Source organism: Neochlamydia sp. AcF84, assembly GCF_011087585.1.
Lineage (GTDB): Bacteria > Chlamydiota > Chlamydiia > Chlamydiales > Parachlamydiaceae > Neochlamydia.
In genome coordinates this window covers 1-57,671 of the sequence record NZ_VJOT01000028.1, presented here as the reverse complement: position 1 = coordinate 57,671, position 57,671 = coordinate 1, and the positions used below count along the sequence as shown (strand labels likewise).

Here is a 57,671-nt window from a genome sequence, read left to right as displayed (position 1 = left end):
GTCTTCATAGCTTTTGTCATTGTCTTAATTTCTCTTATTCTGCTAGGAATTAGCTGGTGGATTACAGGCAGAATAAAAATTAAGCCTGGGGCTTGCGGCCGCACTCCTAGGCAATTACAAAAAGAAAAATGCACAGATGAGAGCGTCTCCTGCGGGCTATGTAGGAAAGGAGGAAAGAAAGATGAGTCTTTACAATAAAGATAATCCACAGTCTCTTCAGCAAATGTTTGGGAGCATCGCTCAGCAATATGATAAAACTAATGCTATACTTTCTTTTCAAATGCATAAATTGTGGAACAAAAAGCTTATTCGTACAGCCATGGAAAAGCAACACCCTTCCACTTACTTAGACCTGTGCTGTGGCACGGGAGAAATTGCTTTTAAGTATTTAAAAAGGTGCCATTTACCTTGTAAGGCATACCTATTAGACTTTTGTCCAGAAATGCTTTGCTGTGCTAAAGAAAGAGCGAATCATTTAAATCTTCAGCCTCATACCCTTACTTATTTGCAAGCCGATGCTCAAAAAATCCCTTTGGCTGAGGAATCTATTGAAAGCGCTACGCTAGCCTATGGGATCCGTAACATTCCCCATCCTCAGCAATGTTTTAATGAAATTTATCGGGTGTTAAATACTGGGGGCACAGTAGGGATTTTAGAACTTACCCAACCTACACAGCCATTTATAAAGGCTGGACATAAATTATATTTAAAAACTATTTTGCCTATCATGGGCCAATTAGTAACTTCTAATCGCGAAGCTTATGAATATTTGTGCAATAGCATTCATTCATTCATATCCCCTCAAGAATTAGAGAGTATGCTTAAATTAGCAGGCTTTAAGCAAACTTCTATGATTTCCCTTATGGGCGGCATCGCTACCATTCTGGTAGCTAAAAAAGGTAATTAAAAACCTTTAGCTAATTCTAAACGTCTAAAAAAGCTTAAAGAGAGACTTTCTTTTTGAGAAGCATACATCCCCTGTGATTAAATTTAATGTTAATCTAAGCTTTTAACTTAACTTCTTTACACTCTCCTATGCTTTTAAGTAAGTAAGTAAGGCAATTGATAAAGGCTTTATTTTCCTTTTGAATGAGGGGGCGACATTCTGTAAAAGATAAAATTTTAATTGTGGGCTATTTCATAGCTAAAAGAGGTTTCTTTGTATGTTTCAATAGCTCTCTTCTAAAGAGAAGGGATGGCTTGTAGATTTAAGTAGAAAATATATCTTTGAGGAAGAGAATATTAAATATCACTTGAGTAAACCCTGGGATTTTAAGTTATTTATATTAATTAGACCGAGATGCAAGGCGAATCAACTCCCCTCTTAATAATTTTTTTAAAGGTGAACGGGGAATAGCCTGCACAATATGAACTTTTCTAATACGTTCAAATGGCAGTACACATTTATCATATAAAGTTTGCACAGATTGTACTAAAGGCGTAGTGCTAAATAGATGAATGACATACCCTAACCGCTTATCTGGGATAGCTCCTAGCGCCATATCTTTATGGATGCCTTGTTCTAGTTTTATTCCTTCCAAAATTTCTTCCAAGCGTCCCACTTCTACATTCTCTCCTCCAATTTTTATGAAATCCCCTCTTCTACCCTTTAACTTTAAAAGATTTTGAGATAGGGTTCCTACATCTTCAGTAACAAACCATCCCTCTGAGACAGGATAGATGAGCTGCCACTCCCCTGCTTTAAGAGAGGCATAAGCAGTTAACAAAGCAGGACTAGAAAGGCAAAAACACCCTTTCTCATTTATTTTGACTTGCACATGAGAAAGTATTTCTAAGGGGGGAAGCTGAGGGGTAGAAAGGCTATGCAAACTAGCGGTGGCCACCTGAGAAGAGCATTCAGTTAATCCGTAGCTAGGCAACAAGGGCCAACCTAATTCACGTGCTTGGGTATACAAGGATCTTTGTAGCGCCCCTCCTCCTACGATAGCAGCGCGCAAGCTCTTAGGGGCTGGTAATTTACTAACCACTAGATCATAAACTTGTGCAGGCACAAGAGCAGTTAATGTTCCTTTTTTAACTATAAGCATTTCATAAAAATGCCGCACTGACCATTTTTCAGCGAAAGTGTAAACTGTTGCTCCGCTTAAATACCCACGTGCTTGGATAGATAGGCCTCCCACATGAAACAAAGGTAAAGGATTAATCCAAATGTCCGTTGAGGTAGCCTGAAGATGATAGTTAACTGCTTGAGCAGAAGCTAATAAAGCATCTTTAGAAAGGGCCACCAGCTTTTGTTGGGAAGATCCTGAGGTGGTTAACCATAGATGCCTCTCAAATTTATTGATAAGCATTTCCCCTGTTTCCCAGAGCGAAGGTTTTCTTACAGGAAGACGAGGGTTTAACAATAGATGCGATTCAGCAGACTGCCAGTTGATCTTAATCATAGGTTAGCTATCAAACGATTATAAAATTTAAATTTCTTTAAGCTTTTTGCCCTATCGCTATAAAATACATTAGGAAAGCTTTAACACCATGAAAAATTAGTATTATCTCATTGTTATCCATCTTCTCAAGTAAAAAATAGGAAAATAGTCTCTTTCTTGGTAGAAGCATTTTAGTTCTCCCTTGAAAAATTAAGAAAGCCTTTTTACTATTTCATAGTAAGCCCAAAACTTAAAATATTCTTTGTCTTATCGACTACTCAAATAAATGCTATCCATTTAAAACCATAAAATATATTAAAATAAATATTCTATCCTATAATTTAGCCGAATATTATACCCAAGGCTTTGTATGTTAGATAAGTATATTAAGATTAACTCCTATCAAAAATTTCAAATTGCCTTAAAAGAAAAAGAAATATTTCTCGACGAGACTAAATGTATTGTTAACCATGGAACCTTAGGAGAACGTGTGGTTAGCCGTACCCTATCTAAAGTAAGAGTAGGCTTATGGAATACTATTATGGATTTTGTTTTAGAAATATTTTCAAAAGCTTACAGAAAAGCTAAGCTAATTATTAAAGATAATCTAGAAAGGTTTGCCTACATGACTCGCCATCCCCAAAAGCCTTGTATAGTTCTTTTCAACAAATACTTGGAAGCCAACAACCTAAGCGTAGAAGAAGAAAGACAAGCGTATAAATTACACAGGAGCTATTCAAAAGAGCAGTCCAACGCTGAGCTTGAGAAATTAAGTGAACCTATCGGCTTTTTAGATCATTTAAACCGGAAGGCCTCCAGTGAAAGCAGCTCAGATGTCGGTAAAGATAACTTAGCTAACAATGAAGTTGATAACAAGAGAGATGACCTCTTTTTTAATGAAGCGAGGCGAGATAAACAGGTAGCAAACCTAGAGCCTTCGATAGATTCTCAAAGTATCACTATTTTAACTACCCCTCAAGAAAGCATCCCTTCACTAGCCATTTTTAATGCTAACCTGGCAGATATTGAACACGAAAAAGCTGAGGTCAATTATGAAGCTGCAGAAGAGGCTGGAGACAATGCACTCCCCCTCGCCCCTCAAGAGATTGATAGCCATGATTTCCCTGAAATTCACGAGGAGAAGGTGAATGTTTGCGAGGAAACTTTTATTTTTGAGTCAAGTAAAGCAAGCATATTAGTTAAACAATCTTTTGCTTCTCAGCATAGCTTGTTTGAGGATGATGCTATAAAGGCAAAAAAGATGGAATTAAACCATCAAATTGATGATCTATTAAAAGATATTCGCCATCTCGCCTCTCAGCTTGCAGACTTAGATGAAGAATGCACGAACCAATTATTTGAAAACCAGCTTTGTATAGAAGAAAATGCCAAGCTGTGGTGGTGGGCAAAGAAGCCCATAAAAGAGCCGCTGAAAATTAAAGAAAAATACGAGGAAAAAATGGCTAAAATAATAATTTTAAAAGAGATAAAAGAGGCTGAGCATGCCGATTTAATAGAACAGCAAAAAAAATTAGCTTCCAGGTAACTTCTGCTGTTTAAATAAACTGTTATACATTAGATAACCACTTTTTGAATTATAGAGGCCTTTAGATGATTGCATCACGCTCATGAGCGTCATTGAATTCGCTTATCAAACTTCATGAAAGAAAATTTTATTGCTATCCTACTTTTTTTCTCATCTGCTCATGATCTGCCTTAATTTTTTGTAGCTAAGCCTATCTACTTTATTATTCTATTCTAAACTATAAGGTTTTTTTCACCTATTTGAGCTGCTATTACCTCTTTGTTGGAAGCTAAAATAGCTTTTTCCTAAGGGGAAAAAATCAAGCATTTGGTTATTAACAAAAACATGCCCTGCCTTAGGGGAGATATAGATGCACAATAAAAAATATCGAGGGATAAAGTATATAAATATCTTCCTGTGACAATTTCCCAAAAGTGAACATTCTTGTCGTATACACCGATTAAGATGGCTATCGAGTTGCTGTCCGGAGAAAATGCTACATAGGTATTACCAATAAGTCCTGCCCAAATGTGCATACATTTTCCAGTTTCGGCTTCCCACAGGCAAATATTATGATCAACATATTAGCTTAGGACAAGCCTCTTACCATCCGGATTTTCGCTCCTCCTTTAAGATTTATTCAAAATGTTGGCTTGCAAGAAGCTCATCAAAGCCCAGGCCATAACCTTTTACAGGTTGTAAAAAGGGACCCTGATTGATTATCATTCCTAAAAAAGGATTATCCTGATAAATATGATGCGATAGAAGCCCGCAGGGCTCTGGGGTGGTAAGAGAAGCCATATATGCTGCACTCATTTGCCCTAAAGGATGATCTAAATAAGAAGTTACTACTAGGCGCTGCCTAATATCTACCTGCTTCAACCTTTGTATAGCCGGCTTCATGATTAATACCTGAGCCGCTTCAGGCTGCCCATAGGCGCTTTTAAAAAATTCATCGGCTGCTAGAGGCACCTGAAAGGTTTCAAATGCCTTTTTCCAAGCTTTATAGGTAAAAGGAAAGGGATCTTCTATGTAATCAATAGAGGTCTTGGGAATAGGTAAGCGCTCCATGAAGGCCCAAAATTGCTCTACAGTTAATTTGGCATTAAAATCTAATCGCCATTTTGCATGAGGAAACAAATGAGCCATCTCTGCAAAGATTTCTTCTTCTAATGAAAGATTATGGCCTAATTTTACTTTAAAAAAAGTAAAGCCATTTTCCCATGCCTTTTGAAGATTATTGAGGCTAGACTCATCCAGATGAGCCATCAGATAATGGCTCATAGGAATTTTACAAGTTTCAAATAAGCTACGTTTATTGGCGCGCGCTTTTGCATCAGCGCGAGCAAAATAAATTGATTGGGTTGTAAGGCGTGTACATTTTCCTCTTTGCAATAAATCCAGTTGAGTTTGCAAGGGTAAATCGCCTAGCTCTTCCCAAGGGTGGCAGTCTGCATAGCCTATAATTCCCCCTTTAAAGGTAACTTTTAACAAGGCTCCGCGCCTTAAAGAGTGAAGGATTTTTGATTGAATAGGCTGCTTGCTAGTTAATTCATAAAAGGAACATTGAATTTTCATTACAACCAAAATCCTACCGATAGGCACAACCCAAATAATAGGTTTAATAAAGCAGCCATTCCTAAGAAGGTGTTATAGATTTTAGAGGGTTCATAAAACCAAATGCAGCGTATAAGAGTAAAACCTAAAGGCAAGGTCACGAAACACAATAGCCCCGCCTTGTAAAAACCTAGATCACTCCAAAGTAAACTTAGAAAATAAGGCAAAAGAATTAAAAGGGTGATCTCTAAACGGGCAAAAGTTTTCCCAAATTTTACTGCCATCGTTATTTTTTTTGCTTTTTCATCACTCTCTATATCCCGTAGATTATTAATAGCATTAACAGCGGCTGCCAATAAACCAATCTGCAAACCAGCTAAGAGAGCTTCTTTTGCAATCCTACCAGCTTGCAAATAAAACCCTACTTGGGTTCCTATAATTCCAAAAAAAATTATCACAAACAATTCTCCTAGCCCATAATAAGCTAAGGGAAAGGGCCCTCCCGTATAGCCGTAAGCTAGTAACGAGGCAACGATAAGCAAAATTAAAAAAGGGATACCGCCTTGCACGATCATAGGTATGCCTATGATAAAGGCGAGCGTTAGACAAAAATATCCACCATATAATACTTCATGAAAGCTCAGCCAACCTTTTTGTGTGGCACGCTCCGGTCCTAATCTTGCTGTGTTATCAGCCCCTTTTTTAAAATCAAGAGCATCATTAATTAGATTTACGGCCACTTGAATGAAAAGGCCTGCTAGCAAAGCTGAAGCGAACGCTATTCCTTTAAAATGCGAAGTATACTTAATGGCAAGTATAGTACCGACAAAGATCGGAACCATGCTTAATATCAAGGTTTTAGGGCGAGAAGCCCAAGTAAAAGCTTGCCATTTAGCTGGCTTTTTAAGAAAGTTACCATTCATTGCTTAAATCACTTTTTATTCTTTTAAGGCAGCCTAGAAAAAGTAGAAAAATCAGGTGGGCGTTTTTCTAAAAAAGCTTTCTTTCCTTCTTGGGCCTCTTCAGTCATGTAATATAACATTGTAGCATTTCCCGCCAGTTCTAAAAGCCCCACTTGACCATCACAATCGGCATTTAGAGCCGCTTTTAAACAGCGCAAGGCTAGAGGAGAATGCTGTAGCATTTCGCGGCACCAGCGAATAGTTTCTTGTTCGAGCTCTTCATAAGGAACCACACAATTTACTAACCCCATTTCTAAGGCTTGCTGTGCACTATATTGGCGGCAAAGATACCAAATCTCACGTGCTTTTTTTTGGCCGACAATACGAGCTAAATAGCTGCACCCCAGGCCTCCATCAAAAGAGCCTACACGTGGACCCACTTGCCCAAAACGAGCGTTGTCACTAGCGATAGTCAAATCACAGACTATATGTAGGACATGCCCTCCTCCTATAGCATAACCTGCTACCATAGCAACAACAGGCTTAGGTAAAGAACGAATCTGTTTTTGTAAATCCAATACATTGAGCCGTGCGACTCCATCGGCGCCAATATATCCTTCATCTCCTCTAACACGTTGGTCGCCACCCGCACAGAAAGCCTCTTTTCCCTCCCCTGTTAATATAACTACACCAATAGAAGATTCATTACGACAGACTTCAAAAGCATCTTGCATTTCTATAATAGTCTCGGGCCGAAAGGCATTGCGCACCTCAGGACGATTGATAGTTATTTTAGCAATACCCTCTTCTGTTTTTTCTAATTTGATATCCACGTATTGTTTAATAGACGTCCAAAGAAATGACGTTACGGACATGATAAAACCTCTTGAATAAATGATTGAATAATTTTAAGAAAAAGAAGGGATTGCTCCCACGGAGCTCGATGCCCGGCATGAGCGATGCTCTCCACACGTGATAAAGGATGAGAAAAAGTAAGTTCATAAGCCTTAGCTAAAAATTTGGTGTCTAATTGTCCAGTGATCCAAAGGATAGGGATGGGTAAGTCTCTTAAAGCTTCTGATAGGTCATCTTGATGGCCTTTGGAAAAAAATCTTAGTTGATCTTGTAAATTTTTACGTGAAAACTGATGTTCTGAGCGTTTGATCGGAAAGCTTTTACCCCTAAAAACAGCTTGGCAATTCCAAGCTCTTATAACAGCCTCCCAGGGGTCATTTTCAAAACGATCTGCCCAGGCATTATCAGCTTCTACTCTCCTTATTTTCTCTTCTTTGGAAGTGATCCCCGGATGGGCCGAAATGACAATTCCTGCACGCCACTGCTTAGGATTATCTAGCAAAGCATGCAGTGCTAACCTTCCTCCTAACGAATAACCTATTAGGATATCATCATGTCTTGGCTGCACCAAACGGTTAAAACGCTGAGCCCACCCCCATAGTTTATCAGCAGCGGGAGCAAGAGAAGCGTGTCTAAGACTATATGCATGTAAATTAGGAAGGCTAAACCTTTGCCAATCGGTGGGAAGACCTAAAAAACCATGAAGGGCATGAATTTTATTCATAAACTCTCTATACAATTCCAAAAACGCATAGTTGCTGTTTCGTCTGGCATAATTTCAACCAACTGATGCCCTCCATAGGATATAGCTTTGGGTAAATGTGTATAATGCACATAGCGCATATTCCACATATCAGCAAAAGACCTAAAACGAAGTTGATGTTGATTTTGTATCCGTTTATTTGCATACATGGAAGCAAAAATTTTTCCTCCACTATTATTAATGACGATGAGATTAAGATCTATTTCTTTTAGCTGTTCTAATATCCAAGGCGCTGCAAGGTCATAAAGGGTAGTTAAATCCCCTATAATTCCCCAATTTTGCTGAGAGTAGGAACTCATTCCTAGAAAAGTAGATAGCTGACCATCAATACCATTTAATCCGCGATTTGCAAATATATTTTCATGTTTTTCCTCACGGGTGGCATAAGCGTCCCACTCTCGTATGGGTAGGCTATTGCCCAAGTAAATTAAAGAAGAAGAGGGAATCTGCTTAGATAAATGATAGATAAGAGAAGCCTCAGCTTGAGGCTCTTCTTGCAATAATGTCAAGAGTTTACTTTGATAACGTTGGTCTTCTTTTAGCCATGCGCTACAAGATTTATTTATAGTATAACTATATCTATAAATAGAAAAAAAATCGTGTAAAGGTACTAAGCAATTTGAGCCCCAGCTTAAACCTGTGAAAGGTAATTCACTGATAGAACAAACGTTTATTCTACCTTTAAGCTCTTCTAAATCACGCCAGAGACGAAAGGTGGGAATGCCCCCTATGCGTAAGATCCCATCTATTGGATAGCCTGCGTTTTCAGCAGCTCTCCATATGTTTTCGCTTCTAGTTATACTCTGCGCAAGTAAGGAAGGATTTTCTCGTAGACCAGAAGTTGCTTCTAAATAAACAGGAGCTTGATAATTCGATAAAAATTTTACAATGGCTTGTCTTGCCTGAGAAGATAAAGCGCCTACCACTATGAAAGGATATCGATTTGTTTGGATAAATTGATCGAGAGCTGCTTTTGCAGCCTCCATGTCTCCCTTTTGAGGGGTCACTGGTATACATCTATTATCTAGCTCTTTCCATGCATTAAAATTTTGATTGAGAGGTTCTTCTAAGCAAACATTAATATGGGCTGGCCCATTTTGCTTCCATTTTTGAAGTGTACACAACTCTCCAGCGGCAATATCTTGTTCAAAGACAGCATAATGCCCAAATAAGCCTACTTGTTCAGCTGCCTGGGGCGATCCGGTGCCGCGCAAACGGCGAGGACGATCGGCTGTCAATAAGATCAAAGGGAGGCCGGTATAATAAGCTTCCATAGCAGCTGGCAAAAGCTCGCCGGCTGCTGTTCCGGAGGTAGTTAAAACTACTGTGGGGCGATGCATACGCTTACTACGCCCTAAAGCAAAAAATGCAGCTGAACGTTCTTCGGGCCAATAATAAAGTTTAAACCGCCCAGTTTTCTCCAAAGCCGTGATAAAAGGGACATTGCGGCCGCCGGGGCAAACACATATTTCTTTAACTCCCCTGTAAAGCAGCTCTTGCAAGATTTGTATCACTAACTCTTCATTATCTTTTGTGAAAAGGATATTCATATTCATAAAGATATCATCTCTTTGATCGAAAGAAGCTTTAAATTAATTTCTTGCCATTCATGGTGCCATTGACTAGCGGGCACGATTCCGCATCCTGCTCCAATTTTTGCCCCTTGACTATTCCATTGAACATTGCGGATACCTACAATGCATTTAGCTTGTTTTTTACTATCGAAAAGGCAGCCTACTGGTGCACCATAACGCCAACGATCGATTTTTTTATTGTATAACTGTAACCATTCCTTCCCTTCTTCTTTAGGAAAAACACCTAACGCAGGTGTAGGATGTAAAGCTTTTACAAGAGATAAAAAATCTGCAGTCCCGTTTATTTTTAAATAGATAGGAGTCATAAGATGAGAAATTTTAGGAAGCTGTAATATTTGTAATTCTCCAATAGTTACCGCTCCTAAAGAAGATAAAGATTCTTGTATGCCTTCAATAACCATCTGATGCTCATATAATTCCTTTGAATCCTGCATGAAAGTAGAGTCAGATTCCCTATATCTTTTAGTACCTGCGCAAGCTACTGTTTCGATCAGGCCTTCAAAAGCATTATGATAATTGAATAATATTTCAGGAGAAGCACCTAATATCCCTTCTGTTTCCTCCCAATATCCATAGACATAGAGCTGTTGATCTTTTACATAATTAATTAAATGCTTAAGAGAACTGCCTAACCTATCCGGTGTCATAGTACTTGAACTCTCTTCAAAAACATAGGGCACAGCTTTTTTTAATTTTTTATTGTAAAAATGATTATGTAATTCTTTCCAAGTATTTTCAAAATGACTTAAGTAAGGATTTTTCCAGCTTAGCGGCAGAGGCTTATCGGAATATTTATGCATAGCAGCTAGAAGTTCATGGGGGCTGACGATAGCTGTATATTCCTGTTGAAACCAAGGGCAAGGAGAAGAAAGAAAAAAATCAGGAAAATAAAAAAAAGGGCTTGCTGAGTCATCAATGTCTTCTAACCAAGTACGTGTTCCCCACCCAATCAAATAGCTATCTTTACTTAGACGGATTAGGCTCCCAGATTTTATAAAGCAGCGCCAATCTTGCAGGGCCAACCTCATGTTGCCTCCATTAAATTTTCTTTTTTTCTCTTAAAGAATAATTTCTTTTCTAAAATTAGGAAATCAAGGATAAGTATAAGGCCTTTCTCTATCCACTACATTTTGTAAAGCAGCTAAATCTGATGCTTGGATTAGATCCTTGCTGAGAACTTGTAGGAGTATGGCGCGTACGTTTGGACTTTTAAGAGAGGGTGAATCGATAAATTTAGCGGCTAGCGTTTTTTTTACCTCTAAATTAGTGATAGCATTTTCTAGCTGAACTTTATCAATGCTCATAGGCATTCTTGTTTTATCTTGTACGATTCTCAATTGGTTTTGCATAAGCTGTTCGGCCTCTTTGACTCGTACATTTATCTCCTGGTTTATCTGCTTAGTCTGTTCGAGGGTGAGAGAAGGGTACTTGAAAGCTACAGGCTGATTTTTGCTCTCATTAGAAGAGGAAGGCTCACGCGTTACAGGCATGCTTGGAATGGTGGGGGGCTCCTGCTTTAAGTGGCGCAATTCTTGCTGTAAATCTGCATCCGTAAATGACTGTACACTAGCTGCATGTAATTGGCATAAGTTAGTCAAAGGAAAGACAAAGCTAAACGTTTGCATGCTCATAGAGAGAGAAAAAGATAGTAAAGTCATTGCTCCGCTGCGGAGTAAAAGCTGATATTTTCTCATTGCGTACCTCTTTGTTAGTTGGCTTACCTGATGCCATTTCAATTTTTTTTTGGCAAGTACCAATTTTATTAAAAGTCTATTAAATGCAATTTGTTTTTTTATTTAGTTTAATTTCGTTTATATATATAGTATTTCGAATTATATGGCTTTCATTGATGTAAGGATTTTTCAACTATGGCTAGTATTTTAAATATTCCTAAAGAACCCTATCATTTAAATTTCGCACGCAAACAGCTCCAATCGCCCCTACAAAAAAATTATAATCCCTGCCAAGCGTTAAAAACAGCCCTCATTAAAGAAATTGTAAAAAAAAGTTTGCTGGAGTTATCCATAGCTTTATCTTTCACAGGGTTAGCTTGCTTGTTTGTAGCTACTCCATTAGGTATGGCCACGCTGCTGCTTTCTACGATTGCCAGTTTGGCTATTACTACATTGCTGAGGTTAGTACGGGCATACTGTATCTTCCGTTTATTTCAGTTAAAGCATTCTACTTCTGGGAAGGCACTTGAAAAGAAAGCACAACTTACCTCTTGGTTAGGTTTTATCAACACTCTTATCCCCACGGCTTTTCGTCAGTTAGTGGATGCTAATACACGCGAAGTAATCGTACATGAGGGAGGACATGCCTTAGCAGCAAAAATTTTAATAAAAAATCCTCTTGTAAGCATTTCTATTACTCCTTTTGATGGCGGTCATACCACTTACTACGTTAGATCTTTAACAACGATAGGGCAATATATCGGACGCGCTAATGCTGAAGTGCTAATCATAGCTGCAGGCCCGGCTTTAGCAATTTTAGCAGCCACTGCTGGTTACAGTGCTTCCCTTGCATTAAACAAATCTCATCCTGAGCTTAGCAGATATCTTAAAACAGCTACTCTCAGCACCATTAGTCAGCATTTCTTATATGCTTTGTCTGCTTTGTGGACGACTACCCCAATACAAGCACATGATTTTGTCAATTTAATGGCTGCTGGGCTATCTCCGATTGTTGCGGCTATCTCCATCGTCGCTCTACCTATATTAATAAGAGTAGGTTTTTATCTTTATCATCGAAATGAAGGTAGCCAAAAGGAAAAGACTAACGAAAAAGAAAAGATTGCTTTAAATAATAATGTGGGATATCAAGGCTCTTCATATAACACTTTACTATTAGATGCTCAGCCTATCTAAAAGTTTTAATTTTTCCTGAGCAAATCTATTAGAAATTAGGTGATTGACTGAAATTGAAGAGATTTGCTAATTTAATTTCTATGAAAAAATTTACCTATCTTTTGTCTGAAACTTTTATTCCTCTTATTGGCAGTTAGCTGCCAAAATATATACTTTTCTTCATACTTATATTTATCGTTTAAAGAGCAGATAGCAAGGTAAGCTTTCTGCCTATACCCTCGATTATCAATAGGAATAAAATGAATACAAAATTTTTGTTTGTGAGTACTGGCTTTGCGCTATTTGCTATGTTTTTTGGTTCAGGAAATCTAGTTTTTCCCTTACTCGTAGGTATTGAAAGTCAGGGCCATTATTTAATTTCCTCATTAGGCATTATTTTTACAGGCGTGCTTGTTCCTTTCTTAGGCGTTTTTGCTATGCTTTTATACAAAGGGGAAACCAATGAATTTTTAGGCACGATGGGAAGCTTTGCAAAATTCTGGTTTCCCCTTATTGCTTTATCTTTGATGGGACCTTTTGGTGTACTTGCACGTTGCATTACAGTCGCGCATGGAAGCTTTACGCTGCTTTTCCCTGACTGCTCTCTTATCTTTTTCAGCCTAGCTTTTTGCGTCATCCTCTTTTTGCTCACCACCAATAAAAGTCAGATTATTCCTTTCTTAGGTTCTGCTTTAACTCCTTTTTTACTGCTTTTTTTATTAGCAATTATTTTAGCAGGTATGTGGTATGGCCAGCTACTCGAGCCTTTCAATCCAAACTACTGGCCTGCATTCCACGAAGGAGCTTTGCAAGGTTATCAAACGATGGATCTTTTAGCTGCCTTCTTTTTTTCGACTTTTGTTATAAAGCATCTCTCCGCTCAATTTTCGGCAGCTTCTGATAATAATCAGCTTGTCAAAGTCTTTATAAAATCAGCCTTGCTTGGCGGTGGCTTACTTGCTGCAGTTTACTGTGGACTTGTTTACTTGGGAGCGGCTTTTGCTTCCGATTTGAAGGGAATAGCTCCTCAAATGCTCCTTGGAATTATCTCTCAAAAAACGCTTGGAGCTTTCTCTGCCCCTATTGTTTGCTCTGCTGTTATCTTGGCATGTTTTACTACTGCCGTAGTATTGACCTCTCTTTTTGCTGATTTTTTCAAGCAACAAGTCTGCCGAGAAAGCATTCATTCCTCTCTTTCCCTTCTGTTCACTTTACTTATTGCTTTCGGGGTATCTACCCGAGAATTTTCCGGTATTGCTACCTTTTTAGCTCCTATTTTAGAGACATTATACCCCGCTCTCATCGTATTAACGTTGATCAATATTGCCCACAAATTAGGAGGCATAAAGTTACGTCGATGGCCTGTAATGCTCACCTTTGCAGTAAAGTTATATTTTTTGATAGAATAATAATCATCGCCTTCATATTTGAAATTTTACTTATCAAATAGGCGCTTTGCTTATATTAAATTTTAAGATGGGTAAATATTATCAACAAGAAAGTAGATGAAAAACGTGTGTTTTTTGCTCTCGAAGTTAAGGCTCCTTGGCCTGAAAAATTGCCTAAGGGGCGTGTTTTAGATCCTCACACGCGTCATGCTACCTTAGCTTTTGTAGGAGAAATTTCTCTTTCTGATTTGTTTCAACATGCCTTTCCTCGCCCTTCCTTCAAAGTAGGCCTAGTAGGGGTTTTTAATGAATGCCTATTTTTGCCTTTTCACCATCCTAATGTCGTAGCTTGGAAATTTGATTGGTATGATGAAACTAAGGAATTAAGGGAGTATCGCCAAAAACTTTTAAATTGGCTGAATATGCATCACTATCCCCTGCGAGATAACCCTAAAGATTGGCTGTATCATGTAACTTTGTCCAGAAAACCTTTTGAGAAAAAAGAGTGGCAAGCAGCTTTTAAACCTCTACCCATGCTTACGCAATCTCTTCATCTTTATGCTAGTTTTGGTCACTTAGACTATCAGCCTTTATGGTCCCATTCATTCATTCCCCCTTTTCAGGAAATTAAGCATCCTAGTAAGACTGTTTATCTAATTAATGCAGAAAATTTCAATCAGCTCTACCAGCATGCGTTTGCTGCCCTAGCTTTTTATCATCCGCCCCTTACCTCTTACTATCATACAAAGAACTATAGTCACTTAAAAGAAATTATTGCCGATTTAAATTTTTTGATTGCTCAGGTAAAAGCTGATCAAGACTGTCCCCTTAACACCCTTCATGTATATAAAGACATCCAGATAAAAGAGTCTATTTTTCAATTTGAAATGATAATAGATAAATAAGTTAGAACGACTAAAGGGTTTTATCTTATTTAATTTTATTTAAAGAACAGGTGTTAGCCAAGGAAGAATGGAAAGATTAAAGGGCAGTAAGATCTTATCAAATAAGAGAGGTATAGGAATCAAGCAAAGGCACATAAGCTTCAATCTTTTCACATGCTCATTGCATGATGAGGTTAAAGTTAGCTCTCTAAGCAGCTCTTTATTAAATAGTGATCTTTCAGCGCTTTTTCTGGCCATCTACTTGATATTTTAGCTATAACCAAGAGTATAAATTTTATTAAGCCACATACTTTAAAGAAACTTGAGCTTGCCTACCTAATTCTTTAAAAGATACTCTCTACTTTGCGAAGATGATTGTATAATAGTTGCCTTCGTATAAAAAGCAGCTCAAAAGCGTATAATAGTTTAAAAAGCAAAGAAAGCTATTTAACAATTTGTTGCTTTATAACCCCCTCAATTTTTTTATAGCCTATAAAAAAGTTTTATGAGTGCAAAAGGGAGGCTAGCTAATATGTCGCTAAAACTTCCCCACGTACATTTATGTACACCACCGCATCACTAATTTCTATAATAATCATGCGCTGATGCTGTTTTGTCTCTTTTTCTCCCCCCCATGCATCACCAGCTTTTTGTGTGGTCCATTGAATCTCATACTGGCCTGGTAAAAGCTTAAAAACTTTTGATATCCTACGATTCATAAAGCTTTTTGGTGCTAAATCCACCTCTTCGTCATTAAATTTAACAGAAGTAACGGTAACGTGTGGCATTGCGCTATCTTCAATAGATAAATGCACTTCAACTTTATTGGCTACAACAATAGCTTCTAGGGGAGGAGAATAAAATAGTAGAAAAGGGATAAGAAAAAAGCAGGCTTTTAAAATTGTTTTTAGCATATATATCTCTTTAACTTAAAAATTTATTTGATATCCCCGCAAAATAAATTAGCACGGAAATTCCATCCTTGTTATATCATAACTTTTTAACCTTTTCATTTAAATTTTCAAAGCTATGCAAAAATTAATGAATTCCCGGGTAAATTTGTTAGAAATTGCTCGCCAGGCCATGCTAGCTAAAGGATTATCTCCTGATTTCCCCTCAAAGGTACAAGCTCAGTTAAATAAGCTACAAGCGCCGATGCTTGATAGCTCTAATGAACGTAGTGACATGACTAATAAACTGTGGTTTTCAATTGATAATGATGATTCGTTAGATTTAGACCAGTTAACCTATGCCGAGCGTATAAACGATCATTTAATAAGAGTGTATGTAGCCATTGCGGATGTAGATGCATTAGTTAAAAAAGATACCTCTCTTGATCGGCATGCTTTGGCAAATACCACCTCTGTTTATATGCCCATGATCGTATTTCCTATGCTGCCAGAGAAGTTATCAACTAATTTAACCTCGCTTAATCCGAATGAAAAAAGAGCCTCTATTGTGGTCCAAATGGATGTAGATGAATCAGGTAGAGTAGTGGATTACCATCTGTTTCAAAGCTACGTCTTTAATTATGCTAAACTTGCTTATAATAGTGTGGATGTGTGGTTGGAAACGGGAGCTTTACCGCCTGAGCCTATTCAAAGAATAAAAGAGTTGGCTTCTCAAATACGCTTGCAAGATGAAGTAGCTCAACGCCTAAAAAAACATCGCCAATCTTTAGGCTTTTTAACATGGGAAACTTACGACCCACAACCCATTATAAAAGAAGGCCAGGTAGTAGATCTTCAAGAGGTAAAAATTAATCGTGCGCGTGAGTTAATAGAAAATTTAATGATTGCCGCAAATACCTGTATTACTGCATTTCTACAAAAAAATAAGTGCCCGATAATTAAACGGGTTATTTGCCACCCCAAACACTGGGAGCGCATTGTACAAATTGCTGAGAAACATAAATTTCCTCTTCCTCTTAACCCTGATTCAAGAGCTCTTGAAAATTTTTTAATTAAAATGAGAGCGGCGGATTCTTTAAATATGCGCGATCTTTTTTTAGTGATTAAGAAGCTTTTAGGACGGGGGAAATATATTGTACAAGCCCCTACGGATAAAACCAGCCAGCATTTTGGCTTGACCTTAGCGCCCTACACGCATGCCACTGCCCCTAATAGGCGTTACTCTGATCTAATTGTCCAACGTCTGATTAAAGCTCGCCTTGTAAATCAAGCTTGCCCTTATTCTCTTTCTATTTTGCAAACCATGCTGCAAACATGCACAGAAAAAGAGATATGTGCAGACAAGGCTAAACGCAGTGTAATGAAATCTGTCTTAGCATTATATTTAGAAGATGCAATCGGTAAGACTTTTGATGCTTTCCTAACAGGCAAAGGAGAAAAAGGTAACTGGATCCGATTGATTAGCACCGCTATTGAAGGCAAGCTTATCAATGGCTATCAAAATATTGAGGTAGGAGATCGGTTGAAAGTTAAGCTAGTTTCTGTCAATGCTGAGAAAGGCTTTTTAGATTTTGTACAAGAAAAGCATTAATCTTTTATCTCTTGAGGAAAAGCTTATGAGTAGGTAAAGAGTTATTCAAAAGCCTATAATTCTATATGGCTTAAATTAGCCTCGGATAGGTTATCCTTTGTCAATGAGCAATCTCTCAGCTTGGCATAGCTTAAATTAGCCTTTGATAAATCGGCTCCCTCAAAAATCGCATGCGAAAGCTTTATATGCGGAATCTGAACTCTTTCAAGTTTCTGATCTACAAAAGAGAAGTCTGTCTTTTTTAAAATCATCATCGCGTTGACTGCGGCAACGCTTAACTTTAAGCAATCTTTAGAAAACTTAATAATCTTTAAAAGCATATGCTGGATTTCTAATAGTCCGGAAGCTTGCTGTAAATAATCTGCCGCAAAAAGATGGACTATGTGGGAGTTCATTAATTGACCGCTATTAGAGATTTTCTGCGTAAACTCGTCCTCTTTCTCTTGAATAAGCTGCTTCCATTCCCTACAAACCAGCTTAACTTGACCTTGATCTTTTGCGCCCAATTTTGCAAATATTTTTGAGCTAATCTCTGCATAAGGCCCCAATTTAATGCGTGGAGGCTCGCTTTCCGCTATTTCTTTAAATGAAGTGATAGCATTAGAAGAAGGTAGTAAAATCCTTTTCTTAAAAGTGAGGGATTGGGGAGCTATAAGAGAAAGCTACAAGCATGAAGGTAAGTCATCCCCCTTCCACTACTCCGCACACCCGATTAAGGCAGGTATGATTTAAATAATAAGTAGGCAGCTAATTAACAAATCTACCTAAACTCTAATCAAGATTTTTACTTTAAGATAAGGCGAGCTTTTCTCTTAGGATCGGCAACAGATAGCCAAGAGTGGGTTAAGACTAGCTCTAGTGAAAAAATTAATGGAACCAGGCAAGAGATATAGGCATGTCATGTAAAAACCTACTTTCAAGAATTCAGTCACTCATATTCTAGATAAATTCTCCTGCAACATTATAGCTAAATATCAAGAGCCTTAGCTGTTTAAGGCAAAAAAATATTGCATAATTTAAAATAATTATAAAGAATGGAGATGCGAAGGTTGTTTTTTAAACTCAAAAAAACAAAATAGCAGGCCATCAATCAAGATGGATGCAATTTTAGTTTTCAAACCATGAGGAGGAAGCTATGACAAGCACAAGTCCTACAATTTTCCCCCAACAGTCTATAACTTTTACCCCCATAACTACCCATCTACCGCCAACAAAAGGAGAAGCTATTGCTAAAGTAATTTTTCGCCTAATTGGTCAGATTTCGAATAAACCAAAATATATCTACGATGTAAGCATAAATGCTGAAAAAAAAGAGGCAATAGCGAGCGTTAAACATAAAGATTCAATTTTGATAAAGCACCATACTCACTATTGGAATGTTAAGTATATAAATTTCCCTAAAGAATTTACCTTAAAGCAAATTTCCGAATTGATGATTCGACAGCATCCTGCGGTAAAAGTATCTAAAGAAAAGAGCATTGAACAGTTAAATTTAGAAGCTGAAAGCTATGATCGGCAATATCCCGTTAAGGTAGAAATAGGAATAAAAGGCACGACCCACCAGGGAAAAGAATATTATTTAAAGCTATGCCCTGACAAACTTGAAGATAGCAAAGCTTATATTAAAGATGCACAGGGAAATCCAGTACAAATTAGCCTCAACTTAGGACCTCTTAAGGATTATCGATATAAAGATATCCGTAACAATATTTTACCTAATTTTAACTCTAAATATCAAGTTAACTTAGTTCAAGAAGCAAAAGGACCCTGCTTACGGCTGACTACTTTAGCACCGCTTACACAACAAACAGCTCCCGCCTCAGGAGAATTTCAGCAAGCCACTTCGTCTGCATCTATTTCTTCTTCTCACCTGCTTGCAAGAGCTGTGCCTTTGTTCTCTATCCGCAATACTCAGGACTTGGCTAATTATCTGGCTGGTGAAGGCTATATAGATCCCTTAGTTGGCAAGATTGTTAAGAAGATGGTGGATAGCTTTACCCAGCTTCAGCAACCTTCGACAGAGGCGATTAAGGAAGTTATCAAACTATTTGATAAGTTGGAGGAGTATGATCAATTTCGCATTCTCAAAAGTTTGATCACGCATTTTGTGGATAACCCTCTCACCGATAAGAAAATTTTACACGCCTTGACAGACATTTTGGTTCATTTTCAAAAATTTATCTACCAGGACAGTTTAGAAATCCCTCCTCACCCATCTGTTCAGTTTTCTTCTATGTCAGCAGGATTTTTAAATAGGCTTGAGCCTACGCATTTTGCGAATATGCTAAAAATTTTAACAGATAATCTTGCGCCGACAGCTCAACCTAAGAAAAATTCTTTAGTCAAACAACACCTCAGGGTAATCATTGCCCTAATTGAAGCTATGTTAATCAAGGAGGTTGAAGGCGTCGATAAAGAAATATACATACACGCCTATGAGGCGATTAGCCAATTTACTAAAGATAAAGACTTAGAGGTGGCTTATCTTGCCAAGTATGGGGAAAATTCTTTTCTCAAAATATCGGATGACCAAACTACCGGAGACATCGTTAAAGATGTATGCTCTCGTACCTTTTACTTCCTAAGAGCGGTAGCAAAGATAGCAGATGCAGTTGACCTGTTTGAACCTTGGCATATTGCCTCGGCTTTCGAGGCTCCAGCAGATTTTCAAAAAGCTTTTGCCTTTCAGGGACCTGGAATTGTGAAAAAGGCTAAAGAAAAGTGGTTCCCCGAGGATTGGTTTAATGTGCTCTTTAAAGTGCGCTATACGCTTTTTGAATATCCCCATATCTTTGTCAAGGCCATTAACACCTTAAGTACAGATGTTGAAATTCAAAAAAAAGAGACGCTCCATCATCCCTTTTTCCTAATGGGGTTTGTAAATCTACTTTGGGAAGGGCTTCATTTTCCCCCTTCTGCTTCTTTAGAAGATCTTGAATTAAAAAAGGTAGCTGTTCAGGTTTTTAAACAAATTTACCAAGCCAATGACACGCAGAAAAATTATAATCCCCAGGAGGCATTTAGCTTAAAGAAAGAGAGGAATAGAACACAACTTCAAGAAATTACTAAACGCTATTTATTAACTTGCACAACTCATCCGCAGCAAGAGATTAGAGAGCTAGCTAAGGGAATTGTAAATGCTTTGCCAATGGATAAAAGTCCAATTACCTCTTTTGAGCCTGCTCCACTAACCGATCTTTTCACTGAAGCTATTAAAAAAGTTCCTCTTTTTGAAACTATGCAACGCATTGCAGAAAAATTAAGGAAAGATGATCAACTTAAGAAAGAAAGAGCCTATTATATCTCTCCTAAAGCTAGCGATTTCGAACGGCAATTCTCTAATCCGCAACCTCTGGCAGAGGAATTAAAAGAGTTTTTCGGGAATAAAAGTGCTTATGCTCTTCATCTTGAAGGCGAAGGTGGGGCCGGGAAAACACTTGCTATGAAAATGCTAGCGGATCAGCTTTTAAAAAACTATTCCGATAGAAGTTATTTTCCTCTTTATACCTACCTTCCCAAGTTAAAGGATCCTATTCATAGAGCTCTAGAACATACTCTGGATTTTTATGGAGTGGATCGAGGTCAAGCCAATCAATTAAGTGGTCGCAAAATTTTGTTGATTTGCGATGCTTATGATGAAATTAACTTTGACAGATTTTCTCGTCGATTTGAAAACCCTAAAAAAATTAACATCTATGTGACGAATAGATTTAAAGATAAAGAAATTTCCAAGGTTATCTTTGTCAGTAAAACAGGAACAGCAAAGAAAAGATGCTTTAAACCCCAAGGTGAAGACTTGCAAAGGCTACGTCTTACTCCCTTTGACGAAGCCCAAATTGTGGCCTATCTAAAAAAATTTGTGGCAGAGCGCCAAAAAGATAAAACCCTTCTTTGGACCGAACAAGAGTATTTGGATAACTTTCAAGCAATAAAAGACTCTTCTTTAGGGAAAGTTATTTCCAATCCTTTTCACCTAAAAATTACGGTGGAGGTTCTTCCTATTATTGTGAAAAAATACTTAAGCGAATATCCCGACCTAGAATTGGAAAGCATGTTTTTTGGAAGAAAAAAATTCGTTGTTTTGAAGGAATTATTCGATGTTTTTGCTTGTGTAACAGCTTATCGATCAAGTGTCAAATCTGAGGGAGAGAGCTATATAGCCCCCGAAAAATTTTTGACTTATTCTGTTCAATTAGCCTTGAAAATGAAAAATTGTAACAGGACTTTTATTCCTTGGCCACCCGAAAGTTTTATTGGAATTAAAGAGCAGGAAAAAAACGATATTCGAAATAGCTTTAAAGATTTTTTTGAACCAGCTAAGAGCAGAGAAAAATTTTATAAAGAATGCCTAATTCAAAGAAATGAAGGATGGTCTTTTATTCATAAGGATTACCAAGAATATCTAGAGTTTTTAGGAAAGAAGCCGCCGGCAGAATTAGAGGAGTTCGTGAAGAGAATCGTTAAGGAATATAAATTTAAGGAGCTTTTTAGCCATCACAGATGAAGTACAAGGAAACAAGAGAGGAGCTTATCCCCTTTTTAAACTTAACTCCAGCTAATGTACCTAACTTTTAAATAAGATCTTTAAAGAGCTTCATTTCATTAAAAAATTTCTGTTTTTCCTCTACAGAAATTATGAAAGAAGCTCTTTTTTTTTACCTTAAACCTCTTGCGGAATTTTTCAGCCAGCTGGAAAAAGGGAATTCTTTTTGATGGAAGCGGACAAATCTTTTGCATCTATCCAACACGAGCTCTATCTAAAGCAGCTGAAGCTCTAAAAAGAGCCTTTCTAAGCAATAGCTTAAAGAAGTTGATCTTTCCAGGCTTTTTTGAACATTCATAATTTTTTCCTCAACAAACTCTAAGGGTAGAATTTCGCCTCGTTGATAAGCTTGAAGAAGCTGTTTATGAAAATCAGGGTTTTCTAGCAATTCTAAGCGTCCCCCGGCATGTAATAAATGTAAATCGCGATACCAAGATAAAATATTTTTTAATAACGCTATGGCCTGCTGATTTACCTGCATAGCTATTGCACCTTCTGTTTCTTTTTCAACTAAATTCTTCTGATAGGCATTCATCTGATCGGTCGATACTTTTTGAATTTCGGCTATTCTAGCTTTTTCTTCTCCCTTTTGAACCTCTTCAATTTGATGGGCAATTTGAGAAGCATATGAGGAAAGTTTGGTATAGGTAGCCATTTTGCCTTCAGCCAGTAATGACAAAATTTGATTACGGCTTGGATCCTTTATCTTGGAAGCAACATTTTTATTGAGAGATTGAAAACGAATCGTACGGCATCGTGACAAAATGGTAGGTAAAAGAGCATGAGCATGACTAGAAAGTAAGATAATAAGACTATTTAAAGCTGGTTCTTCAAATGTTTTAAGTAAAGCATTTGCACTATAATTTAACATCCTTTCGGCATCATAGAGCATAAAGATTTTCCAAGGGCTTTCATAGGGGGGCAAATAGACCTCTTCACAGAATTGACGCATCGAAGCAATACTGTGCATCCCCATTTTACCCTCAGGGCGGTAAATATGAACATCGGGGTGGACATTTTTATCAATTCTTGAATAAGAGTTTTCTCCCATTAGCAATTTTGCCAAGGAAAAGGCAAATTGATCCTTGCAAGCTCCTTCAGGGCCTGCAAACAAGAGAGAATGCCCAATGGCTTGCTTTTGAACCATATTCACTAGATAATCTTTTACGTGCTCATTACCTAGAATGTGGTCAAAAATTTCTCTCATATTGCTCGTCATACCTAAGGTTACCTTACAACCTTCGTATTAAAAAGGAGGATAATTAAACTATTATTAAGCAAATTAACTTATAGTTTTTTTAAATGGATTAATTTTTCTTCCAACCACTGCTTAGCCTGACGAAAGACAGCATCTTCGGGTTGATTAGCGTCAATGACCTGAATGCGCTCAGGAGATTGCCTAGCTAAACTCAAAAATCCTTGGCGTACACGTTTATGGAAATCTAAACGCTCCGCCTCAATGCGGTCTACTTCTCCTCGCCCTGCATTCTCCTTAGAAGCCTTTCGCGTGCGCATGAGGCCAATCTGCGGATCGACATCTAAAAATAAAGTGAGGTCGGGAATTAAATTTTCACTCACACACTCACAAATTTGCTTAACATAAGCCATTCCTAGGCCCCGGCCTATGCCCTGATAAACAATTGTAGAATCATTAAAACGATCGCAGAGCACCACTTTTCCTTTTTCAAGAGCAGGCTTAATCAATTCCTCCAGGTGTTGGGCACGCGCTGCTAAAAATAGTAGCAATTCAGCTTTATACCCAATCGGTAGATCAGCGTTTCGATTAAGAAGCCATTCTCTAATATGAGTGCTTAATCGAGAACCTCCCGGTTCCCGAGTTTTCACTACCTCGTACCCAAGTGATGTTAAAACGGCAGCTAGCTTCTCTATAAGAGTTGTTTTGCCTGCCCCTTCACCACCTTCTATTGTGATAAATAATGTCATAAGCTGTTATTTTCTTCCAAAGTTTCTGAATCTATAGGAGTAGTAGGGCCTTCTAAATCGATTTCTGTGCCTGTTGTTGTTCTATCAGGATTTTCTTCTTCTATGGCTACAGCTACGCTCGCATCTTCTATACTTTCTTCTGCACTTTTCACTTTCTGAATAGCCACAAGATAATCATTATCACGTAAGTTGGCTAGCCTAACTCCTTGGGTATTACGTCCGAGCACGCGTAATTCGCGCATACTAATACGGATAGCTTGTCCACTTGCGGTCATCATGACCATGCCATCGCCATCAGCTACACAAAGGGCCCCCACCACATTTCCATTACGCTCACTAGTCACAATTGAACGTACTCCTACGCCACCACGATTTGTTTGCCTAAAGTCTTCTACGAGGGAGCGCTTGCCAAAGCCATTTTCGCAAACGACAAGAATGGTTTCATCTCCTTTTACGACTTCACAGCTGACGACATAATCATTCTCTTCTCTTAGGCTAACTCCTTTTACCCCTCGAGCCATGCGACCCATAGGCCTAACCTTATCCTCAGCAAAGCGAACGGCCATACCCCTATGGGTAAATATCATCACTTGATATTCTTCTTTTACTAAGCGTGCTGCTACCACCTCGTCACCTTCATCTACATCTAGCGCCCATATACCTTTACGACGTGGATTGCTAAAGTGGCTGAGCTCAGATTTTTTAACCACGCCTTGACGTGTAGCCATCAATATATAGGCTTGCTCATCAAAAGAAGAAACACGCATGATGGTGGCAATCTTTTCATTAGGTTGAATATCTTCTAGCAAGTTAACGAGCGGTTTACCTTTAGATTTACGACTCGATTCGGGTATCTGCCAGACTTTTATCCAATAGCAACGCCCAAGATTCGTAAAAATCAATAGATAGTCATGCATGGTGGCCACATACAAGCCTTTAATTGTATCGTCCTCACGCTTCATCTGCATGCCTGCAACTCCTTGACCCCCTCGCCTTTGTTCGCGGAAAGTATCCATGGGCATACGTTTGATGTAGTCATCTTCCGAAATGGTGATGATCACTGGCTCATTAGCGATCAAATCTTCCATATTCATCTCGCTTTCGGCCGCAATTATCTGAGTTTTACGGGGAGATTTATGCTTTTCTTGGATTTCATTAAGTTCATCTTTAATAATTTGGCGGACCATAAGCTCGCTTGCAAGCACAGCTTTAAAATAGTTGATTTTCTCTAATAAACTTTGGTACTCTTCATTAATTTTGTCATGCTCTAAAGCCGTCAATTGATATAAACGTAAATCCAAAATTGCCATAGCTTGCTTATCCGAAAAGGCAAACCTGTCAATTAAAGATTGTTTAGCCTCCTCGCGGTTATTGCTGGCACGGATCAATCTCACAACCTCATCTAAATGATCAATAGCTTTTAAATAACCTTCCAAGATATGCGCGCGTGCCTCAGCTTTAGCCAATTCAAAACGGGTACGACGGCGAATAACTTCTATACGATGCTCAATCCAAGCACTAATAATGTTTTTTACATTCATAATACGCGGTAGACCTTTATCCAAGGCCAACATATGGCATCCAAAAGTAGTTTCCATATCGCTGAATTTATAAAGCTGATTGATGGTCACCTCAGGGACTTCGTTTCGTTTCAATTCCAACACAATCCGCATCCCCTCTTTATCGGATTCATCGCGTAAATCAGATACTCCTGCCAGAGTTTTACTATTGATCAGGTCTGCAATCTGTTCAATCAGACGAGATTTATTAAGATTATAAGGAATTTCATCGATGACCAAGCGCTGGCGGTCCGGGTTATCTTCCATTTCTTCTACACGGATGACACCCCGTAGAATGATTTTACCATGGCCTGTATGAAAAGCTTCTTTCACTCCCCGATATCCACAAATAATTCCCCCTGTAGGAAAATCGGGACCGGGCATTATTTGCATGATTTCTTCGATAGAAGTTAAAGGTTGGTCTAGCACAAGTAAAGTTGCCTTAATTAACTCATTAAGATTATGGGGTGGTATATTAGTAGCCATACCTACCGCAATTCCTGAGGAGCCATTACATAGCAGATTAGGAAATTTAGCAGGAAAAACGACCGGTTCTTTCTTGGTTTCATCATAGTTAGGAACATGATCTACCGTATCTTTATCCAAATCTTCCATTAATTGCATAGAAGCATGAGTGAGTCGTGCTTCGGTATAACGCATAGCAGCAGGAGGGTCGCCATCAATCGAACCGAAGTTCCCTTGGCCATCAATTAAAGTGTAGCGCATCACCCAGCCTTGCGCCATACGCACTAAAGTGGGGTAGATGACCATTTCACCATGGGGATGATAATCTCCGGAAGTATCCCCTGATATTTTTGCGCATTTACGATGTTTAGCGCCTGGCGACAAGTTTAGCTGCCGCATCGCATAAAGAATACGACGCTGAGAAGGCTTTAATCCATCGCGAACATCTGGTAAGGCGCGTGAAATAATTACAGACATCGAATAACGCAAATAGCTGTCTTTCATTTCATCTTCGACATTACGAGGGATAATCACCTCATTTTTCGTATACGACATATTCACCTTAAAGTTGACGATTTGTTAGATTATATATCTAAGTTTTTTACAGAAAGTGCATGCTGTTCTATGAAAGCTCGCCGGGGAGGCACTTCCTCACCCATCAGCATGGTAAACATGTGATCAGCAGCTATCACATCAGGAAGGGTCACGCGCAGCAATGATCTTTTAATTGGATCCATTGTCGTCTCCCAAAGCTGATCTGCATTCATTTCACCTAAGCCTTTATAACGTTGAATTTCAATGCCTTTACGGCCATTTATCCTTAAAAAATCAAGGATTTCGTGAAGGGTAGAAAAATTATGGGTATGGTTATCTTCCTTAATTTCCATAATTGTTCCATTAGCAATAAGATAATAAGTCAAGTCATACCCAAAGCTTGCCAGCTTATTATTTAGCTGTTCAAGATGCTCTTCTTCATATAATTCCATAAAATTAAGACGCGTAGCTCTAAAAATTCTCATTTCCGGAGTAATTTCTTCTTCAGGAATAGAGGCTAAGGTTTGTTCATGCTGAGTCTTTTGCAAGCACTCATTACGTTCTTTAAGCTCTTCAAATTCATCTAATGAATAAGCAAAGTGTACACCATCAGGCAGCGTAACCTGAAAACGAGGTAGCATCCCTTGAGGATTTTTTGCATGAAGAAATTCTCGAAAAGTGATTCCTTTACGCTCCATGCGCAAAACAAAGGATTCTAGCTCTACCATCAGCTGAAGTAAATCCTTCATCTGGGGAATAGACATAGGCTCTTGATCTTTAGGAAGTCTCATTTTCACATCGCTAATCCCTAATTCCAACAAGTATTCATCCATCTCTTTTTCGGAATGAATATAGCGGCTAGTCTTTTTCCTAGATACTCTATATAGAGGAGGTTGAGCAATGTAGATAAAGTTATTCTCTACTAAAGCAGGCATGTGACGATAAAAGAAGGTGAGAAGCAGAGTACGGATATGCGAGCCATCCACATCCGCATCCGTCATGATAATAATTTTATGGTAACGCAGTTTTTCCAGGTGAAAACCATCAAGGCCAATGCCACATCCTAAAGCAGAAATGATTGTTCCTACTTCGGTGTTCTGAAGAATTTTTTCCAAACGAGCTTTTTCTACATTAAGAATCTTTCCGCGAATAGGCAAGATAGCCTGGAAACGTCTGTCCCTACCATTTTTAGCAGAGCCTCCTGCTGAATCACCTTCCACAATATAAATCTCGCATAGTTTAGGATCTTTTTCTTGACAGTCTGTAAGCTTTCCAGGTAGACGTCCACTATCTAAAGCAGATTTACGCAAGGTCAATTCTCGTGCTTTACGAGCAGCTTCCCGAGCTTGTGCAGCAAGAATGGCTTTGTCCGAAATAGTTTTGGCGATTGCGGGATGCTCATCAAGGTAGATGGCTAACTCTTCACCAACAATTTGCTGGACGACTGAGCCTACATCGCTATTACCTAAACGCTGCTTGGTCTGGCCTTCAAATTGAGGATTGGCAACTTTAACAGAAATGACAGCTGTTAAGCCTTCTCGCATGTCTTCCCCACTAATCGATATTTTATCTGATTTAAGGAGATTATGGCTTTTAATATAGCTATTTAATACCCTTGTAAGAGCCGTTGAATAGCCAGTAAGATGAGTTCCTCCATGTCGTGTAGCAATATTATTGACATAAGAAAAGATGGACTCAGTATAAGTATCGTTCCATTGCATCGCTACTTCAAATTCAATAGGAGCGTCGTCACCGGGTCTAGATCCAGAAAAGTATAAGGGCTCAGGAAAAAGGACGTTTTTGTTTTCATTTAGGTAAGATACAAAGGAAGAAAGACCGCCACCATAACAAAAATGCACATCATCTTTATCTTCATTTCTTTCATCATGAAAATAAATATTGATTCCTTTATTGAGAAACGCCAATTCTCTTAAACGTTTGGCTAAAATATCATAGTCGAATTCTACGACTGATAGAATAGTATCATCCGGCCAGAATGTTATCTTAGTTCCCCGCTTTGTGGTCTCGCCCATTTGTTCTAGAGGTTTTACCACATGCCCTTGAGAAAATTCAATCTCATAAGTTTGGTTGTTTTTGTAAACCTGGACAATCATCTTTTTAGAAAGGGCACAGACACAAGAAACGCCTACACCATGTAAGCCACCTGAGACTTTGTAAGTGTTTTTATCAAATTTACCACCAGCGTGTAAAATAGTCATCACCACTTCTACAGCTGAAACATCACGGCCCTGTTTGATCGATTCTTTTTCATGCTTTTCCACAGGGATACCCCGGCCATTATCTTCAATAGTCGCAGAGCCATCTTTATGAAGGGTCACGCAAATGGCGGTGCAATAGCCTGCCATTGCTTCATCAATACAGTTATCTACGGCTTCATACACCAGCTGATGCAAGCCATTAGAAGAGGTATCGCCTACGTACATACCAGGGCGCTCTCTAACAGCTTGTAACCCTTCTAAGACTGTGATAGAGCTAGCATCGTACTCTTTAGTTACTTGCTTAGCACCTTCTGAACTTAACGTATCGTTAGTCATGCATATATCCTATAATATTTATCATCCAATCCGAAAAACGATGTTCTTAAGATGAATATGAGGGAACTTGGTTTTTAAACTAGCTATAATTCGATTTTTATCATTTTGGCTTAAAAGACTGTGTAAAGTAGAGTTTTTTACTTTAACATGCAGAACGCCATCCATAAAAGACATGGCTTGTGTCATAGAGGCTAGCTTAGCTCCAATGACTTCAGGCCATGCTGCTAACACAAGATCTGGACGATGATGATAATTCTCGCGAATTTGAAAAACGAGCTGAGAAAGCACATCCGAAATTTTGTGCGTGGTAATTGCAGTGCCATCATAATTCTTAGGAGTTCTCCGAATTGCTCTTTGCACCGTTTAATTCCTTTAAAAAAGTAAGCTTTTTAACATAAAAGGTCTCGTCTTATCAAGCGTTTTTTATGCTTTGTTTTCCTCTACCTAACTTATAGGCAATGCTAAAGTAAACTCTTCATTTACCTTCGCTAAATGATCAGAATTAATAAAAAAGTTTAAGGAAGTAAAAGTTAGAATAAATATGAGCATTTTTGCAAACTAGTTTTTAGCTTTCTCTCTCTAAGCATGCACTTTAAGCTCCAAAACGCGCATTAACGATAGGCTTTGGAAGTTGAAAAACAACATCTTCCGTAGTAAACACTACATCTTCAACCTCTTTAACCCCTAAAGTAATAAGTTTCTTAATACAATCTTGTACAATTCCCTCAGGAGTAGATGCGCCCGCTGTAAGGCCTATAATTTTTACATCTTTCATCCACTGGGGATCAATTTCGCTATCATCATTGATTAAATAGGAAGCAATTCCTTTATTAGCTGCTAATTCACGTAAACGGTTTGAATTAGAACTTTGGGGATCGCCAACTACTAAAACTAAATCAGTAGCATCCGTAATCTCGCGCAAGGCAAGCTGTCTATTTGTAGTGGCATAACAGATAGAAGAACTAGGCAGAGTAACAATATGAGAATATTTTGCTATCAAAGCTTGCGTAATTTCTCCCACATCATCCAGGCTTAAAGTTGTTTGGGTAATGTAAAAAAGCTTATCATTGCTTTGAAAGGTAAGATTTTCTACATCTTCCACAGATTCCACAATAGTGGTTACATCCGGAGCTTCTCCAGCGGTTCCGATAATCTCCACATGATGGCGATGGCCAATTAATATGATCTGATATCCCAAATTAGCAAAGCGTTTAACAGCAGAGTGAACTCTGGTGACTAAGCCACAGGTGGCATCAATTTCAATCAAATTACGTTTTTGAGCCGCGGCACGTACAGCTGGTGATACGCCATGCGCTGAATAAATGAGGCGCGAACCCATAGGAACTTCATTCACCTCTTCTATGAAGATGGCACCTTTAGCTTTCAAACTTTCTACCACATGTTTATTATGAACTATTTCGTGTTTCACATAAATAGGGCGACCCCATAAAGAAAGAGCTTTTTCTACTGTCTCAATAGCCCGCTCCACGCCTGCGCAAAATCCCCGAGGCTTAGATAACAGTAATTTCATAAACTTTCATTCCTATAAGACTAGCATTGGAAAAGAGCTTATTTTACCATAAATTTGATATTGAGTAAAGGCTATTCCCCTAGGCAATCAATTCAATTTAATGGTTACACTTGCTTAAAAAAAATGAAAAAAAAGAGCTCGATTAAGCACTATTTAAGGGACTTCCGTATGCTTATTTGAAGCTTTTAAATGCTCGATAAATCCTTTGCAAGCCTCTTCGATCATATCCAATACCTGCTCAAAAGCTGTATCTCCCTTATAAAAAGGATCAGGGATGTTTTGATGATGATAGATTTGGCTAAAGGCAGTTAATAGATGAATTTTCTCTTTTTGCTTAACACTTTTAGCTTGCAAGTATAAATGATGCAAAATTTCCTGATCGGCAGCAAAAATGTAATCAAAATTTTCTAAAAATTTTTGATGAAAGGCTTGCGCCTGAGAAGTTAGATAAATGCCACGCCTGGAAGCTGCCTGCCTCATACGTGCATCAGGAAGTTGCCCTACGTGCCATGAGCCTAACCCACAGCTTTGCACTTTCACATTTTTTAAAGCAACCTCTTGATTAATGAGGTGACGTAAAATTCCTTCAGCAGCTGGTGAGCGACAAATATTACCTAGGCACACAAATAATACAGCAATCATAGGTATCCTTTATTATTGGACATCCGCAGCACAACGAAAGCCATAAGTTCCATTTACGGTACCTGGATTATTCCGATGCCGTCTTGAACAACGCAAGTCTTCTTTTAAGCTCTTCCAACAGCCTCCCCTTAAAACACGGTAAACACCTTGTAAAGGCCCTTTAGGATTTTCCGGCTCTTGAATGGATATCTCATAATAGTTATAGCCATACCAATCTTGGCACCACTCATAAACATTTCCTACCATGTCATAGAGGCCATAGCCATTAGGAATGTAACTCATCACCGCGGTAGTATCCGAGCTAAAAAAGTTAGCTTGGGATTTTTCAATCTCTTCACCTGTAGGATAAAGAGAATTTTCTTGTCCTCCTCGGGCTGCAATTTCCCACTCTGCTTCTGTTGGAAGACGTTTTCCTATCCACTTAGCATAAGCTACAGCCCCATACCAGGTTACCCCCACCACTGGATGTTTAGCATATCCCGATTCAATACTTAATTTACCACCGCTACGTTTGATTCTTGAATCACGCATACGGATAATGTCTTGATGATTGCTATCTTTTTCTCCACCCATGACTTCTAAAAAGCGAACAAACTGCTCGTTAGTGACAGGATGGATGTCAATAGCAAAACCAGCTAAAATCACTTGATGGCGAGGTACTTCATCGCGGTTTCCATCATTGCTACCACGATAAAAACTTCCTCCTGCTATAATTACCATATCTGTTAGAAGAGGCTGAATATTTTTCACTTCTTTATACTCGGGTCGATAAGATTTTACGCTGGTATCGATTTGAAAGACAGCAGCAGGATCGGGATCTGTTTGAGGCCTTTCCAATTGAGCCGTACGAAGAATAGGCCTTAATGCAGCAGCTTGCTTTTCGTCATGTTTAATTACTTTTTGAGTAGCCCTCTCTGTCTCTTTTAATACAGGTTGATCGAGTATGTAAACCTCGGCTAAACCATGAGCCGAGAGAGCTTCAGCAGGTGAAGCTTGCATTTTATCAAGTTCGTACACAAGCGATTCTGGACGCTTAACAGGATCAATTTGTAGACAGCTTGATATTAATTTATCCCAATTCCATCGCAAATCCGAACGCTCAGAAGGCATTTCAAAAATGCCTTCCGGAAACTCATTCATCAATAAATAATAAGCAAGCACTCCAAAAGCATAGCAATCTGCTTGTACATCTACTATTTTGGTTGTATCCAAGCGTTTTTGCTCAGGAGCTAAAAAAAAGTAAGTCTGTAGAAAAGAAGCGTGCAAAGGAATTAACTTTGAATTTTCTAACGAGCTGGCATAGCGTTCTTGCCCTGCTTTAAGAGGATTTACGGCAGATCCAATGCCTAAAGATTCAGCTACACTCTTATAAATGCGCGTTAAAACGGAACCTACCCCGACGATACGTGAAAGACCGAAGTCCGAAAGATAAAGATCAATTTGCGCTCCTAGTCTATTACTTACCAAAATATTATTAAGTTTAAGACCGCGATGCACAAGTTTTTTTCCATGCGCATAATCCAAAGCTTCAGCAATCTGCCTGAGTAGACGGAATAATTCTTCCTCTTCTAATCGCTTGCCTCGTCCCCCCATATATTGCATTAAATTGGTTGTTTCACCCAGCTCATCTACTACACAATCGGTAACTAAAAAGTATTGTCCATGCGAGTAAGAAACATTATGAATTTTAACTAAATGCGGGTGATCTAAAGCAGATAAATTAGCTACATCTTCTTCAAAACGTTGAATAAAGGCTCTATCGGCACTCAGCTCTTCTGGAAGAACTTTTAGGATATAATGCTTTTTCATAAAGCGATGCTCGGCTAAATAAACATTCCCTAGCGACCCTTGGCCTATCTGTTTAACAACAGTATAATCCCCTAATATTTTCGCTTCTTTTGTTCTAGGTTCCATACTTTCCTAATTATTTTTGAGAATGGCCACGCTTTTCGTCTAAAAGCTTCTGGGCCAAATTAATCACACGGCTAAAAGCATACCATTGCTTAGCTTTATCTAACAATCTTTGGGCTAAATCATACTGATGAAAAGCAAGAGCTATCTCCACATAATAGGGGATATCTATGCGCGACAATACTACATTTTGCTCAATTATGCGGTTAAGGTAAGTCGATAAAGCCTGTGGCTTGGCATCTTTCTGAGTAAATCCTATGATCATCCGATAGAGGCTCGTATCATAAGGCTCTATATCGACTGCTTTCCTAGCATGGCTTAATATTTGTAAACGTGCAGCCTGCCGCTCTTCTTCTGTTTTAGCTCTTTCGAAAAGTTTAACGTATAGGGCAGCTTTGGCTTTATAAGCGAGAAAATGGTGGGGATCATGAAGATAGGCATGGTAAAATAGCTCAAAAAATTGATCGTATAGACCCAAATTTGCTTTACTCATTGCCAATAAGTAGCTTAGATGATAGAAATTAGGATTCTTTTCAAAAAGGGGTTCAAATTGCGAAATTAGTTTTGCTGCTGTTTTGCCAGAATCATAGCCTGCATCTTCTAGATAGATCTTTAAAGCTTGTGCATAGATTATCTTTTCCTCTGCTAAGATATTAGCAGTTTCTGTAGCAGGGATTTCTTTTAAAGCTTCAAGGAAAACTTTAAAGGATTTTTCTTGCTCCTGATCTTTATAATAAGCAACCGCCCAATTTTTATGTGTCAACCCTTTATCTTCCTTGGAAATCTGGGGAGGCTGTTCTTCAGCTGGCAGTGGGCTTGCCCGGTTAAAAGTCTCTAATTTCTTTTCTGGCATAGCTGCAATTTCGGCTCTCCCTACCAGAAGAAGAGGTAATAGAGCTTTCAGCAAATTTTTTTTCATAAACTTCTCTGTCGATTATAAACAGGGCTAGAAAACCTATTAAATATTTCTCTATCTTTAAAGAAAAATCATCTCGCCCACTGTGCAAAATTTTAGAGGGCTTCTTAAAATATTATAAAATTTAAAGTCTAGCATGGTTAAAACCCTATCGACCTAAATCAGTTCTATCTAGCAGTTAATGCACACTTGCTGCCATAAAAGCTGGAAGCCTTATTATCTATCTGCTCAAAAGTTGCCCATTAATAAAGTTAGTAAAAAAACATGAGAATGAGCACAAAGGGTAGGATAGCCTATTCTTTTTAGATTAAATATCGGGCGCCATCATAAAAAATACACCTCCCAAGAGACAAAAGCAAGAATAAACTTAAGCCTTATAAATATCCGATTAAACTCTATAATCTTTTCTTACCTATCAAGGGTTCACCTAGGGGATTTAAATTGCATGATTAGAGAGATGTATGCTAATGTTCTTAATTTATCTTTAAACTTCAACAAAAAAGTCTACTTATGGATAAGCGAACCGCGCTATTTGTTTTATGCCTAACCTTAACCTTATTTGCTGTTAATTGGTACTTCGAGGGAAAAAATCAAGAAAGCTTAAAGGAATGGACAGCACAGCAAAAAGCCAAAGCTCTACAAATCGAGCAACAGTTAGAGAAAGAGATTAGCCAGAAGACCGAAAATCCTAGCAACCTTCCCCTAATTGATTTATATGCGGATGAGAATGCTACAAATTTTCTCACTACCGGGGTAGAAATCAATCATGTGGTCATGCTCTTAGCATGGGATGAGCAGCTCCCGAAAATTGTTTATAGCAAAAATTTTCAAGAAAACAACAAATCGCAAGCATTTAACCTTCTTTTTAAAGAAGGCTCTATCGGACAACCTGCCATTTATGCAGCAGAAAATGGAAAAAAATTGCAAGTAAGCGAACTTCCTGATTTTGGTTCTTTTGATTTGCAAATTGTTGAAGTAAGTGGAAAAAATCAGCATGCAATAACTGCTCCGAAAATCCTATGGGGAGAATATAAAGATGGGCGCTTATCTATTCCTTTAGCCAGATTAGCCCTGCTAAAGCAGAAAGAGCAAAGATATGAAAATCAGGTTAGAAATTATCTTCCTTCCAATGCTATTGCTTTATTAAAAACAGCCGCGGGATATCTACCTGTAGGCATTTATGAGCAAGAGGATGGTAGTCTTAAGCTTATGAATGAATTTATGGGTACCGAAAATATTATTTCAATGCCTAAAGCTAAGCAAACGTCTAGCTCGCTGCAAAAGGCAGAGGAAAAATTTTTTGTGTTAGAAAATGCCTACCAGCAGCTTGTTTTTTCTAATCAGGGAGGCTCTATTGTAGAAATTAATCTTCCTTTCCAAAGCGCTAGCCATCCAGCCACTGTGGTAAAAGAAATTGAGTATGATCGTGACATGGTTAAAAACCATCCTTCTAATACTCATTTTCCTGCCCATCCTTATTACACTCCTGATGGGGCGTTACATCAAAAAGGATCGTTAGGGGGATATTATCCGCTTTTAAGACGCGATTTGATAGCAGAAGGAGAGAAAAAGCCTACGCGCCTGCCACCTCGCTTTTATGCAACTAATATCGTTTCAGAGTATCCGGAATTTGCAGAGCTTACCTATGAGGTGAAAAAATTTGATAGCCACACGATCGTATTTGAGGCTAGCCAATCCCATCGGACCATCACGAAAACTTATACTTTAAGAAACGACGAGCAAACAGCCCCCTACACTTTTGACTTGACAATCGAGATAAAAGGAGACAGCCGTGGCTTATGGTTAACTTCAGGGGTTCCTGAGGTGGAATGGATATCTGGAAGTCCAGCACCTGCTTTAAAATATAGGATTACACGTAATCGCAAATCCTCGGTAGAAAATATTGACCTGCCTAAAGACGCCCTCACGGTAAGTTCTGTCTATATAGATTGGATTGTGGATTCCAATGGCTTTTTCGGCATAATCCTTGATCCATTATCCAACATCGATGCAGGGTATAGAGTGCAGCAAGTTCCAGGAACGATAGTTCCTTCACGTTTGGTTCAATTGGATCAGCAATATGATCGTTTTAAAGCAGTTAATATGCCCGGATACATGGCACTACTCCCGCTTGCTAGTGATGGCGGTTCTATGAACTTCCGCATCTTCAGCGGCCCGTTTGCTGAAAGTATTTTGAAGAAAGTCGATGCAATGTATAGTGATTCTACCACGGGATACAATCCTGACTACATTGCCTCTCAAACTTTTCATGGATGGTTTGCTTTTATTTCAGAACCGTTTGCTAAGTTTTTGTTCATCTTAATGAAATTTTTTTATCGCCTCACTAGTTCATGGGCATTTTCAATTATTTTATTAACCATTGCTTTACGCATCATGATGTATCCCCTCAATGCGTGGTCTACAAAATCCATGTTACGGATGCAACAAATTGCTCCTGAAGTAACAGCTCTTCAAGAGAAATATAAGAAAGATCCTAAAAAAGCTCAGCTTGAAATTATGTCTTTGTATCGTGAGCGCGGAGTTAACCCTATATCCGGTTGCTTTCCTTTACTGATACAAATGCCATTTCTTATTGGAATGTTCGATTTATTAAAATCCACTTTTGAGCTACGTGGAGCTAGCTTTATTCCAGGATGGATTGACAATCTAACAGCCCCTGATGTGCTATTTAGCTGGGATACCCCCCTCTTTTTTATTGGAAATCAATTTCATTTACTTCCTATTCTTTTAGGCGGGGTGATGTTCATCCAGCAACGCTATATGACTACCGGCCCTAAAGATCCTAGCCAGATGACAGAGCAGCAAAGGCAGCAACGCTCGATGAGTACAATTATGACGGGGGTATTTGCCGTAATGTTTTATAATTTTCCTTCCGGCCTCAATCTATATTGGTTATCTTCTATGCTACTAGGTATTCTACAGCAAGGGTGGACTTTAAAGCAGCTTCAGAAAAAAGCCTTACGTCCTCAAGTTATAGAAGTCAGCCAAAAAATTGTAAAAAAATAAAAAGGATTGCCTAATACTCCTCTTCAACATTCGTGCGAGCCCTCTCGCACGAGATTAAATCATAGCTGGGATAATTAAGAAATGCGTGCATGGAATGAATTTCTCGCCTTACAGGAAATTGAACTAGGCAGTGAAACCGTCCATAAATGGCTAAAATCCTTAAAAATTATTCGCTTTGATGCAGCTAATTTATATCTAGAAGCTAAAGATTCTTTTCAAGCTCTATGGTTTGAAGAGCATATGCGTCAAAAAATTCTCACCAAATTTGTTAACAATAATAATAAGAAAATAAAAGTTCACTTAAGTGTTGCAAACAGCTTACCCCGTAAACCAAAAAGTTCTTTATTAAAAAGTGCAGCTTTATCCAACCATGCCCCCTTCGCTTTATGTTTTGACGAATTAGATCCTTACTGTACATTCGAGCATTATGTTTCCTCGGAAAAGAATATATTAGTAGAAAAATTGTTGCTTAGCTTGGCTCATTCTGACCAACCAAAGGAGCTGGGTATATTTAATCCTATCTTTATCCATGGTAGCTCAGGAACTGGGAAAACGCATTTACTGATGGCTACCGTTCAGGCTTTGCGTAGTCAAGGGTTTCATGTGCTTTACTCTCGAGCTGAAACTTTTACTGAACACGTAGTCTCAGCCATTCGTGTAGGAGAGATGAGTATTTTTCGTCAGGCCTATCGAAATAGTGATGTCCTCATCCTTGATGGTGTCCAAGAGTTTTCTAAAAAGGGAGCCACTCAGGAAGAATTTTTTCATACCTTTAATACTCTTCATCTTGATAATAAGCAGATTATCTTAAGTGCAAACTGCTCTCCTGCAGAGCTTACCTATATTGAACCGCGCCTAGTTAGCCGTTTTGAATGGGGAGTGGTCCTTAATCTATTTCCTTTGTCTAGGGAAGAATTAGCCCTTGCTATTCGTAAAAAAGCTCAATTTTTTAATTTTCCTATTCATGCTAAAATCATTGAATTTCTGTTAGATAATTTTCCTAGCAGTAGTAAAGCATTGATTCGTGCTTTAGAAGCTTTAGTTTTGCGCTCACATCTCAACGAGCAAATGGCAAAGCACTCCACAGTAGGTATTACTGTGCCTATGGCTAAACAGATTTTAAGTGATTTATTGCTTGAGGAAAAACAACATGTCCTTACTCCCGAGAAAATAATTAAAAGTATTGCAGAAATATTTGGCATTATGTCGGAAGATATTTTGGGAAAAGCGCAAAGCCGTGATTGTGTTTTTCCCCGACAATTAGCGATGTATCTCTGTCGGCAGACACTTCAAATGCCTTTTACAAAAATTGGCGATATTTTTTCTAAAGATCATTCCACCGTGATGTCGAGTGTACGCCTGATAAAAAAAGGTATAGAGACCGATGATAAAGACATTATCAGTGCTTATCAAGCTATTCAGAAAAAAATCGATTTCAATGAACCTAATAATCGCAATAAAGAGGGAGGGGAAGGCGTTCTTTAACACATGAATTCTATCTACAATGATTTCATATAAGCTGTTTCTCTTGAGCTCTTTAATTTAACGATTAATAAAGCTTTAGTGGATGAAATACATTCACTCCAGTTTTTCTTTCTCAAGCCACTTTAGTTAGGCAAGTAGAAAAAGAAGCTGACTGAGCAAAATGAGACCGGAAGTTGTATTTATTAGCTGAAGATATGTAACCAGCTCTTAAGCTTTGGACACCTTAACGTTTTCTCTAAGCTAGCTAACCGATTAGATAGGCAATAAAATAATCCTACAACCTAACATAAAAAGTTACTGAGCTACCTTCTTAGAATGGATTTAAACTAAGCTATTCTTCATTCGAAAAAACTTTCAATTTTTATTTAAAGGAGTCTAGAGAACTTGGGGAATATCCAAGCTGGGTCATTACGGACTTATCCAGCTTATCTTCTAATCAAAGCTATCGATCTATGGTTACTTTAAAGTTGTTAAGTCGAAATATCAGCAAATCCCTTAGAAATTTCTTGCTGAAAAAGCCCCTCATGCCTATAATTTGCTTTTTCTTCGGAGTATAGCGCAGCTTGGCTAGCGCGGCTGCTTTGGGAGCAGTAGGTCGGGGGTTCGAATCCCTCTACTCCGATCAAAAGGCTCCTATGGCAAAAAGTAGGAGCCTTTGACTTCTAAAGGTCTTTTATATGCACTTGTTGATTGCCTGGCTATACTGGAACCCTTCTAAAGATATCTTCACTCTACCCCTTGTTAACAGGCCTATCGCCTGGTATGGCCTCTTTTTCGTGTTAGGCCTTATATTAAGTTATTCCATCGTTCTTCATCTTCTGCGCACTTGGTTGCTGGAATGCTATAGCTCTCAAAAAAACAATAAAGATATCTCCTCGATAGCATTAAGGCTAACAGATCGCCTCACATGGTACGTTGTCACCGGCATCATTATTGGCGCCCGTCTAGGTCACGTTTTTTTTTATGATTGGCCTTATTATCAATATTATCCTTTAGACATTTTAAAAGTTTGGGAAGGAGGCTTGGCCAGCCATGGAGGTGCTGTGGGTATTTTATTAGCCCTAGCTATTTATCGTTTATCTATCCGTAAGAAATTTTCTGAATTAACTTTTTTAACACTTGCAGATATTATAGCCGTACCTACAGCCTTAGCTGGCGCTTGTATTCGCCTAGGCAATTTCTTCAATCAGGAAATACTAGGGACACCTTCTCAAGCGCCCTGGGCAGTAATATTTGGAAATCCTGCCGATCATAGCTTGCCTCTACCTCGTCATCCCGTCCAACTTTATGAAGCCTTTGCTTATCTAATTATCTTTGCTCTCCTCATTTTAATTTGGCAAAGAACTCATGTGCGCAAGAGATCTGGCTTCATGGCCGGATTGTTTTTTATATTGCTTTTTTCCACGCGATTTTTTTTAGAATTCTTTAAGAGTTCGCAAAGTACTGTTATTGACGAATCAACAATGCAAATGGGCCAATATTTAAGCCTGCCCTTTATCCTCAGCGGATTTTTTCTTATTATTTATACTAGTAAAGTCTCCAAAGCATTTACACAAGAAAAGGAGAATATTTAATTGGCATTGTTCTTTATTAGATATATGCCTATAATGATTGTTGCAATCATATAAGCGGAGTCTTTAGAAGTGGCCAAGTTAATATTTGATCATAATGGCGAAGAAATTGAATTGCCTGATGATTCACCAATCGCTGAAGTTTGTGAAGAAGCAGGAGTTCCTTTTGCCTGTACAGAGGGTGTATGCGGAACCTGTGTTATCCTTGTTAAAGAGGGAAAAGAAAATCTCTCCTCTCCAACTCAAGAAGAAGAAGATTTTCTTGGAGAAGGTACCTGCGACGAGCGACTTGCTTGCCAGTGTCGCATCAAAAAAGGCAATGTAAAAGTATCATTTTAATGAAAAGGTTAAGCCCATGACTAGCACACAAAATCAAGAAAATACTATCATCCATCGCCAGATGACGATTGAACAAATTTTATCTCTTTTTCCCTTTAAAGCGCAAAAATTAGCGCAAGAAATTACGCGTGCAGGGCTCCATTGCGTAGGATGCCATGCAGCCACTTGGGAAACTCTAGAAGCTGGCATGTTAGGCCATGGGATGAATGAAGAGCAAATTAATACGTTAGTAGAAAGACTTAACAATCTTTTACAAGAAGAAGCAGATTTATCTACCATTACCATTACTGAACGTGCTGCCAAAAAATATCTAGAGATTTTAACCGAAGAGGGTAAAACCGGCTGGGGCATTAGATTTGAAGAGAAAATGGCAGGCTGCAGTGGCTTTGAATATGTGTTAGACTTCTCTGAAAAAGCTGCTGAAGATGATGAGATATTTGTTTCCCATGCTATCGAAATTCACGTAAAAAAAGCTATAGTGCCTCGACTTTTAGGTTCAGAAATTGATTATGTGGATGGACTTCAGGGGGCAGGTTTTAAAATCAGTAATCCCAATGCACGTTCATCCTGTGGCTGCGGCTCCTCGCATAACTACTAGAAGGTAACATGGCTTTTTAGCTTAAATTCTAAGATTATTTGAAAAAAAGCCCTTAACTTGTTAAGGGCTTACTTTTTTAGGTAGATTAGGCTAAGTAAACGTTTAAGCTTTAACCCTTTTCAATTAATTTTTGTCCAAAAAAGCGTTCCAATACGTGTAATGGTGAGGTTTCCGGATTTTGTAGACTTTCTACAGGAAGGTAATAGGTTTGCTCCATAACATATTGACCTGCAAGCGCTGCATGGGAAGCTTGATCGGTATAAACTATCCAGCTACTCCCAGGTGGAAACAATATTTCTTGCTGTTTAGCATTCTCTTGATACTCTTTATCTCTTTTCATTAAATCGTGCAGGCAGATCATATAATGATCGTAAAGAGTGCGATAGTCTTTGGTAATGCCTACTGCTTTTAATAACCAAGCTAGTCCGGGGACCGGCTTTCTTAATTTTATTCCAAATTTTTGTACTACTTCAGCAAAAGGCTCCCCTAATTTCCAAACTCTAGGTTGCTGAGCTGGATTGATATTTGAAAAAAAACGCATGATTCGTTTCCCTTTTACAGGTGAAGAAGGAAAAGCATCCACATGGAGTAGAGTATCATCTTTACGCCAGGAGCTAGATCTTCCTGCTATTTCTGCTGGACGAAAACTTGTACGACCTTGGATTAAATGCTCTTTATAATGAGGAAATAGCTTTTCAATAAAGAGACGACTTTGCAAAGCATAACGCTCCATCATATTTTTTAACTTTTGCTCTTTCTCTCCTCTACAAATTGTTCCGCCTAATCGATCTTTTATTGCATCATAGCTAATGTTTTTTGAATTAGGGGCTACTACCTGGGGGGAGAGAAATTGGAACTCATCTTCATGTAAGCTAAAAGGTAAATGAGGAAAATAGACTACTTTACCCTGCTCTAAAGTTTGAATAGCCTCCTTTTTCATTTCTTCAGTTATGACGTTTTCAAAAGAGGTAACTTCAAATGTTTTTATAACTTCCTGCATACTGGCACTCCATAAATAAGAATAAAAAGGATGTTAAAGAAGAGAGATTATATTTGCTAATCTATTTTTGGCCTTTATAGCTAAAAGATTAAGGTGTAGGCAAATCAATTGGAAAGGCAATGGCCTCCATTTCTTCTTTCTTGCATTTTTCATATAAAGAGCTTCAAGCATTTATGGCGACTGGGCGGCAAGCAAATATCTGTTCCAGGATAATATTAGCAATCTACTAAGGAGGATAAATTAAAAGCTCCTATATTTCTTATCTTTATCTTTTCTTTAAAATAAAGGATTAGTGTAAATCTTATTAAAGCAGCTTTTAGAAAAGCTTATGGGGAGAGTATTTATGAATTTTCAAGCAATAAATGCACTAGATACAGACCCAATTTTAAGACAGTTAAGGTATCCAGCGGCTTCTGATAAAAACGTGCTTCACCTCACACCTTTAGTGCATCAGATTTGTCACGGGATCACCTATGTGGGAACAGCCATGCAGCAACGCGCCAATAGTAAGCGCTGGCATGGAAAGATTGTCATTGTGTTGAGTAAAAGTTTTGTAGCTACAGGCTATCTATTAAATACGCCGCTTGCCATAAGTGAAGGATTGGTAACGGCAGCTTTATCGGCTATAGCCCTTACCGGCCCCCTGCTTTTAAAAACCCGATCGCCCATTTTTCAAAAGATTACTTTTAAACTATGTGCTCACTCCTTAAATTGCGCTATTATCATTGCTCTTCAAGTGACCTGCCTAAAGCGAGGCTTTTTTTCGAAGTATCACAGTCTCAATGCAACGGCTAGCCATGCTATCCATGGAGCCTCTGCCTTTATTCCTCTCTTTATAGGTCATATTTTTGATTGCCAGGCTGGTAGGATACCTATTGGCGCTAGCTTAATGCCTTTTGAAGTAAAAATTGCCCGAATAGCTATAGAGTTAGCGCCTTCAGCTTTGCAAGATATCGCACGAGGGCTAGCCAGGGATTTCTCTTCTAACATTAGAAGTAATTTCACCGATGACCCCACTTTAGAAAGATTCCTACACCAAAATCCTGATTGCATTGATATTTTGAATCGTTTAAATTTTGCTAATTTACGTGATACGCATTATCGTTTACGCTTGCTAACTTTAGTCGGAAGCTATCTGATGCATACAAGCTTCTTAGAAGGATATCAAGATGCTCATCATATTCATTACTATAATGTAAGCATTCATAAAGAAGATGTAAAATATCAAACATACATCTTAAGCCTTATTAAAACTGCTTTTGTAGATTTGTATGATAATGAAGAGCTAGTTTACTTACTTAGTAAAGAAGCTGATAAGTTAAAAGCAATAGAAGATGGCCGAGAAATGTTAGAAACGCTTTATAATATAAATCTGCAACTTGCCAATTACGCTCAATTACAAGAGCTTCATAGTGAAATCGTATGCCCCACCCAATTTAGAGCAGTTGCCTTAAAACCTTATAATGAAAGGTACCAACGCCTTGTGCATGCTAAAAATTGCTTCAGCCAACTTTCTTCTGAAGAACAAGCAATTCTTACGAAAAAATTGCTGCAACTTGGCTCCTATGAAATAGAAAAGCAGGGTCTTTCTCTCCAACGTGTCCAATGTATTCAGCAACTTTTCAATAAGATTGGCACCCTGTCAGGAGAGCTACATCAAGGCAAGTTGCTTTGTAGAAATTATGTTAATACAAATCTTTTAAATCAAGGGGATGTTTACAACGCTTTTGGAACAGAAAACTTATTTGCCCGAGCTTGTCAAAAAGCTATTCAAGAGATTCAAGATAGAACAAGGAAGGATGCTCCCTAACATCTCCCTATCCAGAACTTTTTATAGGCTGTTTGGCCTCTACCTGTTGCTCTCTCTTTATTATAAGGGCCGCCACTTAATTTGACTTCTTATACTTTTTCCGCATGTACTTTGGCTTTTTAAAAAAGTTATAAGTTTTCATTGAGGTAAAAATTTCACCAAAAAAGCCTTTTAGGAGAAATAGTTTTATTCCTATTTGTTAATATTCTTTAGGATGCTAGATTTTTTTCCTTTTCACAACCTTTCTTTTTATCAATAAAAATTTATTTTAAGTAAATAATTATACTATCTTTATTACTAATAAATCGGCTAGTATTAAGGCACAGCTTTAATCATATTGGGACCTCATGAATAAATTATATGACATCAACTCTACAATTCCTTTAATGCATCAGATTATGCAAGCCGATTCTAGTCAAAAGGATATGTTGCATCCAAAGCCTTTATGCCACCGTCTCCATTATGTAATCAGTAACCTCGGAACCCATGCGTTGCAACATCTTGATGCCATAAACGATCAAGGGGCTTTAAAAAGAGGCATAACTAAAGGGATTCTTATTGGTGGTTATCTTTTAAACACCGTTTTTGCTAGTATTGAGCTAATTTCAGCCCTGTTCTTTTCTACTCTTGCCTATTCCTTACAAGCTCTTAGGAAAGACAATAACCTTTCTATGCAAAAGACAACTCTTAAAAGTTTTGCTTATGCACTAAACATAAGCGCTATTATGGTAAAGCAGTTTTTACAAATAATCAATCTGTCGTTTTCCAAATACCATAGCTATAATGCTTTTTTAAATGATGGCCTTCCTATCTTTGCCATGCTATCGGTACTTCCTTTTGGTAACAAAACCCAACTGTCTAAAGTAAAAAAAACTCCTACAAACCTGTTCTCTTACGCAGAAGTCCGTGCTCTACGTTTCCTTATTGACTACGCTCCTTCACTGCTTGATAATATCACCCAAGGAGCTAAAAAGGATTATGTAATGGATGCTGTAGCAGGTAAACTATCTACCCGCTACCCTCTTTCAAATGATTCTTTTCCTTCTACCTTTTTACGACATTACACTCCCGAGCGCCAGTTAAATGGGGAATACTATCATTATCTATTGAGTCTTCTTTTAAATGCTTACCAAACTTCTTACCTGCAAGGGATTACTCAAAAACTTATCTTAAAGTCTTCACCTATTTTAACGAACATTCTTGAAGATGAAACTACCTCTTTTATTCCTAAAAATTTAATTGAGGATGAAAAGGATGCACCTTATCAACACAACCTTAAATATTTAATCAAACTTACCTATAAAAATATTTACGAAAATCCAGATTTAGTTTGTACGTTAAGTCAAACATTAGATGAAAAGAAAGCTTTGGCGGAAGGACGTGAAATTTTGGCAAGCTTTTTAGCCACAAGCCAAGTCGCTAATTATGCGCAATTTCAAGAAATCATTAGCCAGATTGTATGCCCTGCTAAATTTAACTCTCCCTCCTTGCAAGTTTTTAATAAAAGAAAGCAGCTCCTTACCAGTGCTAGACAAAGGATTGCTCAGCTTTCCGTTCAAGAAGAAAATATATTAATTAATAAGCTTTTGAAAACAGGAAATTACGACCTTTATGCGCATCCTCTAGCAGAAGAACGCCTTAAACTTATTGAGGGGCTATTTAAAGATATTGTAAGCTTAGCTGGAGCCCTTTATCATGGGCCTTTATTACAGCAAAGTTTTACCAACCTTCACCAAGAAGCCTGCCAAGAAGCTCTTAGGGAAATCGAAAAAAATGAGAATTTAATTAATTTTTTTATTAAATGTACCGATATTATTAAAAGCTGTGTGGATGAACCTTATCAATAACATCGCTCGGATTTTTTCCCGTTACAATTGGCTAAACATACTTATCTGCCATCTTTAAAAGCCCCTAAGAAAATAGCTGTAGAAATGGCACATCGTCTCAACTGCTAGCTATCGCTAGCTTAGCTTTTTGCTAAAAAAACAATTCTGCTTTTCAGAAGAAAAAAAATTTTTCCCTAAACTACTCCGTTAAACAATCACGAGCAACAGATAGAAAGTGATTTTTGATAATAAAGCCTCCCTATAGGTTAACCTTTTGCTACAATTTTTCTTCAAAGAGAAATTTTCACAGTCTCCTTTTAGCGCTTAAAACAAATTTTGAAGATTTTTTAATCAACAATTAAAGGAAGAGAGCCTTTTCCTTCGCGCCTGCATCATCAAAAAATTTCCTGAAGGACCAAGTCTATCTTTTAATCTGCTTAGGCAGGAATAAATATCTAGAATTTATTTTAGCAAAAACGTAAATAAAGAAGGTTTGAAAAATTACACATCTATCTCATGCTTGCTATATTTATGAAAAAATATAAGATACCTTCCTTAATTTGCACCTTAGCTTTCTTATCCCTTACCACAATCAATTTCACGAGCTGTTTAAAACAACGCCAGCCCAATGTTTATAAATTTCCTACTAAAGCTTTTGAAGGATCGCTCCTCTCAACAATTAATGAAGAGCCATTTACTCCCGGTGAATGGCCCCAGGCCCACTGGTGGTTAATGTTTGGCGATAGCCAACTTGATAAGCTTATAAGCAAGGGGTTATCTGATAATCCAAGTATTAAAATTGCTCAGGCTCGTGTAAAAATAGCCAATTATGCTGCTCGAGCAGCAGGTTCTGCTTTATGGCCTACGCTAGAACTTGAAACCGATATAACGCGGTCGCGCACGAGTAAAACAGGTACAATTGCCTCTATTGCTTCAACCTCCCCCCAGCCTCAGCTTTTACTACTTCTTCAGCTTCTCCTGCTCGTTCCGCAGGCTTTATTTTTACGCAGACAGAAATTAATTTAGACACCCATTACCAGCTCGATATATGGCAGCAGAATTTCAATAGCTTTAAAGCTGCTGTAGGCGAAATTTTAGCTAGCAAAGCAGATGCAGCTTTTTCCTCCGTCATATTAAGTACTTCTATAGCCCAAACTTATTTCCGTTTGCAGGTTTCCTATGCGCGAAAAATATTGGCTTTAAAGAAACTTCATAATCGTGCTGAGTACCTACTATTGGTAGAAAAACGCGTTAAAAATGATATTGAGCACCCACGTGTTCTAAAAAAGGCTCAAACATATCATTTAGAAGCGCAATTGCTACTCAAGCAAGTTCAACTTCAAATTAAAGCCTATGAAAATCAACTGCAAGCCTTAATCGCAGGGGATTTCTGCCAACCCATAGAAGCAATTGCGATTGAAAATCAAGAGCTTTTTCTCTTTTCGTTACCTACAAATCTACCCTTTAACCTTTTAGCGCATAGGCCTGATGTGACAGCAAGCATCTGGCGAGCAGAAGAAGCGGCAAAAAAAATTAAAGTCGCACGAGCAGCTTACTATCCAAGCTTTAACATAATGGGGCTTCTTGGCTATCAAACTCTTCATCCTCATGACCTTTTTAAATGGAGAAGTGTTTATGGGCAAGCAAGCCCTGCCATTAATTTGCCCATTTTTGAAGGAGGACTCCTTCAAGCTAATTTAGGCACAGCCCATGAAGAATATTACATTGCCATCGAACAATATAATCAATCTATTCTTACAGCAGTCCAAACTGTGTTAGATAGCATAGCGGAGTTAAAATATGCTTTTGAAGAAATGCAAGATTCTGTACAAATTGCCAAGCTAGCAGAAGAAAATTTATTACTTGTTAAAGAAAACTTTAAATATTATCTAGCTTCTTACTTAGATGTATTAGACGCCGAATTTGACAAAACCTCCAAAGAGAATAAAAAGCTAGTGGCCTTAGAAAATTATTACATGCGATTTACAAGTTTAATCAGTGCATTAGGGGGTGGATACGACAATGAAAGCCAATAAAGAAACGCCCAGAATGAGAGTAGATACAATAAAAGATTTAGTAGCCCGGCCGCAAAAGGCTAATAAATCCTCTGAAAAATCGTCTAATCCCGATAGTCTAGATAGCCAAGAGCCCTCCTCTTCCCCTTTATCTTCCTCTAATATTATCAAGAGAAATAAAAAGCTTGGGGGATTTACATTAATCTTGGCTTTAGCAAGCCTAAGCTGGGGTTTACTCTATGTACTCTACCTTCAAGGTTATGAAACCACAGATGATGCTTACGCGAGTGGGAATATGATTAACGTCAATCCTGCTATCACCGGCTCTGTAATTGCTTACTATGTGGATGATACGGATTTTGTGACCGAAGGCCAACTTTTAGTAAAACTCGACCCAACAGAATATTTACTTAAACACGAGCACTCTCTGGCCTCCTTGGCTTCCACGGTCTTAAAAGTACGTCAGCTTTATGAGAAAGTAAAAGCAAGCCAGTCGACCCTAGAAGCACGCAAGATTGCTTTGTCAAAAGCAAATTATGACTATGAAAATCGCTTGCACCTTGTAGAAATACAAGCTGTCTCTAAAGAAGAATATACTCATTCTAAAGCCGGCTTATCTATGGCAAAAGCGGCTCACCAAATTGCTGAGGCAGAGCTAGCGGCAGCTATAGCAGCTGTCGGAAATACATCTTTAGAATGCCATCCTCTGCTTATTGAAGCCAAATCTCAAGTCCGTAAAACCTATTATGATTTACAGCATTGCTACATTTATGCACCCGCTACAGGTTATGTAGCGCAACGTACCGTTAACGTAGGACAATCCGTACGGCCGCAAACGCCTCTTATGGCTATCATTTCCCAGAATGATTATTGGGTAGAAGCAAACTTTAAAGAAACTCAATTAAAATTTATGCGTATTGGCCAACCGGCTACGATTAGTTTTGATATGTATGGTTCAAAGATAGAATATAGAGGAAAAGTGGTGGGCATAGCTTCAGGTAGCGGCAGTAAGTTCTCTTTAATCCCTCCTCAAAATGCGACAGGAAATTGGATCAAGATTGTTCAACGCCTACCTGTACGTATAAGCGTTGAGCCGGAGCAAATGAAAAAATATCCTTTGCGCTTAGGAATTTCTGCTGAAGTTAAAGTAGATATTAGCAATCAAGATTTACCTATGCTTGCTAGCACCTCTCCTAGCCGCCCTCTAGCTACTACTACAGTGTTTAATGTTCATTTAGAACCCATCGATCATGTAATCGAAGAAGTAATTCAAGCAAACTTAAAGAAAAAAGATGATTAGCAATGAAGAGTGAACAATACGAGCAAGGATATAGGCTTACTTTGCTTAATGTAGCACTAGGCTTAGGAACATTTATCCAAGTGCTAGATACTTCGATTGCAAATGTAGCCATTCCCTATATTGCTGGCAATTTAAATGTAAGTACTGAGGAAGGTACTTGGGTGATCACTTCATTTTCTGCTAGCAATGCTATCATTCTTCCTCTTACGGGTTGGCTATCTGATTATTTTGGCCGAGTACGCCTTTTTTGCTGGTCTATCGCTCTATTTACCATTACCTCTTTCTTTTGTGGACTTTCTTCATCTCTTAGCATGCTTGTTTTTTTTCGTGTATTGCAAGGCGCTGTTGCGGGCTCGTTAATTCCCTTATCCCAAACTTTGTTATTAGCTAATCATCCTCCGGAAAAGCAGGGGAACGCTTTAGGTTTTTGGGGAATGATTGTCATTATAGCTCCAATTCTAGGACCTATTCTAGGAGGTTATTTGACGGATTTTTATAGTTGGCCGTGGATATTTTATATGAATGTTCCTATTGGCTTATTTTCTGCCAGTGTAACCTGGTATTTACTTAAAGATAAAGACAGCCAAGTGGTAAGAAATCCAATCGATTGGATTGGGGTTGCTTTGTTATCGCTAGGAGTAGGATGCTTACAGATTATGTTAGATAAGGGCAAAGATTTGGATTGGTTTAAGTCCAACACTATTCTCGCACTCGCAATTGCTTCTATCATCGCCTTAAGCTATTTTATTATATGGACTTATTATCAACCATATCCTATAGTCGATCTTTCTTTTTTTAGAAATATCAATTTTGCTTTGGGCTGCCTTGCAACTACGATCGGCTTTTTATTTTATTTTGGAAGTACTGTAACCATTCCTCTCTGGCTGCAAACAGAACAAGGCTATACTCCTTTTTGGGCAGGTTTGGCGGTAGCTCCTGTAGGGATTATCCCTTTTCTACTCTCTACTCTCGTAGGAAGATATATGAACCGCTTTGATCTTCGCTTGATTTCGTCATTAAGTTTTCTGTTTTTTGCTTTAAGTTTTTTCTACCAAGCTCATTTTACTACGGCTATTAGCTTGCAAGCGATTATGCTCGCTCGTTTTCTCCAAGGATTGGGGGTAGCTATTTTCTTTTTACCTCTTGTACAACTCTCTTTGGGTAATATTCCCAAAGACCGCTATGCAAGCGCCTCGGGTCTTTACAATTTTATCCGTATTCTTGTCGGAAGTGGATTGGGAACATCTTTGTCTATTGAAATATGGACGCGCCTTAAAACCTTTCATCGTGCTCGCCTTACAGAGGCTTTAACAATTTTCAACTCTTCTACAGAAAAATTTTATGAAACTCTAGCAAATTATCATCCTTCCTTTACATCAGATGTTTCTAATCAACTTTTAGAAAAGCTGATTGAGCAGCAAAGCTATATGCTTTCTACCAATGATTTAGCTTGGCTAGCAGCTTGGGGCTTTTTAGCTATGATCCCTTTAATTTTTTTGTGTAAAAAAGTTAAGATGTCTAATAGTAGATCCTCTACTACGACTGCTCATTAAAGCAAGATGGTTGGCTCTAATCAAACTTTATTTAGCCTTATCCTAATAAAGGAACCTGCTGAGCGCCTGCTAAAAACTACCTGTTGCTAATGAGCGCCAGAGGGATGTCTACAAGCTCGATGCTATCCTCTGTATATTGCTCTTATAAACGTTAGAAATAAAGCTAACTACTCCTTAACTTTCCACAATTTTAGGCAGTTGGCTTTTTAATGTTTCTTCTAAGCTTAGATAAACACTTTCTGCACCAATTGTTCCTTCGAAATAGCTATTGATCAGGCTTTTTTCTTTTTCTTTAACTTCCTTAGATAGAGACATCCACAAAAAGCGATTGATAAGAGCAAGATAGGAATCTTCTAAGCAATAATAATGTTTAATAAACTCCACTAACGTCTCCCACTGCTTTCTAAAAGAGCTATCCTGAAGTATTGCTTCAAATTTTTCTAGAAAGGAAGGGACGGGCCAATCTGCAAACTGCTTTAAGAGCTCGCAATACTTCAAAACCTCCGGCAGCATTAATTTTTGCGCTAACCGTATAAAAGCCTCTAAAGTTCCTGTTTTATGTCGGCGCACTTCATAAAAAGGAATTTTGCCTGATTGAATGCAATCACTTAATGATCCATCACCCGTACAGCCTATAATTTCTCCACTCAGATTTATTAGTTTGGTAAAATCTGAAGCTGGTAAAGGAAGAACGTAAACTAGCCGTAAAATTTTTCTTTTCGCCAAATTAATTTGATTTAATACTGTTTCTCGGGCAGAAGGTACAAAATCGACTACAAGGATTTTAGAAAATCCGTAAGCAAGCATCCAACTATCGCTAAAGTGAAGAAGTTGCTCTTTTTTGTGCTGAGGAAGAATAATAGTAAGATGGCGGCTATCATGTAGATGAAAGCGGCACATCATCTCGATAAAAACCTCTTGATGAGCAGAAGAATGCGGCAAGTAGGCAACTTCTATAGCATAATCTTTTAAATAATTTTCAAGATGCTCAGCAAGGGGCTGATCAACTTGCCATAGATATTGACATAAAGCTGTGCAGCTCCAATGAGAGGTTGTATGATGATTATTAAGGAAAACCCCTTCTTCAAAGGCGTTTAATCCTATGCTAAACCAATGGCGTTGAAGATAGTTGGCTATCCCCTGAAAATTTCCCGCTTCTGCAAAATAAAGAGATTTCGAGGCTAACTCAGGATTATCAAACGTGTTCAAGGCCAATGCGATGTGCACAATAGCTAAGCTTTTTCTCATTAAAAGATAAAGCTTTTCCGCTTCTACTTTTTTTTGCTGATAATAATAGTGCGATTGAATAGATCGATCCACTTCATTAGAAAGCTCCTGAATAGCTAGGGCTATCTGAGGGTGGGTTTCTTGCAAAGCTTCATACTCAGCTAAAAGCCTATCGTGCTCTAGTAGTAATTGGTCAAGCTGCGCTTCACATAAAAAACCTTTTTTCCCCTCTAAAATGGGTTCTAAGATAACACTGCAAGCTTCCTCGGTTTCTTTAAAAGCATAAATATTTTCTTTTTTTATATGATAAAGGTAAGGATCGATGGAAGGCAAAGATTGCTTATGAGTATAAGCAAGATAAACCTCTAAAGCAGGGTGATGTTCTTTTAAAATTTTAGCGCATTTAAATAATGTTATATAATCGCCTATTCCATCAGAATGCACGGCAGAAAGTAAAAAAACTGACCCAGAAATTTTAGGAGGATGTTGGTGATAAAGAGGTTGGAACAGGTGAAGAAAAGCAAAGCCTACCAAATTATATAAGGCATCCTCTACTTGTAACTTTTCTTCAGCAGAAACTTTTGCCTCTTTTAAAGCTATCCAGTAACTATGTAGCGATTCAATTAGAAGAGGATTTAGTTTTTGGATCAGAAAAGGATCTTCAAAAGGATTCAGGCTATTAAGCATTTGCTTTCTCCATAAGATATCCTTTTCTATATTTTATTTACTACTTTTAGCCTATCCCAAAACTTCAGAGGAGCTTAAAAAAATTTATAATTTTTTACAGCCATCCTTGATAAAGTTCTAGCTACCCCAGCAAAAAATAAGCTCTACTTTTACCTCGGGATGTAAGCTATGATGAACAGGGCAACTAGCAGCTATCCTTTCTAAAGTTTGCTTTTGCTCGAAAGAAAAATTCTGAGGAATCCCTATCTTGATTATAATTTTTCCAATGCGGCGAATGGGTTGAGTAGTCATGCTTTTTTCTACTTCCAGTCGCATCCCTGTTACATCCCAGCTTTTTCTCTGCGCGTATAAAGCTAGAGTTGTCGCTATGCAAGTTGCTAAAGCACTTGCCATCAAATCTGTAGGAGAGAATGATACCCCTGTTCCCCCACTATCTACAGGAGCATCTGTTTCCAGTGTAGCTCGTGGATTCTCACGAATTACTTGACAGTGAAGCTCACCCGTATATAAAACAGTCACTTTAACCATGGACATCCTCTAATATGCATTCATTAACTTGATATCTTCCTAGCTTGCTTTCTTATAACATTTTTCACTATTTTTCCTCTTAGTTTCTTTCAAACAGGCCATCAGATAAAGAAGGTAGGACTTTTTCAAATGATTGATCAATTCTCTATTATTTAAATTTTAATAATCCTTTTACAATTACAAGTATTACAACTCTTAAAATTTCTTATCCCTCGCAATCTACGCCTTCTTCTTGTTCACGCCATGCATTCCTTTGGCTTTAACTTTTTCTTTCTCTCTTAAAGATGTGCTCTATTAAAAGCGGTTAATGTTGTCACTTAAAAAAAATGGGGTCCAATGAGTAGGATATTAAAACTTTTCTTGTCTCTTGGTTAAATTTCCTCCAAGCGTTTCCACTTTTGGTAAAAATAATTTTCCTAATAGTGCGTTTAAAAAAACTTAGTCTGTATACCTAAGCCTCTGAAAGATGTCCCTCTGCTTAACAAAAAGGATTTCATAAAGTACGTGACTGCTTAAGGATTAGATCAAAAACGTATAAACTTTAATTTTCTTGAGCCTAAGAGACTACTTTTGTACTGTCCTATCAAGCTACTAGTTCATCATATCTGTAGAAAGTAAAATCTGCTACCTTGTAAACTCTTCGCATAACAAGTTAAATTCCTATTGTCCCCCTTTAAAGGAAAAACAAGAAGTTATCTTAAAAATTTATGTTTACTTAATCCTAGAGAGTTGATTTTTTCATGAAAACACCTACCAAATTACCGCATTCAAAAGCTGCCTCATGGGAGCCTGCCAGCCAATGGTATAAAAGCCTTGTCGGCGCAGAAGGTCATTACTATCACCAGCAAATTATCATTCCAAATTTGTTGCGGTTGCTAAACCTTCAAGCTTGCTCCTCTCCTGCTATATTAGATATTGCTTGCGGATCAGGCGTGTTAGCTCGCCATCTTCCTACCCATACAAACTATATGGGTATAGATCTTTCTCCTACTTTGATCAAAGAAGCCAAAAAATTGGATACTAACCTTCAGCATCATTACAGGGTAGCGGATGTTACAAAAAACCTTTCTTTAGATGACAAGAAATTTACTCATGCTACCATTATTTTAGCTCTGCAAAACATTTCATCTCCTTTACAAGTATTCCACAATGCTTATAAACACTTGGAAAAGCACGGAGTATTAATAATGGTTCTTAATCACCCTTATTTTCGGCTTCCTCGCCAGACTTCCTGGCAGATAGATAAGGACAAAAAGCTTCAATACCGTCGCATAGATAGATACATGTCTCCTCTAGAAATTCCTATCTGTGCCCATCCTAGTAAGGGACAACACTCTGCGCAGCTCACCTCTTACCATTTCCCTCTCTGTAACTATTTTCATTGGTTAAGAGAAGCTGGTTTTAGCGTATACGATATGGAAGAGTGGTGCTCTGATAAGGTTAGCACAGGTGCAAATGCTAAAATGGAAAATCGTAGTCGCCAAGAATTTCCTCTTTTTATGACTTTATGTGCTCAGAAATAAGAGACTTTACTGATAAAGAGGTCTCATATTTCTCCACTTTATTATCTAAGTTTGTAAAAAAAAGCTGCATGGAAACTTTTGCTTAAAGAAGCTACCCTATCTTTAGGAAAAGATCTAAAATGCTACCTAGCTTAACACGAGTTATCGGATAAGAAAGCATTCTAAGACAGCTTCAATTATACCTAAACTGTAAGCCAGCAGATGTGTTACAAGATAGAAGGAGCCCTACAACTAATTACAAGCCTAGCTGGTTGGCCTATTTTTCTACAAACAACTTATCAAATTCTTCTTCTAGCTACTTCCATCCAATCCACTTAAGATAGCTTAAATAAAAAGGATGATTTTGAGTGAGTTCAGCGCTAAGACGGAATTTAAAAAGGCGGCCTTGTTGGCTATCTAGCCTGTTTGTTTCCATAGTAAACTTTGCAAGAAATTAAGAGCTTTGTAATGATTTACTTGTAAAGAAAATATAGCATTAAAAAAAAGCTCCTAGAATCCTACTTTAAGGCAAAAATACTTTAAATCATATTGAACTATATAGTAGGAGATAGTGCTCTCTATACACCAACTTCCTTACAAGCCTTTAAAAGAGAACAAGGCTTATTTGCTGCGCGTGTGCCCCTGCAAAGTAAAGAGGTAAAAAGCCTTACGACAAAACTGTAACGATAGTAGAAGGCTATCGAGCTTTTAAGACTACCTCTTGCTATGTAGGCGTTGAACAAAGATGGGTAGTGATCCTCAACCAAGCGACCTATCAAAGAGAATGCCATACTTTAGCTAAGCCTTACCTTAAGGGCAATGCAAAAGAAGTCAAAGCCTTTATGAACCTCATGCGGCAAGAATTTTCATGTCCAAACGATGCTGAAAATGCCAATTAGATAAGTTTTAGAAAGGCTTAAATATATACAGATTCTAGAACCTAGATTTATTGCAGCTTAAAAGCATACTGCGTTTAGTCGGCCAAAGCTGAGCAAAACCTTCTATCTCTAGCTGTCGCCTATAAGGCATAGTAGCTTGCTCTTTGCTTAACAAGTTAGCCGATACCCCCTTGGTGATAAGGATACGAATTCGTTTGACTTGCTTTTCTAGCTTTTTTATATTGCCTTTAAAAATAAAAAGGCTGAAAAGTCATTACTACCTCGGGAAATAAAATGTATCCTATCTCTTCGGCATCTATTGAAAGCTTACCCAATGAGCTGCTGCTACCTATCTTAGAGGCGTGCGCAGCTCCTTCCTTATTTAGCGTCTGTAAAAGATGGCATCATCTGCTGGCTTCTGAAGTGATGCCTTCTCTTTATAAACAAATAGGTAAAGTACATGTTTCCCAAGGGGACATTAACAAGCAGGCTTTTATTTTAGATAGGATTTATAAGCTGGATGATAGGCTTTCTGAAGGAGAAAAAGCTAAGGCAATCTTCAAGGAGGCCTTTACTCTAGCTAAATCCCTTGCTCCTGCGGAGCTAGAATTTAAATGGAAAACCGAGGAAAAAAGGTGTTTTACTCTGGCTAATTACTCTTCTTATCTCTTAAATATTAATCGCCTTTTGCTTTGGAAAAAACTTCCTAGCGGGAAAAAATACCTAAGTCAAGAAAAAATCAAGTATTTACCTTTAGAAAAACAAGGGGCGCTTCTTAGAGATTGGATTGAAGAAAATTGTAAAAATACCACAGCTTTAGATTTATCTAGAGTAGGCTTGACTTATTTACCCCCGGAGATAGGCCAATTGCCTAAGCTGCAAAGGCTTGATTTAAGCCAGAACAAGCTCACCTGCCTGCCTACAGAAATCGGGCAGCTGTCTCAACTGCAAAGGCTTGATTTAAGCAACAACCAGCTCACCAGCCTACCTGCAGAAATCGGGCAGCTGTCTCAACTGCAAAGGCTTGATTTAAGCAACAACCAGCTCACCAGCCTACCTGCAGAAATCGGGCAGCTGTCTCAACTGCAAAGACTTGATTTAGGCCAAAACCAGCTCACCAGCCTTCCTGGAGAAATCGGACAATTGTCTCAGCTGCAAAACCTTTACTTATATCAAAACCAGCTCACCAGCCTGCCTACAGAAATCAGGCAGCTGTCTCGACTGCAACACCTTTGCTTAAATCACAACCAGCTCACCAGTCTGCCAGCAGAAATCGGGCAGCTGCCTCAGTTGCTATGGCTTGAATTAGATCAAAACCAGCTCACCAACCTGCCTGCAGAAATCGGGCAATTGTCTCAGCTGCAAACGCTTTACTTAAATCAAAACCAACTCACCAGCTTTCTTGCAGAAATCGGGCGGCTATCTCAGCTGCACTGGCTTTACTTAAATCAAAACCAGCTTACCGGTCTGCCTGCAGAAATCGGGCGGCTGTCTCAGCTGCAATGGCTTGATTTAACTCAAAACCAGCTCACCAGTCTGCCTGCAGAAATCGGGCAGCTGTCTCAGCTGCAATGGCTTGATTTAACTCAAAGCCAGCTTACCAGCCTGCCTGGAGAAATTGGGCAATTGTCTGAGCTGGGATGCCTTAACTTAAATCAAAACCAGCTCACCAGTCTGCCAGCAGAAATCGGGCAACTGTCTCAGCTTGCCAAACTTGAATTAGCAGAAAATCCTTTGAAAGATATTGCAGAAAAAATAAGGCAGCGTTTTCCATTGTAGAATGGTTGTAAGTACTTTTTAATTTGGGGAGGGCTAAAATGAAATAAAAAATTTTTAGCTATCTTATCTTTAAACAAATAATCCGCTTTCCTTCCGGCAACTAAGTAAGCTTAAGCTAACCTACACATTTATAATGACAAGAAGCTTTTCTCTTTTTCCGCAGATTGCTAGGCTGTGAGAACACCCTTTCTTGGCAGGAAAAAGCTAGGCGTATTGTATTCCATCATTCGATAGAAGAATTAAAACATTGCGCCAAAAAGAGCCGTTTTTCTTAAATATGGCAAAGAATCAATCTCATTCTTTTAGCCAAACCAAAATTGCCGCGTCACTTAATCCCCAAAACCTGTGGCTGCTCCTGAATGCTTGGAAGCCCCCCCTTTCCTTAAATCTATCTGAAATAAAAAAGCACTAGATTATTTGTGAGTTGTTTTTCATTGATAAGGATATGAATTTGTTTGACTTGCTTTTTTAATTCTTTATATTGTCATTAAAAAATAAAAATGCTGAAAAGTTATCACTGCCCAAGGAAATAAAATGTATCCTATCTCTTCGACATCTATTGACAGTTTGCCCAATGAGCTGCTGCTACCTATCTTAGAGGCGTGCGCAGCTCCTCCCTTATTTAGTGTCTGTAAAAGATGGCACAATCTGCTGGCTTCTGAAGTGATGCCTTCTCTTTATAAACAAATAGGTAAAGTACATGTTTCCCAAGGGGACATTAACAAGCAGGCTTTTATTTTAGATA

The 57,671-nt window shown here is 38.3% G+C and carries 44 protein-coding genes and 1 tRNA gene (1 of these 45 running past the window's edge); 23 read left to right on the top strand and 22 right to left on the bottom strand.

All coding sequences use genetic code 11. The features are described from left to right. Positions 1 to 198, top strand: partial view of a hypothetical protein gene (locus tag NEOC84_RS02615; protein WP_166155030.1) — the 3' portion only. It extends 21 nt beyond the left edge of the window; only the last 198 of its 219 coding nucleotides appear in the window; the start codon falls outside the window, past its left edge; the stop codon is at positions 196 to 198. Next, complete coding sequence (gene ubiE, locus NEOC84_RS02610; RefSeq protein WP_166155028.1) at positions 182 to 907, top strand: bifunctional demethylmenaquinone methyltransferase/2-methoxy-6-polyprenyl-1,4-benzoquinol methylase UbiE; 726 nt, start codon at positions 182 to 184, stop codon at positions 905 to 907. The genes NEOC84_RS02615 and ubiE overlap by 17 nt, the downstream gene beginning before the upstream one ends. A 379-nt stretch (positions 908 to 1,286) precedes the next feature. On the opposite strand, the gene NEOC84_RS02605 is transcribed toward ubiE, so the two are convergent. Beyond that, the gene (locus tag NEOC84_RS02605) at positions 1,287 to 2,405 is read right to left on the bottom strand and encodes an AMP-binding protein (RefSeq protein ID WP_166155026.1); all 1,119 of its coding nucleotides are present in this window, start codon (positions 2,403 to 2,405) and stop codon (positions 1,287 to 1,289) included. A gap of 349 nt (positions 2,406 to 2,754) precedes the next feature. On the opposite strand from NEOC84_RS02605, the gene NEOC84_RS02600 reads away from it, so the two are divergent. Then, entirely contained in the window at positions 2,755 to 3,930 is a 1,176-nt protein-coding gene (locus tag NEOC84_RS02600; RefSeq protein ID WP_166155024.1) for a hypothetical protein, read from the top strand. 615 nt (positions 3,931 to 4,545) lie between these two features. On the opposite strand, the gene NEOC84_RS02595 is transcribed toward NEOC84_RS02600, so the two are convergent. The 7 genes from NEOC84_RS02595 to NEOC84_RS02565 form a co-directional block, all read right to left on the bottom strand. Further along, on the bottom strand, positions 4,546 to 5,487 hold the full coding sequence (locus tag NEOC84_RS02595) for an enolase C-terminal domain-like protein (RefSeq protein WP_166155022.1): 942 nt from the start codon (positions 5,485 to 5,487) through the stop codon (positions 4,546 to 4,548). Further along, positions 5,487 to 6,389 (bottom strand): 1,4-dihydroxy-2-naphthoate octaprenyltransferase, encoded by a 903-nt coding sequence (gene menA / locus NEOC84_RS02590; protein WP_166155020.1) that lies wholly within the window; start codon positions 6,387 to 6,389, stop codon positions 5,487 to 5,489. Before menA ends, NEOC84_RS02595 begins: the two co-directional genes overlap by 1 nt. Before the next feature lie 23 nt (positions 6,390 to 6,412). Then, positions 6,413 to 7,243 carry a 1,4-dihydroxy-2-naphthoyl-CoA synthase gene (gene menB / locus NEOC84_RS02585; RefSeq protein ID WP_166155018.1) on the bottom strand — a complete coding sequence of 277 codons (831 nt, stop codon included), beginning with the start codon at positions 7,241 to 7,243 and terminating at the stop codon, positions 6,413 to 6,415. Next, on the bottom strand, positions 7,234 to 7,947 hold the full coding sequence (locus NEOC84_RS02580) for an alpha/beta fold hydrolase (protein WP_166155016.1): 714 nt from the start codon (positions 7,945 to 7,947) through the stop codon (positions 7,234 to 7,236). The genes menB and NEOC84_RS02580 overlap by 10 nt, the downstream gene beginning before the upstream one ends. Next, positions 7,944 to 9,542 (bottom strand): 2-succinyl-5-enolpyruvyl-6-hydroxy-3-cyclohexene-1-carboxylic-acid synthase, encoded by a 1,599-nt coding sequence (gene menD, locus NEOC84_RS02575; protein WP_242678170.1) that lies wholly within the window; start codon positions 9,540 to 9,542, stop codon positions 7,944 to 7,946. Before menD ends, NEOC84_RS02580 begins: the two co-directional genes overlap by 4 nt. Then, positions 9,539 to 10,609: a chorismate-binding protein gene (locus NEOC84_RS02570; RefSeq protein WP_166155014.1), complete on the bottom strand. Its 1,071-nt coding sequence runs from the start codon at positions 10,607 to 10,609 to the stop codon at positions 9,539 to 9,541. The genes menD and NEOC84_RS02570 overlap by 4 nt, the downstream gene beginning before the upstream one ends. 63 nt (positions 10,610 to 10,672) lie before the next feature. Then, positions 10,673 to 11,275, bottom strand: a complete 603-nt coding sequence (locus NEOC84_RS02565) for a hypothetical protein (protein ID WP_166155012.1) — start codon at positions 11,273 to 11,275, stop codon at positions 10,673 to 10,675. 174 nt (positions 11,276 to 11,449) lie between these two features. On the opposite strand from NEOC84_RS02565, the gene NEOC84_RS02560 reads away from it, so the two are divergent. The 3 genes from NEOC84_RS02560 (at position 11,450) to NEOC84_RS02550 (ending at position 14,720) form a co-directional block, all read left to right on the top strand. Further along, positions 11,450 to 12,448 carry a hypothetical protein gene (locus tag NEOC84_RS02560; protein WP_166155010.1) on the top strand — a complete coding sequence of 333 codons (999 nt, stop codon included), beginning with the start codon at positions 11,450 to 11,452 and terminating at the stop codon, positions 12,446 to 12,448. Between the two features lie 239 nt (positions 12,449 to 12,687). After that, a complete protein-coding gene (locus NEOC84_RS02555; RefSeq protein WP_166155008.1) occupies positions 12,688 to 13,836 on the top strand; it encodes a branched-chain amino acid transport system II carrier protein in 1,149 nt (382 codons plus the stop codon). A 107-nt stretch (positions 13,837 to 13,943) separates the two neighbouring features. After that, entirely contained in the window at positions 13,944 to 14,720 is a 777-nt protein-coding gene (locus tag NEOC84_RS02550) for a hypothetical protein (RefSeq protein ID WP_166155006.1), read from the top strand. 506 nt (positions 14,721 to 15,226) lie between these two features. Here the strand turns inward: NEOC84_RS02550 and NEOC84_RS02545 are convergent. Further along, on the bottom strand, positions 15,227 to 15,613 hold the full coding sequence (locus NEOC84_RS02545; RefSeq protein WP_166155004.1) for a hypothetical protein: 387 nt from the start codon (positions 15,611 to 15,613) through the stop codon (positions 15,227 to 15,229). 127 nt (positions 15,614 to 15,740) lie between these two features. Between NEOC84_RS02545 and NEOC84_RS02540 the strand changes: the two genes are divergently transcribed. Further along, positions 15,741 to 17,201: an RNB domain-containing ribonuclease gene (locus NEOC84_RS02540; RefSeq protein WP_166155002.1), complete on the top strand. Its 1,461-nt coding sequence runs from the start codon at positions 15,741 to 15,743 to the stop codon at positions 17,199 to 17,201. 53 nt (positions 17,202 to 17,254) lie between these two features. On the opposite strand, the gene NEOC84_RS02535 is transcribed toward NEOC84_RS02540, so the two are convergent. Then, a complete protein-coding gene (locus tag NEOC84_RS02535) occupies positions 17,255 to 17,749 on the bottom strand; it encodes a pentapeptide repeat-containing protein (RefSeq protein WP_347566629.1) in 495 nt (164 codons plus the stop codon). Between the two features lie 587 nt (positions 17,750 to 18,336). Here NEOC84_RS02535 and NEOC84_RS02530 point away from each other — a divergent pair. Further along, on the top strand, positions 18,337 to 21,705 hold the full coding sequence (locus NEOC84_RS02530) for a hypothetical protein (RefSeq protein WP_166155000.1): 3,369 nt from the start codon (positions 18,337 to 18,339) through the stop codon (positions 21,703 to 21,705). Positions 21,706 to 21,958: 253 nt separating this feature from the next. On the opposite strand, the gene NEOC84_RS02525 is transcribed toward NEOC84_RS02530, so the two are convergent. From NEOC84_RS02525 to NEOC84_RS02485, 9 genes are all read right to left on the bottom strand, one after another. Beyond that, positions 21,959 to 22,963, bottom strand: coding sequence for a DNA polymerase III subunit delta' (locus NEOC84_RS02525; RefSeq protein WP_166154998.1), 1,005 nt, complete (start codon positions 22,961 to 22,963; stop codon positions 21,959 to 21,961). A 68-nt stretch (positions 22,964 to 23,031) separates the two neighbouring features. Further along, a complete protein-coding gene (gene tmk / locus NEOC84_RS02520) occupies positions 23,032 to 23,688 on the bottom strand; it encodes a dTMP kinase (RefSeq protein WP_166154996.1) in 657 nt (218 codons plus the stop codon). Continuing rightward, complete coding sequence (gene gyrA / locus NEOC84_RS02515; RefSeq protein ID WP_166154994.1) at positions 23,685 to 26,267, bottom strand: DNA topoisomerase (ATP-hydrolyzing) subunit A; 2,583 nt, start codon at positions 26,265 to 26,267, stop codon at positions 23,685 to 23,687. The genes tmk and gyrA overlap by 4 nt, the downstream gene beginning before the upstream one ends. Before the next feature lie 29 nt (positions 26,268 to 26,296). Beyond that, positions 26,297 to 28,801, bottom strand: a complete 2,505-nt coding sequence (gene gyrB, locus NEOC84_RS02510) for a DNA topoisomerase (ATP-hydrolyzing) subunit B (RefSeq protein WP_166154992.1) — start codon at positions 28,799 to 28,801, stop codon at positions 26,297 to 26,299. 21 nt (positions 28,802 to 28,822) lie between these two features. Beyond that, complete coding sequence (locus tag NEOC84_RS09855) at positions 28,823 to 29,161, bottom strand: DUF721 domain-containing protein (RefSeq protein WP_166154990.1); 339 nt, start codon at positions 29,159 to 29,161, stop codon at positions 28,823 to 28,825. 232 nt (positions 29,162 to 29,393) lie between these two features. After that, complete coding sequence (gene ispH, locus NEOC84_RS02500; protein ID WP_166154988.1) at positions 29,394 to 30,332, bottom strand: 4-hydroxy-3-methylbut-2-enyl diphosphate reductase; 939 nt, start codon at positions 30,330 to 30,332, stop codon at positions 29,394 to 29,396. 153 nt (positions 30,333 to 30,485) lie between these two features. Continuing rightward, positions 30,486 to 30,974 (bottom strand): low molecular weight protein-tyrosine-phosphatase, encoded by a 489-nt coding sequence (locus NEOC84_RS02495; protein ID WP_166154986.1) that lies wholly within the window; start codon positions 30,972 to 30,974, stop codon positions 30,486 to 30,488. Between the two features lie 12 nt (positions 30,975 to 30,986). After that, entirely contained in the window at positions 30,987 to 32,888 is a 1,902-nt protein-coding gene (locus NEOC84_RS02490; RefSeq protein WP_166154984.1) for a bifunctional serine/threonine-protein kinase/formylglycine-generating enzyme family protein, read from the bottom strand. 10 nt (positions 32,889 to 32,898) lie between these two features. Further along, positions 32,899 to 33,804: a hypothetical protein gene (locus NEOC84_RS02485; RefSeq protein WP_166154982.1), complete on the bottom strand. Its 906-nt coding sequence runs from the start codon at positions 33,802 to 33,804 to the stop codon at positions 32,899 to 32,901. A gap of 507 nt (positions 33,805 to 34,311) precedes the next feature. Between NEOC84_RS02485 and yidC the strand changes: the two genes are divergently transcribed. From yidC to NEOC84_RS02455, 6 genes are all read left to right on the top strand, one after another. Beyond that, the gene (gene yidC / locus NEOC84_RS02480; protein WP_166154980.1) at positions 34,312 to 36,828 is read left to right on the top strand and encodes a membrane protein insertase YidC; all 2,517 of its coding nucleotides are present in this window, start codon (positions 34,312 to 34,314) and stop codon (positions 36,826 to 36,828) included. A gap of 81 nt (positions 36,829 to 36,909) precedes the next feature. Beyond that, complete coding sequence (locus NEOC84_RS02475) at positions 36,910 to 38,313, top strand: DnaA/Hda family protein (RefSeq protein ID WP_166154978.1); 1,404 nt, start codon at positions 36,910 to 36,912, stop codon at positions 38,311 to 38,313. 547 nt (positions 38,314 to 38,860) lie between these two features. Continuing rightward, positions 38,861 to 38,935, top strand: a tRNA-Pro gene (locus NEOC84_RS02470). A 55-nt stretch (positions 38,936 to 38,990) separates the two neighbouring features. Beyond that, on the top strand, positions 38,991 to 39,887 hold the full coding sequence (gene lgt, locus NEOC84_RS02465; RefSeq protein ID WP_166154976.1) for a prolipoprotein diacylglyceryl transferase: 897 nt from the start codon (positions 38,991 to 38,993) through the stop codon (positions 39,885 to 39,887). A gap of 69 nt (positions 39,888 to 39,956) precedes the next feature. Continuing rightward, positions 39,957 to 40,223, top strand: a complete 267-nt coding sequence (locus tag NEOC84_RS02460) for a 2Fe-2S iron-sulfur cluster-binding protein (RefSeq protein WP_166154974.1) — start codon at positions 39,957 to 39,959, stop codon at positions 40,221 to 40,223. A 16-nt stretch (positions 40,224 to 40,239) separates the two neighbouring features. Beyond that, positions 40,240 to 40,821 carry an iron-sulfur cluster assembly accessory protein gene (locus NEOC84_RS02455; protein ID WP_166154972.1) on the top strand — a complete coding sequence of 194 codons (582 nt, stop codon included), beginning with the start codon at positions 40,240 to 40,242 and terminating at the stop codon, positions 40,819 to 40,821. Between the two features lie 109 nt (positions 40,822 to 40,930). Here NEOC84_RS02455 and NEOC84_RS02450 read toward each other — a convergent pair whose 3' ends face one another. Beyond that, the gene (locus NEOC84_RS02450; RefSeq protein ID WP_166154970.1) at positions 40,931 to 41,821 is read right to left on the bottom strand and encodes a Kdo hydroxylase family protein; all 891 of its coding nucleotides are present in this window, start codon (positions 41,819 to 41,821) and stop codon (positions 40,931 to 40,933) included. Positions 41,822 to 42,164: 343 nt separating this feature from the next. Here NEOC84_RS02450 and NEOC84_RS02445 point away from each other — a divergent pair, with 343 nt between their 5' ends. The 6 genes from NEOC84_RS02445 to NEOC84_RS02420 all read left to right on the top strand — a co-directional run bounded on the left by NEOC84_RS02445 (position 42,165) and on the right by NEOC84_RS02420 (position 50,325). Beyond that, positions 42,165 to 43,631: a hypothetical protein gene (locus tag NEOC84_RS02445; RefSeq protein WP_166154968.1), complete on the top strand. Its 1,467-nt coding sequence runs from the start codon at positions 42,165 to 42,167 to the stop codon at positions 43,629 to 43,631. 347 nt (positions 43,632 to 43,978) lie between these two features. Continuing rightward, positions 43,979 to 45,478 (top strand): hypothetical protein, encoded by a 1,500-nt coding sequence (locus tag NEOC84_RS02440; protein ID WP_166154966.1) that lies wholly within the window; start codon positions 43,979 to 43,981, stop codon positions 45,476 to 45,478. Positions 45,479 to 45,988: 510 nt separating this feature from the next. Continuing rightward, entirely contained in the window at positions 45,989 to 46,483 is a 495-nt protein-coding gene (locus NEOC84_RS02435) for a TolC family protein (RefSeq protein WP_166154964.1), read from the top strand. Next, positions 46,456 to 47,493: a TolC family protein gene (locus NEOC84_RS02430; protein ID WP_166155087.1), complete on the top strand. Its 1,038-nt coding sequence runs from the start codon at positions 46,456 to 46,458 to the stop codon at positions 47,491 to 47,493. The genes NEOC84_RS02435 and NEOC84_RS02430 overlap by 28 nt, the downstream gene beginning before the upstream one ends. Further along, positions 47,480 to 48,772, top strand: coding sequence for an HlyD family efflux transporter periplasmic adaptor subunit (locus tag NEOC84_RS02425; RefSeq protein WP_166154962.1), 1,293 nt, complete (start codon positions 47,480 to 47,482; stop codon positions 48,770 to 48,772). Before NEOC84_RS02430 ends, NEOC84_RS02425 begins: the two co-directional genes overlap by 14 nt. A 2-nt stretch (positions 48,773 to 48,774) precedes the next feature. Next, positions 48,775 to 50,325, top strand: coding sequence for a DHA2 family efflux MFS transporter permease subunit (locus tag NEOC84_RS02420; RefSeq protein ID WP_166154960.1), 1,551 nt, complete (start codon positions 48,775 to 48,777; stop codon positions 50,323 to 50,325). Positions 50,326 to 50,499: 174 nt separating this feature from the next. On the opposite strand, the gene NEOC84_RS02415 is transcribed toward NEOC84_RS02420, so the two are convergent. Then, positions 50,500 to 52,239 carry a hypothetical protein gene (locus NEOC84_RS02415; protein ID WP_166154958.1) on the bottom strand — a complete coding sequence of 580 codons (1,740 nt, stop codon included), beginning with the start codon at positions 52,237 to 52,239 and terminating at the stop codon, positions 50,500 to 50,502. 117 nt (positions 52,240 to 52,356) lie between these two features. Beyond that, positions 52,357 to 52,767, bottom strand: a complete 411-nt coding sequence (locus NEOC84_RS02410) for an OsmC family protein (RefSeq protein WP_166154956.1) — start codon at positions 52,765 to 52,767, stop codon at positions 52,357 to 52,359. A gap of 740 nt (positions 52,768 to 53,507) precedes the next feature. Here NEOC84_RS02410 and NEOC84_RS02405 point away from each other — a divergent pair. The 3 genes from NEOC84_RS02405 to NEOC84_RS02395 form a co-directional block, all read left to right on the top strand. Next, positions 53,508 to 54,290, top strand: a complete 783-nt coding sequence (locus tag NEOC84_RS02405) for a class I SAM-dependent methyltransferase (protein WP_166154953.1) — start codon at positions 53,508 to 53,510, stop codon at positions 54,288 to 54,290. 1,151 nt (positions 54,291 to 55,441) lie between these two features. Beyond that, positions 55,442 to 56,926 (top strand): leucine-rich repeat domain-containing protein, encoded by a 1,485-nt coding sequence (locus NEOC84_RS02400; RefSeq protein ID WP_207391773.1) that lies wholly within the window; start codon positions 55,442 to 55,444, stop codon positions 56,924 to 56,926. Between the two features lie 534 nt (positions 56,927 to 57,460). Continuing rightward, a partial coding sequence (locus tag NEOC84_RS02395) for an F-box protein (RefSeq protein ID WP_166154951.1) occupies positions 57,461 to 57,671 on the top strand: 211 nt, incomplete at its 3' end.

Bases quoted from the DNA above. Each gene is read 5' to 3' on its own strand.
- ubiE (WP_166155028.1), top strand. From the start codon at position 182: ATGAGTCTTTACAATAAAGATAATCCACAGTCTCTTCAGCAAATGTTT.
- NEOC84_RS02605 (WP_166155026.1), bottom strand. From the start codon at position 2,405: ATGATTAAGATCAACTGGCAGTCTGCTGAATCGCATCTATTGTTAAAC.
- NEOC84_RS02600 (WP_166155024.1), top strand. From the start codon at position 2,755: ATGTTAGATAAGTATATTAAGATTAACTCCTATCAAAAATTTCAAATT.
- NEOC84_RS02595 (WP_166155022.1), bottom strand. From the start codon at position 5,487: ATGAAAATTCAATGTTCCTTTTATGAATTAACTAGCAAGCAGCCTATT.
- menA (WP_166155020.1), bottom strand. From the start codon at position 6,389: ATGAATGGTAACTTTCTTAAAAAGCCAGCTAAATGGCAAGCTTTTACT.
- menB (WP_166155018.1), bottom strand. From the start codon at position 7,243: ATGTCCGTAACGTCATTTCTTTGGACGTCTATTAAACAATACGTGGAT.
- NEOC84_RS02580 (WP_166155016.1), bottom strand. From the start codon at position 7,947: ATGAATAAAATTCATGCCCTTCATGGTTTTTTAGGTCTTCCCACCGAT.
- menD (WP_242678170.1), bottom strand. From the start codon at position 9,542: ATGAATATGAATATCCTTTTCACAAAAGATAATGAAGAGTTAGTGATA.
- NEOC84_RS02570 (WP_166155014.1), bottom strand. From the start codon at position 10,609: ATGAGGTTGGCCCTGCAAGATTGGCGCTGCTTTATAAAATCTGGGAGC.
- NEOC84_RS02565 (WP_166155012.1), bottom strand. From the start codon at position 11,275: ATGAGAAAATATCAGCTTTTACTCCGCAGCGGAGCAATGACTTTACTA.
- NEOC84_RS02560 (WP_166155010.1), top strand. From the start codon at position 11,450: ATGGCTAGTATTTTAAATATTCCTAAAGAACCCTATCATTTAAATTTC.
- NEOC84_RS02555 (WP_166155008.1), top strand. From the start codon at position 12,688: ATGAATACAAAATTTTTGTTTGTGAGTACTGGCTTTGCGCTATTTGCT.
- NEOC84_RS02545 (WP_166155004.1), bottom strand. From the start codon at position 15,613: ATGCTAAAAACAATTTTAAAAGCCTGCTTTTTTCTTATCCCTTTTCTA.
- NEOC84_RS02540 (WP_166155002.1), top strand. From the start codon at position 15,741: ATGAATTCCCGGGTAAATTTGTTAGAAATTGCTCGCCAGGCCATGCTA.
- NEOC84_RS02530 (WP_166155000.1), top strand. From the start codon at position 18,337: ATGACAAGCACAAGTCCTACAATTTTCCCCCAACAGTCTATAACTTTT.
- NEOC84_RS02525 (WP_166154998.1), bottom strand. From the start codon at position 22,963: ATGACGAGCAATATGAGAGAAATTTTTGACCACATTCTAGGTAATGAG.
- tmk (WP_166154996.1), bottom strand. From the start codon at position 23,688: ATGACATTATTTATCACAATAGAAGGTGGTGAAGGGGCAGGCAAAACA.
- gyrA (WP_166154994.1), bottom strand. From the start codon at position 26,267: ATGTCGTATACGAAAAATGAGGTGATTATCCCTCGTAATGTCGAAGAT.
- gyrB (WP_166154992.1), bottom strand. From the start codon at position 28,801: ATGACTAACGATACGTTAAGTTCAGAAGGTGCTAAGCAAGTAACTAAA.
- ispH (WP_166154988.1), bottom strand. From the start codon at position 30,332: ATGAAATTACTGTTATCTAAGCCTCGGGGATTTTGCGCAGGCGTGGAG.
- NEOC84_RS02495 (WP_166154986.1), bottom strand. From the start codon at position 30,974: ATGATTGCTGTATTATTTGTGTGCCTAGGTAATATTTGTCGCTCACCA.
- NEOC84_RS02490 (WP_166154984.1), bottom strand. From the start codon at position 32,888: ATGGAACCTAGAACAAAAGAAGCGAAAATATTAGGGGATTATACTGTT.
- NEOC84_RS02485 (WP_166154982.1), bottom strand. From the start codon at position 33,804: ATGAAAAAAAATTTGCTGAAAGCTCTATTACCTCTTCTTCTGGTAGGG.
- yidC (WP_166154980.1), top strand. From the start codon at position 34,312: ATGGATAAGCGAACCGCGCTATTTGTTTTATGCCTAACCTTAACCTTA.
- NEOC84_RS02475 (WP_166154978.1), top strand. From the start codon at position 36,910: ATGCGTGCATGGAATGAATTTCTCGCCTTACAGGAAATTGAACTAGGC.
- lgt (WP_166154976.1), top strand. From the start codon at position 38,991: ATGCACTTGTTGATTGCCTGGCTATACTGGAACCCTTCTAAAGATATC.
- NEOC84_RS02455 (WP_166154972.1), top strand. From the start codon at position 40,240: ATGACTAGCACACAAAATCAAGAAAATACTATCATCCATCGCCAGATG.
- NEOC84_RS02450 (WP_166154970.1), bottom strand. From the start codon at position 41,821: ATGCAGGAAGTTATAAAAACATTTGAAGTTACCTCTTTTGAAAACGTC.
- NEOC84_RS02445 (WP_166154968.1), top strand. From the start codon at position 42,165: ATGAATTTTCAAGCAATAAATGCACTAGATACAGACCCAATTTTAAGA.
- NEOC84_RS02440 (WP_166154966.1), top strand. From the start codon at position 43,979: ATGAATAAATTATATGACATCAACTCTACAATTCCTTTAATGCATCAG.
- NEOC84_RS02435 (WP_166154964.1), top strand. From the start codon at position 45,989: ATGAAAAAATATAAGATACCTTCCTTAATTTGCACCTTAGCTTTCTTA.
- NEOC84_RS02425 (WP_166154962.1), top strand. From the start codon at position 47,480: ATGAAAGCCAATAAAGAAACGCCCAGAATGAGAGTAGATACAATAAAA.
- NEOC84_RS02420 (WP_166154960.1), top strand. From the start codon at position 48,775: ATGAAGAGTGAACAATACGAGCAAGGATATAGGCTTACTTTGCTTAAT.
- NEOC84_RS02415 (WP_166154958.1), bottom strand. From the start codon at position 52,239: ATGCTTAATAGCCTGAATCCTTTTGAAGATCCTTTTCTGATCCAAAAA.
- NEOC84_RS02410 (WP_166154956.1), bottom strand. From the start codon at position 52,767: ATGGTTAAAGTGACTGTTTTATATACGGGTGAGCTTCACTGTCAAGTA.
- NEOC84_RS02405 (WP_166154953.1), top strand. From the start codon at position 53,508: ATGAAAACACCTACCAAATTACCGCATTCAAAAGCTGCCTCATGGGAG.
- NEOC84_RS02400 (WP_207391773.1), top strand. From the start codon at position 55,442: ATGTATCCTATCTCTTCGGCATCTATTGAAAGCTTACCCAATGAGCTG.